This window comes from Amycolatopsis keratiniphila subsp. keratiniphila, assembly GCF_001620365.2.
GTDB lineage: Bacteria > Actinomycetota > Actinomycetes > Mycobacteriales > Pseudonocardiaceae > Amycolatopsis > Amycolatopsis keratiniphila.
This window is the reverse complement of record NZ_LQMT02000013.1, coordinates 148250-203189: the sequence shown is the minus strand read 5'-3', so window position 1 is coordinate 203189 and position 54940 is coordinate 148250. Positions and strand designations below refer to the sequence as shown.

57 protein-coding genes and 2 riboswitches (2 of these 59 cut by a window edge) are annotated in these 54940 nt (G+C 69.4%); of the genes, 26 read left to right on the top strand and 31 right to left on the bottom strand.

Translation table 11 applies throughout. The annotated features are described in order from the left end of the window. Together AVR91_RS14760 and AVR91_RS14755 are read left to right on the top strand one after the other, a co-directional pair. On the top strand, positions 1-590 hold the 3' portion of the coding sequence (locus AVR91_RS14760) for a Cgl0159 family (beta/alpha)8-fold protein (protein WP_083737566.1). It extends 280 nt beyond the left edge of the window; the window shows 590 of its 870 coding nt (coding positions 281-870); its start codon lies beyond the left edge, outside the window; its stop codon occupies positions 588-590. A gap of 20 nt (positions 591-610) precedes the next feature. Beyond that, positions 611-2095, top strand: a complete 1485-nt coding sequence (locus AVR91_RS14755) for a CoA-acylating methylmalonate-semialdehyde dehydrogenase (protein ID WP_063271056.1) — start codon at positions 611-613, stop codon at positions 2093-2095. Between the two features lie 488 nt (positions 2096-2583). Here the strand turns inward: AVR91_RS14755 and AVR91_RS14750 are convergent, their stop codons facing one another. Beyond that, positions 2584-3972 carry an amino acid permease gene (locus tag AVR91_RS14750; protein ID WP_016335520.1) on the bottom strand — a complete coding sequence of 463 codons (1389 nt, stop codon included), beginning with the start codon at positions 3970-3972 and terminating at the stop codon, positions 2584-2586. A 171-nt stretch (positions 3973-4143) separates the two neighbouring features. Here AVR91_RS14750 and AVR91_RS14745 point away from each other — a divergent pair, with 171 nt between their 5' ends. Genes AVR91_RS14745 through AVR91_RS42435 form a run of 3 tightly spaced genes read left to right on the top strand, consistent with a single transcriptional unit; the run spans position 4144 to position 5774 of the window. Further along, on the top strand, positions 4144-5049 hold the full coding sequence (locus tag AVR91_RS14745) for a glutaminase (protein WP_063271057.1): 906 nt from the start codon (positions 4144-4146) through the stop codon (positions 5047-5049). A gap of 36 nt (positions 5050-5085) precedes the next feature. Beyond that, positions 5086-5568: an MSMEG_6728 family protein gene (locus tag AVR91_RS42440; protein ID WP_063271058.1), complete on the top strand. Its 483-nt coding sequence runs from the start codon at positions 5086-5088 to the stop codon at positions 5566-5568. Beyond that, positions 5565-5774, top strand: a complete 210-nt coding sequence (locus AVR91_RS42435) for a hypervirulence associated TUDOR domain-containing protein (RefSeq protein WP_083715402.1) — start codon at positions 5565-5567, stop codon at positions 5772-5774. Before AVR91_RS42440 ends, AVR91_RS42435 begins: the two co-directional genes overlap by 4 nt. Positions 5775-5821: 47 nt before the next feature. Here the strand turns inward: AVR91_RS42435 and AVR91_RS14735 are convergent, their stop codons facing one another. The 4 genes from AVR91_RS14735 to AVR91_RS14720 form a co-directional block, all read right to left on the bottom strand. Continuing rightward, entirely contained in the window at positions 5822-6241 is a 420-nt protein-coding gene (locus AVR91_RS14735; protein ID WP_063271059.1) for a hypothetical protein, read from the bottom strand. 28 nt (positions 6242-6269) lie between these two features. Then, complete coding sequence (locus tag AVR91_RS14730; protein WP_228709205.1) at positions 6270-6698, bottom strand: winged helix-turn-helix transcriptional regulator; 429 nt, start codon at positions 6696-6698, stop codon at positions 6270-6272. A 10-nt stretch (positions 6699-6708) separates the two neighbouring features. After that, entirely contained in the window at positions 6709-7602 is an 894-nt protein-coding gene (locus AVR91_RS14725; RefSeq protein ID WP_063271061.1) for an MBL fold metallo-hydrolase, read from the bottom strand. Positions 7603-7678: 76 nt separating this feature from the next. Then, positions 7679-8539 (bottom strand): LysR family transcriptional regulator, encoded by an 861-nt coding sequence (locus AVR91_RS14720; protein ID WP_063271062.1) that lies wholly within the window; start codon positions 8537-8539, stop codon positions 7679-7681. A gap of 82 nt (positions 8540-8621) precedes the next feature. Here AVR91_RS14720 and AVR91_RS14715 point away from each other — a divergent pair, with 82 nt between their 5' ends. Further along, on the top strand, positions 8622-9563 hold the full coding sequence (locus AVR91_RS14715) for an MBL fold metallo-hydrolase (RefSeq protein WP_063271063.1): 942 nt from the start codon (positions 8622-8624) through the stop codon (positions 9561-9563). Here AVR91_RS14715 and AVR91_RS43345 read toward each other — a convergent pair. The 4 genes from AVR91_RS43345 to AVR91_RS14700 all read right to left on the bottom strand — a co-directional run bounded on the left by AVR91_RS43345 (position 9510) and on the right by AVR91_RS14700 (position 13363). After that, the gene (locus AVR91_RS43345) at positions 9510-9686 is read right to left on the bottom strand and encodes a hypothetical protein (protein WP_170064552.1); all 177 of its coding nucleotides are present in this window, start codon (positions 9684-9686) and stop codon (positions 9510-9512) included. The genes AVR91_RS14715 and AVR91_RS43345 overlap by 54 nt on opposite strands. A gap of 146 nt (positions 9687-9832) precedes the next feature. Then, a complete protein-coding gene (locus tag AVR91_RS14710; protein WP_063271064.1) occupies positions 9833-10606 on the bottom strand; it encodes a hypothetical protein in 774 nt (257 codons plus the stop codon). Next, a complete protein-coding gene (locus AVR91_RS14705; RefSeq protein WP_063271065.1) occupies positions 10593-12128 on the bottom strand; it encodes a vWA domain-containing protein in 1536 nt (511 codons plus the stop codon). Before AVR91_RS14705 ends, AVR91_RS14710 begins: the two co-directional genes overlap by 14 nt. Beyond that, positions 12125-13363: a hypothetical protein gene (locus AVR91_RS14700; RefSeq protein ID WP_063271066.1), complete on the bottom strand. Its 1239-nt coding sequence runs from the start codon at positions 13361-13363 to the stop codon at positions 12125-12127. The genes AVR91_RS14705 and AVR91_RS14700 overlap by 4 nt, the downstream gene beginning before the upstream one ends. 170 nt (positions 13364-13533) lie before the next feature. Here AVR91_RS14700 and AVR91_RS14695 point away from each other — a divergent pair, with 170 nt between their 5' ends. After that, on the top strand, positions 13534-15189 hold the full coding sequence (locus AVR91_RS14695; protein ID WP_063271067.1) for a glutamate--tRNA ligase: 1656 nt from the start codon (positions 13534-13536) through the stop codon (positions 15187-15189). A gap of 158 nt (positions 15190-15347) precedes the next feature. On the opposite strand, the gene AVR91_RS14690 is transcribed toward AVR91_RS14695, so the two are convergent. Beyond that, complete coding sequence (locus AVR91_RS14690) at positions 15348-16061, bottom strand: hypothetical protein (protein WP_063271068.1); 714 nt, start codon at positions 16059-16061, stop codon at positions 15348-15350. A 15-nt stretch (positions 16062-16076) separates the two neighbouring features. Further along, entirely contained in the window at positions 16077-16898 is an 822-nt protein-coding gene (locus AVR91_RS14685; protein WP_063271069.1) for a hypothetical protein, read from the bottom strand. Between the two features lie 223 nt (positions 16899-17121). Between AVR91_RS14685 and AVR91_RS14680 the strand changes: the two genes are divergently transcribed. Then, positions 17122-17349 carry a hypothetical protein gene (locus AVR91_RS14680; RefSeq protein ID WP_063271070.1) on the top strand — a complete coding sequence of 76 codons (228 nt, stop codon included), beginning with the start codon at positions 17122-17124 and terminating at the stop codon, positions 17347-17349. Between the two features lie 4 nt (positions 17350-17353). Here AVR91_RS14680 and AVR91_RS14675 read toward each other — a convergent pair whose 3' ends face one another. Continuing rightward, entirely contained in the window at positions 17354-17587 is a 234-nt protein-coding gene (locus AVR91_RS14675) for a hypothetical protein (RefSeq protein WP_016335537.1), read from the bottom strand. Positions 17588-17848: 261 nt separating this feature from the next. Between AVR91_RS14675 and AVR91_RS14670 the strand changes: the two genes are divergently transcribed. Next, on the top strand, positions 17849-18274 hold the full coding sequence (locus tag AVR91_RS14670; RefSeq protein WP_143254006.1) for a hypothetical protein: 426 nt from the start codon (positions 17849-17851) through the stop codon (positions 18272-18274). A 60-nt stretch (positions 18275-18334) separates the two neighbouring features. Here AVR91_RS14670 and AVR91_RS14665 read toward each other — a convergent pair whose 3' ends face one another. The 3 genes from AVR91_RS14665 to AVR91_RS14655 all read right to left on the bottom strand — a co-directional run bounded on the left by AVR91_RS14665 (position 18335) and on the right by AVR91_RS14655 (position 19990). Next, positions 18335-18631, bottom strand: a complete 297-nt coding sequence (locus AVR91_RS14665; RefSeq protein ID WP_063271072.1) for a hypothetical protein — start codon at positions 18629-18631, stop codon at positions 18335-18337. A 115-nt stretch (positions 18632-18746) separates the two neighbouring features. Then, a complete protein-coding gene (locus AVR91_RS14660) occupies positions 18747-19325 on the bottom strand; it encodes a hypothetical protein (protein WP_083737564.1) in 579 nt (192 codons plus the stop codon). A gap of 101 nt (positions 19326-19426) precedes the next feature. Next, on the bottom strand, positions 19427-19990 hold the full coding sequence (locus AVR91_RS14655; RefSeq protein ID WP_063271074.1) for a TetR/AcrR family transcriptional regulator: 564 nt from the start codon (positions 19988-19990) through the stop codon (positions 19427-19429). A 108-nt stretch (positions 19991-20098) separates the two neighbouring features. On the opposite strand from AVR91_RS14655, the gene AVR91_RS14650 reads away from it, so the two are divergent. Together AVR91_RS14650 and AVR91_RS14645 are read left to right on the top strand one after the other, a co-directional pair. Then, entirely contained in the window at positions 20099-20707 is a 609-nt protein-coding gene (locus AVR91_RS14650; protein WP_063271075.1) for an SRPBCC family protein, read from the top strand. Between the two features lie 26 nt (positions 20708-20733). After that, on the top strand, positions 20734-21093 hold the full coding sequence (locus tag AVR91_RS14645) for a hypothetical protein (RefSeq protein ID WP_063271076.1): 360 nt from the start codon (positions 20734-20736) through the stop codon (positions 21091-21093). Here AVR91_RS14645 and AVR91_RS14640 read toward each other — a convergent pair. The 6 genes from AVR91_RS14640 to AVR91_RS14615 are packed head-to-tail and all read right to left on the bottom strand — an operon-like array spanning position 21023 to position 28514. Further along, positions 21023-21898, bottom strand: coding sequence for an ECF transporter S component (locus tag AVR91_RS14640; RefSeq protein WP_063271077.1), 876 nt, complete (start codon positions 21896-21898; stop codon positions 21023-21025). The genes AVR91_RS14645 and AVR91_RS14640 overlap by 71 nt on opposite strands. Beyond that, positions 21895-23490, bottom strand: a complete 1596-nt coding sequence (locus AVR91_RS14635) for an ABC transporter ATP-binding protein (protein WP_063271078.1) — start codon at positions 23488-23490, stop codon at positions 21895-21897. The genes AVR91_RS14640 and AVR91_RS14635 overlap by 4 nt, the downstream gene beginning before the upstream one ends. Then, entirely contained in the window at positions 23487-24599 is a 1113-nt protein-coding gene (locus tag AVR91_RS14630) for an energy-coupling factor transporter transmembrane component T (RefSeq protein WP_063271079.1), read from the bottom strand. The genes AVR91_RS14635 and AVR91_RS14630 overlap by 4 nt, the downstream gene beginning before the upstream one ends. Further along, complete coding sequence (locus AVR91_RS14625) at positions 24596-25516, bottom strand: YML083C domain-containing protein (protein ID WP_063271080.1); 921 nt, start codon at positions 25514-25516, stop codon at positions 24596-24598. The genes AVR91_RS14630 and AVR91_RS14625 overlap by 4 nt, the downstream gene beginning before the upstream one ends. Continuing rightward, the gene (locus AVR91_RS14620; RefSeq protein ID WP_063271081.1) at positions 25513-26073 is read right to left on the bottom strand and encodes a hypothetical protein; all 561 of its coding nucleotides are present in this window, start codon (positions 26071-26073) and stop codon (positions 25513-25515) included. Before AVR91_RS14620 ends, AVR91_RS14625 begins: the two co-directional genes overlap by 4 nt. Then, complete coding sequence (locus AVR91_RS14615; RefSeq protein ID WP_063271082.1) at positions 26070-28514, bottom strand: hypothetical protein; 2445 nt, start codon at positions 28512-28514, stop codon at positions 26070-26072. Before AVR91_RS14615 ends, AVR91_RS14620 begins: the two co-directional genes overlap by 4 nt. 67 nt (positions 28515-28581) lie before the next feature. Further along, a riboswitch (cobalamin riboswitch) is annotated at positions 28582-28695 on the bottom strand. Between the two features lie 66 nt (positions 28696-28761). Beyond that, positions 28762-28914: riboswitch (cobalamin riboswitch) on the top strand. A gap of 30 nt (positions 28915-28944) precedes the next feature. Between AVR91_RS14615 and AVR91_RS14610 the strand changes: the two genes are divergently transcribed. Beyond that, on the top strand, positions 28945-29952 hold the full coding sequence (locus AVR91_RS14610) for a prenyltransferase/squalene oxidase repeat-containing protein (protein WP_063271083.1): 1008 nt from the start codon (positions 28945-28947) through the stop codon (positions 29950-29952). Between the two features lie 388 nt (positions 29953-30340). Here AVR91_RS14610 and AVR91_RS14605 read toward each other — a convergent pair whose 3' ends face one another. Both AVR91_RS14605 and AVR91_RS14600 read right to left on the bottom strand, forming a co-directional pair. Further along, positions 30341-32707 (bottom strand): helix-turn-helix transcriptional regulator, encoded by a 2367-nt coding sequence (locus AVR91_RS14605; RefSeq protein WP_063271084.1) that lies wholly within the window; start codon positions 32705-32707, stop codon positions 30341-30343. Positions 32708-32755: 48 nt separating this feature from the next. After that, on the bottom strand, positions 32756-33352 hold the full coding sequence (locus AVR91_RS14600) for a QsdR family transcriptional regulator (protein ID WP_063271085.1): 597 nt from the start codon (positions 33350-33352) through the stop codon (positions 32756-32758). 140 nt (positions 33353-33492) lie between these two features. Here AVR91_RS14600 and bdeA point away from each other — a divergent pair, with 140 nt between their 5' ends. The 6 genes from bdeA to AVR91_RS14570 are packed head-to-tail and all read left to right on the top strand — an operon-like array spanning position 33493 to position 39068. Next, positions 33493-34350, top strand: coding sequence for a bis(hydroxyethyl) terephthalate hydrolase (gene bdeA / locus AVR91_RS14595; RefSeq protein WP_016335551.1), 858 nt, complete (start codon positions 33493-33495; stop codon positions 34348-34350). A 59-nt stretch (positions 34351-34409) separates the two neighbouring features. Continuing rightward, positions 34410-35180 (top strand): ABC transporter ATP-binding protein, encoded by a 771-nt coding sequence (locus tag AVR91_RS14590; RefSeq protein WP_394329951.1) that lies wholly within the window; start codon positions 34410-34412, stop codon positions 35178-35180. Further along, a complete protein-coding gene (locus AVR91_RS14585; protein ID WP_143254005.1) occupies positions 35167-35871 on the top strand; it encodes an ABC transporter ATP-binding protein in 705 nt (234 codons plus the stop codon). The genes AVR91_RS14590 and AVR91_RS14585 overlap by 14 nt, the downstream gene beginning before the upstream one ends. A gap of 11 nt (positions 35872-35882) precedes the next feature. Continuing rightward, positions 35883-36761 (top strand): branched-chain amino acid ABC transporter permease, encoded by an 879-nt coding sequence (locus AVR91_RS14580; RefSeq protein ID WP_063271086.1) that lies wholly within the window; start codon positions 35883-35885, stop codon positions 36759-36761. 1 nt (position 36762) lies between these two features. Beyond that, positions 36763-37764, top strand: coding sequence for a branched-chain amino acid ABC transporter permease (locus AVR91_RS14575; RefSeq protein WP_063271087.1), 1002 nt, complete (start codon positions 36763-36765; stop codon positions 37762-37764). Further along, on the top strand, positions 37761-39068 hold the full coding sequence (locus tag AVR91_RS14570) for an ABC transporter substrate-binding protein (protein ID WP_063271088.1): 1308 nt from the start codon (positions 37761-37763) through the stop codon (positions 39066-39068). The genes AVR91_RS14575 and AVR91_RS14570 overlap by 4 nt, the downstream gene beginning before the upstream one ends. A gap of 1 nt (position 39069) precedes the next feature. On the opposite strand, the gene fahA is transcribed toward AVR91_RS14570, so the two are convergent. The 3 genes from fahA to AVR91_RS14555 all read right to left on the bottom strand — a co-directional run bounded on the left by fahA (position 39070) and on the right by AVR91_RS14555 (position 41698). Then, positions 39070-40245: a fumarylacetoacetase gene (gene fahA / locus AVR91_RS14565; protein ID WP_063271089.1), complete on the bottom strand. Its 1176-nt coding sequence runs from the start codon at positions 40243-40245 to the stop codon at positions 39070-39072. Next, a complete protein-coding gene (locus tag AVR91_RS14560; RefSeq protein WP_063271090.1) occupies positions 40242-41084 on the bottom strand; it encodes a hypothetical protein in 843 nt (280 codons plus the stop codon). The genes fahA and AVR91_RS14560 overlap by 4 nt, the downstream gene beginning before the upstream one ends. 80 nt (positions 41085-41164) lie before the next feature. Then, positions 41165-41698: a MarR family winged helix-turn-helix transcriptional regulator gene (locus tag AVR91_RS14555; RefSeq protein WP_063271091.1), complete on the bottom strand. Its 534-nt coding sequence runs from the start codon at positions 41696-41698 to the stop codon at positions 41165-41167. A 239-nt stretch (positions 41699-41937) separates the two neighbouring features. Here AVR91_RS14555 and AVR91_RS14550 point away from each other — a divergent pair, with 239 nt between their 5' ends. From AVR91_RS14550 to AVR91_RS14540, 3 genes are read left to right on the top strand one after another with little or no spacing between them, the layout of a single operon-like run. Next, positions 41938-42555: a DUF1989 domain-containing protein gene (locus tag AVR91_RS14550; RefSeq protein WP_063271092.1), complete on the top strand. Its 618-nt coding sequence runs from the start codon at positions 41938-41940 to the stop codon at positions 42553-42555. Next, positions 42552-43664, top strand: a complete 1113-nt coding sequence (locus AVR91_RS14545) for an oxidoreductase (RefSeq protein ID WP_063271093.1) — start codon at positions 42552-42554, stop codon at positions 43662-43664. The genes AVR91_RS14550 and AVR91_RS14545 overlap by 4 nt, the downstream gene beginning before the upstream one ends. Next, complete coding sequence (locus tag AVR91_RS14540; RefSeq protein WP_063271094.1) at positions 43661-44530, top strand: polysaccharide deacetylase family protein; 870 nt, start codon at positions 43661-43663, stop codon at positions 44528-44530. The genes AVR91_RS14545 and AVR91_RS14540 overlap by 4 nt, the downstream gene beginning before the upstream one ends. Here the strand turns inward: AVR91_RS14540 and AVR91_RS14535 are convergent. Continuing rightward, a complete protein-coding gene (locus tag AVR91_RS14535; protein ID WP_063271095.1) occupies positions 44518-46077 on the bottom strand; it encodes a PucR family transcriptional regulator in 1560 nt (519 codons plus the stop codon). The two genes, AVR91_RS14540 and AVR91_RS14535, sit on opposite strands and share 13 nt — an antisense overlap. A gap of 117 nt (positions 46078-46194) precedes the next feature. Here AVR91_RS14535 and AVR91_RS14530 point away from each other — a divergent pair, with 117 nt between their 5' ends. From AVR91_RS14530 to AVR91_RS14520, 3 genes are read left to right on the top strand one after another with little or no spacing between them, the layout of a single operon-like run. Continuing rightward, a complete protein-coding gene (locus AVR91_RS14530) occupies positions 46195-47400 on the top strand; it encodes a serine/threonine-protein kinase (protein ID WP_063271096.1) in 1206 nt (401 codons plus the stop codon). Between the two features lie 56 nt (positions 47401-47456). After that, on the top strand, positions 47457-48083 hold the full coding sequence (locus AVR91_RS14525; protein ID WP_063271097.1) for a ClpP family protease: 627 nt from the start codon (positions 47457-47459) through the stop codon (positions 48081-48083). Further along, positions 48080-48670 (top strand): ClpP family protease, encoded by a 591-nt coding sequence (locus AVR91_RS14520; RefSeq protein ID WP_016335566.1) that lies wholly within the window; start codon positions 48080-48082, stop codon positions 48668-48670. The genes AVR91_RS14525 and AVR91_RS14520 overlap by 4 nt, the downstream gene beginning before the upstream one ends. Positions 48671-49240: 570 nt before the next feature. Here AVR91_RS14520 and AVR91_RS14515 read toward each other — a convergent pair. Then, a complete protein-coding gene (locus AVR91_RS14515; protein WP_037345333.1) occupies positions 49241-49573 on the bottom strand; it encodes a helix-turn-helix domain-containing protein in 333 nt (110 codons plus the stop codon). A gap of 45 nt (positions 49574-49618) precedes the next feature. Then, the gene (locus AVR91_RS14510; RefSeq protein WP_063271098.1) at positions 49619-50563 is read right to left on the bottom strand and encodes a helix-turn-helix domain-containing protein; all 945 of its coding nucleotides are present in this window, start codon (positions 50561-50563) and stop codon (positions 49619-49621) included. A gap of 71 nt (positions 50564-50634) precedes the next feature. Here AVR91_RS14510 and AVR91_RS14505 point away from each other — a divergent pair, with 71 nt between their 5' ends. Further along, entirely contained in the window at positions 50635-50970 is a 336-nt protein-coding gene (locus AVR91_RS14505) for a cupin domain-containing protein (RefSeq protein ID WP_063271099.1), read from the top strand. On the opposite strand, the gene AVR91_RS14500 is transcribed toward AVR91_RS14505, so the two are convergent. After that, positions 50955-51620 (bottom strand): pentapeptide repeat-containing protein, encoded by a 666-nt coding sequence (locus tag AVR91_RS14500; protein ID WP_063271100.1) that lies wholly within the window; start codon positions 51618-51620, stop codon positions 50955-50957. The genes AVR91_RS14505 and AVR91_RS14500 overlap by 16 nt on opposite strands. A 54-nt stretch (positions 51621-51674) precedes the next feature. Then, on the bottom strand, positions 51675-51851 hold the full coding sequence (locus AVR91_RS14495) for a CsbD family protein (RefSeq protein WP_063271101.1): 177 nt from the start codon (positions 51849-51851) through the stop codon (positions 51675-51677). Positions 51852-52244: 393 nt separating this feature from the next. On the opposite strand from AVR91_RS14495, the gene AVR91_RS14490 reads away from it, so the two are divergent. Next, on the top strand, positions 52245-54940 hold the 5' portion of the coding sequence (locus AVR91_RS14490; protein WP_083737560.1) for a nitrate reductase subunit alpha. 970 nt of this gene lie beyond the right edge of the window; the window shows 2696 of its 3666 coding nt (coding positions 1-2696); it begins with the start codon at positions 52245-52247; its stop codon lies off the right edge, out of view.

The window sequence follows — 54940 nt, the reverse complement described above, 5'->3', positions numbered from 1 at the left end:
TGCTCCTCGGCGTACTCGACGGCAAGACCGTCATCGGCTCGATGAACCGCACCGGGCTCGCGGGATCGAGTTTCGAGATCGACGACCGGTTCGCCTGCTACGACGCCGAAACGATCGAGCGGATGCGTTTCGACGGCGGCAAGACGCTCACCAGGATCTGCCTGACCGACCCGGCGACGCCGAGCGTTCTCGAGAACACCGCGAAGGCGGTCGACGACCTCGCCGACCGCAAGCTGATCGCCATGGTCGAGCCGTTCCTCTCCGACTGGGTCGACGGACGCCTCCGCAACGACCTCTCCCCCGACGCCGTGATCCGCTCGATCACCATCGCCTCGGCACTCGGCCGCTCGTCGGCGTACACGTGGCTGAAGCTCCCGGTGGTGAAGGACATGGAGCGCGTGCTGGCCGCGTCGACCTTGCCCGCGGTCCTGCTGGGCGGCGAGGTCAAGGATCCCGACGCCGCGTTCGCCGCCTGGCAGCGGGCGCTCGCGCTGCCGACCGTGCAGGGCCTCGTGGTCGGCCGGTCTCTGCTCTACCCGCACGACGGCGACGTCGCCAAGGCCGTCGACACGGCCGTCGGACTGCTGTGAACACCTGTGGAGGACAACGCGTGAAGACCATCGACCACTGGATCAACGGCGCCGCGACCACGGCCGGCTCCACCCGCACGGCCCCGGTGTACGACCCGGCCGTGGGACAGGCGCGGGCGGAGGTGCTCCTCGCGGAGCCGTCCGATGTGGACACCGCGGTCGCCGCCGCGGCCAAGGCCTTCGAGGCATGGGGCGATTCGTCGCTGTCGCAGCGGACGAAGGTGATGTTCGCCTTCCGCGAGCTGCTGGTGAAGCACGAGGACGAACTCGCCAGGATCATCTCCGCCGAGCACGGCAAGGTGATCGACGACGCGCGCGGCGAGATCGTCCGCGGCCGCGAGATCGTCGAGTACGCCTGCGGGATCGCCGACGCGCTGAAAGGCGGCTTCTCCGACCAGGTCTCGCGCGACGTGGACGTGCACGATTTCCGGCAGCCGCTCGGCGTCGTCGCCGGGATCACGCCGTTCAACTTCCCGATCATGGTGCCGTTGTGGATGCACCCGATCGCCATCGCGGCGGGCAACACGTTCGTCCTCAAGCCGAGCGAACGGGTCCCGTCCGCGTCCCGGCTGGTCGCCGAACTGTATGCCGAGGCGGGGCTGCCCGACGGCGTGTTCAACGTGGTCAACGGGGACAAGGTCGCGGTCGACGCGATCCTGGAGCATCCAGGTGTCGCCGCCGTGTCGTTCGTCGGGTCGACGCCGATCGCCAAGTACGTCCACGAGCGCGCGACGGCCACCGGCAAACGCGTACAGGCGCTGGGCGGGGCCAAGAACCACGCCGTCGTCCTGCCCGACGCCGACCTGGAGTACGCCGCGAACCATCTCACGGCGGCCGCGTTCGGTTCGGCCGGGCAGCGCTGCATGGCGATCTCCATCGGTGTCGCCGTGGGATCCGCCGGTGACGGGCTGATCGAGATCCTCGAACGCAAGGCCGCCGAGATCAAGGTCGGCCCGGGCCACGAGGCGGGCAACGACATGGGCCCGGTGGTCACGGAGGCCGCGCGGCGGCGGGTGATCGACTCCGTCACCCTCGGCGCGGAGCAGGGCGCGACCGTGGTCGTCGACGGGCGGGAGCTGCGGGTCGCCGGGCACGAGGACGGATTCTTCGTCGGACCGTCCCTTTTGGACCATGTGACCACCGGGATGGCCGCCTACCGCGACGAGATCTTCGGCCCGGTGCTCGGGATCATCCGGGTGTCCACATTGGACGAGGCGATCGAGCTGATCAACGCGAACCCGTACGGCAACGGGACCGCGGTGTTCACCGGCAGCGGCGAGGCGGCGCGGCGGTTCCAGCGGGAGGTGAAGGTCGGGATGATCGGGGTCAACGTGCCCATCCCGGTGCCGATGTCGTACTACTCCTTCGGCGGGTGGAAGGACTCCCTCATCGGGGACAGCCCGATCCACGGTCCGGCCGGCGTGCGGTTCTACACGCGGGCGAAGGTCGTCACGACGCGATGGCCGCACAGCGCGGCGGGTTTCAACTTCCCGACGTCCAGCTGAACGAGCGCGTTTCGTCCTCTGAATGCGGTTGCGCAGGTCCGCGAAGGCCTACGCGATCGCCACGTGTGCCCCACCTGTAACACCAGTACATGAAGGCCCCTTCCTTGCGTTTAGGTCAGCGTCCCGGCGAAGTCGCACAAGCGCAGGGCAATCAACCGTCCACTGTGGCCACTTCTCGGCGGCCGAATGTCCTGTTCATGGCGAAATGGGTGGTCCGGAATCTTCCCCGCTCGGCATGAGCTTGATCAACGGAGGATTCGGGACATTCAACGTCCCCGATCTTCCGTTGATCAAGCTCCCGACCCGAGCACCCCCTCGACGATGTAGGAATCAGGACATTCAACGTCCCGATTCCTACATCGTCGGCACCTGGAACACCGAGACCCGCACCCTCCGTTGCCCACTTGACCAGCGAATAGGCCACTTCGCCGGGACCCTGCGCCAGACGCAAAGAAGGGGGCCTTCATGTACTGCGGGGGCGACGACGGTCAGCGCACCTCTTGCCGTTGCCGTTTCCCGACGATCCGCCAGCCGACCGCCAGGACCACGACCAGCACCGGGATCGAGTAGAAGGCGATCTTCTCGGCGCCGTCGGAGAAGCCCATCAGGACCACGACCAGCGCGAGGAAGCCCAGCGTCGCCCAGCCGCTGTAGGGCGCCCACGGCATCCGGTAGGACGGCCGTTCCAGCTCCCCGCGCAGCGCCGCCTGACGCAGCCGCAGCTGGCAGAAGATCAGTGTCGCCCAGGTGGTGATCACGCCGAGCGAGGCGATGGCGATCGCGATGTCGAAAGCGTCCTTCGGCACCAAGTAGTTGAGCACCACACCCAGCACGTAGGCGCCGGACGTGAACAGGATGCCGCCATAGGGCACGTGACGGCTGCTCATCCGGCCGACGAACTTCGGCGCCTCGCCCTTGTCGGCGAGCGCCCGCAGGATGCGGCCGGTCGAGTAGAGCCCGGAGTTGCAGCTCGACAGCGCGGCGGTGAGCACGACCGCGTTCATCACGTCGCCGATACCCGGGATCCCGAGGCGGCTGAACACGGTGACGAACGGGCTCTCGCCGCCGTTGTAGAACGGCCACGGCAGCAGCATCGCCAGCAGCAGCACGGATCCCACGTAGAACACACCGATCCGCCAGACGACACCGTTGATCGCCTTCGGCAGCACCTTGCGGGCGTCCTTCGTCTCGCCGGCCGCGATGCCGACGACCTCGATCGCGGAGTAGGCGAAGATGACCGCCTGCAGGGTCATCAGCGCGATGCCGACACCGGCCGGGAAGAAGCCGTTGTGGGCGGTCAAGTTGTGCACGCCCGCCGTGGTGCCGCCGATGTCCGCGCTGGTGAGCACCAGCCCGGCCGCGGTGACCAGGAAGACCACGATGGCCAGCACCTTGACCACCGAGAACCAGAATTCCAACTCGCCGAACAGTTTCACCGAAAGCAGGTTCACCGCCAGCAGCACGCCGAGGGCGACCAGCGCGGTGATCCACTGCGGCACGTCGGGCAGCCACTTGTGCACGTAGATCGCCACCGCGGTGATCTCCGCGATACCGGTCATCGCCCAGTTCACCCAGTACATCCAGCCGGAGGCGAAACCCGCCCACGGCCCGATGAACTTACGGGCATAGGTGACGAAACTGCCGGAGGACGGCTCGTGCAGCACGAGCTCACCGAGGGCGCGCATCACGAAGTACGCGGCGATACCGCAGAGCGCGTACGACAGGACCAGCGACGGCCCGACCTGGTGGAGCTTGCCACCGGCACCGAGGAACAGCCCGACGCCGATCGCGCCGCCGATGGCGATCATCTGCACTTGGCGGTTGCCCAGTGCTTTTGAGTAGCTTTCACCTTTTTCGGTGAGCAGCGAGGAATCCATGGTTGCCAGACGCTAGAGCGTGTGCGGCACGTCACCCAACATTGCTAAGGAAGACTTAAGGTGTGCGGGACGTCACTCCGCCGGTTTTACGGGAATTTCCCTTTTCGATTTGACAAATTCACCCGCGAACCCCGATCTTCGCGCGCGAAGGGCCGCTTCTACGCTACGGCCGTGGACCTCGCAGCGCTGCTGGACCGGATCGCCGACGACGTCGCGCCGGAGATCGGCCGCGGCTCCGTCGCGGACTACATCCCCGCCCTGGCCAGGGTCGATCCCGGCCGGTTCGGCATGGCGGTGGCCGAAGTGGACGGTGGGCTGCACGGGGTCGGCGACTGGGAAGTGCCGTTCTCCATCCAGAGCATGTCGAAGGTCTTCACCCTGGCGCTCGCGCTGTCCCACGGCGACGGGGTGTGGGAACGGGTGGGTCGCGAGCCGTCCGGGAACCCGTTCAACTCGCTGGTCCAGCTGGAGAACGAGGACGGAATCCCGCGTAATCCGTTCATCAACGCCGGCGCGCTCGTGGTGACCGACGAATTGGCGCACCACGGCGACGCGGCGGAAACACTGCTCCGGTTCCTCCGGGAGGAAAGCGGGCGCGCGGACATCGGAATCGACGCCGAGGTCGCCGCGTCGGAGGCCGCGCACGCCGACCGCAATCGCGCGCTCGCGTATTTCATGGCGTCGTACCGGAACATGCGGCATCCGGTGCCCGCCGTCCTCGACCAGTACGTGCGCCAGTGCTCGATCGCGATGAACTGTGGCGACGTCGCGCGGGCGGCGGTGTTCCTCGCCCGCCACGGCGTGCGCAACGACGGCAGCCGGCTGCTCGAACAGAGCGCCGCCAAGCGGGTCAACGCGGTGATGCTGACCTGTGGCACCTACGACGCGGCGGGCGAATTCGCCTACCGTGTCGGGCTTCCGGGCAAGAGCGGGGTCGGCGGCGGCATCGTCGCGATCGTCCCCGGCCGGTGCGCGATCTGCGTCTGGAGCCCCGGCCTCGACCCGCGCGGCAACTCCGTCGCTGGCGTCGCGGCGCTGGACCGGTTCACCACCCTGACCGGCTGGTCGATCTTCTGAGCGGTTTGGATCCTCGCCGACGGGGAAGCCGACGGCGTGCAGACGTTTCTCCCGTGCGCTGATTTCCGGGCCTCCGCTTCCGTCCTCGACCAGCGGAGGCTCGGGAAGCAGCGGGTCGAGACCATCCAGGTGCTGCGCGCGCTGACGGTGCCGGGATACGGCTGGCGGCATCATCCGGCCGCGGCGATGTGGGCGGGTTACGAGGAGGCGCTCGTCCGGTACGGCTTCGACGTCTGCGAGGTCTGGTGCGAGACCGGCCGCCAGGACACCTGCCGGAAAACGCTGCGGCTCGATCTGCTCCGCGCCACCGGGCTAGACGAGGTCCGCACCCAGGATCGGCTCGCCGACGCGAAGGAACTGCCGCCCTGGCTCGGCGATCCGGATTTCCACCGCAGCCACCAGTCCGCGCTCGTCCGCAAGGAGCCGGGGCACTACCGCGCGAGTTTCCCGGACGTCCCCGACGACCTGCCCTACGTCTGGCCCGCGTCGGACCGTCCACGACGAGAAGGAGTGCGATGAGCAAGCGATTCCGCAAAGGCGACAAGGTCCGCTGGAACAGCCACGGCGGGCACGCCGAAGGCGAGGTCCTGAAGGAGATCACTTCGGACACCGAGGCGGGCGGCCGCACGGTTCGCGCGTCCAAGGAGGAGCCGCAGTACCTCGTCCGCAGCGACAAGAGCGGCGGCGAAGCGGTCCACAAGCCCGAGGCGCTGGAGAAGCTGTGAGCACGGTCAAGGACGGCGGCGAGCCGGGCCACGACCCCTGCAAGTAGTCAGCCGCTCGAAGGCCGGCCCATCTCGTGCCCCGGCCGTCCCTCGGTACGCCGACGGCGCTTGATCCGCTCTTCGTGCAGGTGCCGCCGCCCGCCGGTCAGGTCACCGGTGACGTCACGCGCCATCTGGCGGTAGGCCGCGTAGTAGCCCTCGTCGTACTCCTCGATCATCTGGAAGGTCCACCGCTCCGGCAGCACGTTGAGCCCGACCAGTTCGGTCTGGATCCGCTCCGCCCACTCGGCGTGCCCGGCCTCCCGGAGCGCTTCGACGGCCTCGCCGAGCGCGAAGTCGGCGGTTCCGGTGAGGTGGTGGAAGGCGTACAGGTGGCCACGCGCCTGCTCGACCGTTTCGAGGGCGAAGGTCAGCTTCCCGACGGCGTCGACGGTCGCCTGGTCGGGTTCTGGAGATGTGTCGGGCATGCCGGGGAATGCCCCGAGCGCGGCGTTCCTACACCCCGGCGTCGTACCGTGTCCTGGCGTCGTTGATCTCGTTGATATGAAGTTCGGCCCAGTCCCGGATCACCGCCAGCGGTGCGGTGATGGTCTGGCCGAGCGTGGTCAGCGTGTACTCGACCTTCGGCGGCACCGTCGGATGCACGGTGCGCGTGACCAGGCCGTCGCGTTCGAGCCCGCGCAGGGTCTGGGTGAGCATCTTCTCGCTGACCCCGTCGATCGCGGCGCGCAGTTCGCTGTAGCGCTTGGTCCCCGTGGAGAGGCAGCCGACGATCAGCGCGGTCCATTTGTCCGCGATGCGATCCAGTACCTGTCGCGAGGGACACGGCGCGCTGTACACATCGGCCGGCCGCCCGTCCGGCAACCAGGCCAGCACCTGGCCCGGAGTGCCTGGACGGGGACGACGACGGTGTGGTTCCGGCATACCCGCGACGTTATCCGGTGGCCTGGCCTGCGGCCCAGGTCCGGCGCAGCGCGGGCGGCAGGACCCGGCCGAACACCTGGCCGGCGAAATGCCCGCCCGCGAGGATCGTCCGGTCGTCCTCGATCTCCTTCAGCAGTTGCTCGCGGGTGGCGACACCCTCCGCCGGATCGACGTCGAACGCGAACGTCCAGTGGCTTTCGGTGATCTGCACCTGGCAGTGCATGACGTCGCCGAGCACGACGACGCGGCGGGGGTCCTCCCCGTCCGGATCGGTGACCACCACGCTGCTGTGGCCGGGTGTATGCCCGGGCGTAGCGAGTATCCGCACACCCGGCGCGACGACGTCGCCGTCACCGAAGAACCCGATCACCTCGGCCAGCGGCTCCTGTACGGCGAGCGGATCCGGGCCGACCGGGTCGTTCGTGCCGGACCAGTGTGCCCATTCGGCCTCGCTGACCAGATGCCGCGCCGCCGGGAAGGTCAGCCCGGTCACCGTCCCGCCCGTGCCGTCCGGCGCGGGCGGGACGTTCGTCGTCCAGCCGACGTGGTCGTGGTGCAGATGCGTGTAGATCACGGTGTCGACGTCTTCCGGGCTCAAGCCTTCCGCGGCCAGGGCGTCGAGCAGGCCACCACCGTGGAACTCGGCGGCACCCGGCAGGCTGAAGTCGGCCGCGCCGAGCCCCAGGTCCACCAGGATGGCCCGGTCGTCGGTCCTGATCAGGAAGGAACCGATGCTGACCGGGAACCAGCCGCGTTCGTCGAGGAACGCGTCGTGGGCCGCCCAGCCGGACGGGACACTCGATGGCAGGAAAACGCCGGGGTTGAGCCAGGCGTGGCCGTCGGGCAGGTAGGTGACCGTGGTCCGGCCGACCCGGATCTGGGCCCTGGCGGCAGGTCTGGACATGTCGTGACTCCCTTGTGGATGGTGAGCGAAGCTGTACTCACTTTCGGGGAGCCGCTCTCCGGAGGGAAGTACGCACTTACAAGTGCGCCTCCACGGCGATCCGCGCGAACGAGCGGATCAACGGGTTCTCCCGCTCGGTCACCCACGCGACGACCAGCGGGCTCGGTGGCATGTCGGCCAGCGGCACCCAGGTCAGCCCGTCGGACAGGGCGTGCCCGAGCGGCGCGATACCGGCCGACCCGTTCCACAGGACGGCTTGCAGGCATTCGCCGACCGTGCGCACCACCGGCCCGGCCTGCCGCCCGCCGATGGGTGTCGCCCCGTTCCAGTACTCACGCCACCGGGGATCCGTGCCCTCCGGCAGCTGGAACCACGGCCGATCGGCGACGTCGGCCAGCCGGAGCGTCGCCCGGCAGGCGAGCGGGTCGCCGGTGCGCAGCACCAGCCCGACCGGATCCTCACGCAGAACCCGGACGGTGAGGCCGGTTTCGTCGAACGGCGACCGGGTCAGCGCGACGTCGGCCAGCCCGGCGCGCAGGCCGGTGGTGGGATCGGTGAAATCCGCCTCACGGAAGCGGATCGAGACCTCGGGATGCCGTCGCCGGAACGCCGCGGCCAGGCGGGTGCCCGCCTCCCCCGCGCCGTCGGACAGGGTGCCGACGGTGAGCGTCGCGGGGCCTGCCGCCTCCACCACCCGGACGCGGGCGCGTTCGGCCTGGTCCAGCAGGGTGCGGGCCTCGGCGTACAGGGTGTTTCCGGCCGCGGTGGGCTCGACGCCGGCGGCCGACCGGAGCAGCAGGACGACCCCCAGGTCGTTCTCCAGCTGCCGGATGGCCCGGCTCAGCGGCGGCTGGGTCATGTGCAGCCGCGCGGCGGCCCGGCCGAAGTGCCGCTCTTCGGCGACGGCCACGAAGTAGCGCAACAGGCGTAGCTCCATCACCAGCGATGATACCCATCAGGTATCGGCCCGTGGAGATCGGACTTGGACGGCGCTCGGAGCCCGGCGCGAAGGTGGGGACATGCCCTTCGAACCACTCACCCACGAACCCGCCGTCGACCCCGCCCAGGCCAGGGAGATCGCCCGCGACGTCGTGGTGATCCCGAATCTCGGCGTCGAGCTCGTGCCCAACATCGGCGTCATCGGCGGCTCGCACTCGGTGCTCGTCGTCGACACGGGACTCGGCCCTCGTAACGCCGAGAAGGTGCTCGCCTTCGCGGCCGAACACGCCCGCGGCCGCAGGCTGTACCTGACGACGACGCATTTCCACCCCGAGCACGCTTTCGGCGCACAGGTCTTCGCGGACGACTCGACCTACCTCGTCAACAGCGCCCAAGCCGCGGATCTGGTCCACAAAGGACCGGGTTACCTCGAGATGTTCCGCGGCCTAGGCACCCCGGTCGCCCGAGCATTGGACGGTGTCGAGTTCGCCACCCCCGACGTGGTCTACGACGACACGTACGACCTCGATCTCGGCGGGCGGGTCGTGCGCCTGGCGGCCACCGGACGCGCCCACAGCAGGGGCGATCAGGTGATGACCGTGCCCGACGCCGGCGTGCTGTTCACCGGAGACCTGGTCGAGACCGGGCAGTTCTCGATCTTCCCGTGGTTCCCGCCGTACGACACCGATGTCTCGGGAGTGCGCTGGATCGAAGTGCTGGGACGGCTGGCCGCCGCCGGACCGGACCTCGTCGTCCCTGGTCACGGCGACGTCTCCGGACGCCGGATCCTGACCGACGTCCGCGAATACCTCGAACTGCTGCGCGACGAGACTTGGAAGCGGCGCGACTCGGCGCTTCCCGAAGAGACGATCGCCGCGGAGGTCGAAGCGCTGATGATCGAACGCCACCCCGAGTGGGAGGGCCAGGACTGGATCGCGAAGGGCGTCGGCTGCTTCTGCGCCGACCACTCAGGCCATGAGGCAGCAGGCGCCGGTGAAGCAGCCGAAGGCGCCTCCGCTTGACGCGTTCTTCCAGTTGTCGAAGTGGTCGATCACGAGTTCGACCTCGGCCTGCCCGGCGGCGGTGACATCGATGCCGGCGTCGGTGAAGAAGCTGCGGATATCGTCGGAAACGGTGGTCTTCATCGAAGATCTCCCTCGAACCTGCGGTGTTGGATACCGAAATCGTGCAGGTTCGGGCCCCGGTGCCGACAGTGCGAAGCGACACGGGCGACGTGTGGCTTTCGACTGCTCCACTCGTGTCAACCGGACGACGCGAGTGGAGCAGCCTGCTACTTGAAGATGGCGATGGGGTGGACGACGAGTTCCCCGGTTTCGGGGTCCCAGTCCTCGACCTTGCCGAGGCATCGCGCCCGGAACGCGCCGGCCGGCGCGGAGTCGCGCAAGTCGCTGGTCACACAGGTGAACCGGATCCGTCTGCTCCGCTCCGGATCGTCCGGATTCCCGTACGGTGCCACGAAAACCGTCTCGGTGTCGGTCTGGGAGCGTTTACGGAACAGGCCCTTCACGGAGACGAAGGCCTCGACACCGCGCAGCCTGGTCTTGAGCTGCCGGGTGCTTTCGGGGCCGTCGGCCCAGCCGAGTTCCTTGACCAGTGCCCGATTGTGGACCAGTTCCTGCTTCGTCAAGTCGACGTAGATGATGTCGTGGTGCTTCTCCAGCACCTTCGTCACGATGCCGATCACCGTGATCGGTTCGGCCTTGCGGATGTACCGCCGGAACTCTTCGTCGGTGTCGGTGCGCTCCGATTCCCCTTTCAGCGGGCCGAATCCGCCCGAACCCCAGAACCGCCAGCCCCGGCTCGTCCGCTTCTCGACCTCCTGCTCCAGCGCCTCGTTGTAGCGATGCAACTGATAGAGACCCATCACGGATTTCGTGTGCAGGTAGAAGCCGATGCCCCGGATCATGCCCTGATCGCCGTCGGAGCGCGCTCGGCGCCAGTGCTTCACGAAAACGACGATCGCGACGAGGAAGGCGACCACGGTCAGCACCCAGACCGCCAGCCACCAGCCCCAGACGTCCCACCACAGATTATCGGCAGCCACGGATCTCCTTGAAGGCGTCGAGCAGGGAGGTGGTGTTCGCGTCGACCATCCGGCCACCGGTGGCCACGGCCGCGCGCTCCAGTTCGGCGGGATTCGCCTCGCCGAACCGGATGGTGTACGTGTGCACGCCCGGATCCCTTGGCGCGCGCAGGAATTCTTCGATACCGGGGCCGGTGTTGCTCTCCCCGTCGGTCATCAGCACGATCGAGACGCCGCTGCCGGGCTCCGCGCCGCGATGGGCGCTCGCCTTCGCGTACGCCTCGCCGAGTGCGGCCCAGACCGCGGTGTTGCCGTCGAACTCGTCGGCCGCGATGAAGGCCCGCAACGCTTCGAGATCACGGGGTCCGTCGATGGTGAACTCCTTGTCCCCCAGTATCTTCCCGCCGAACCGGAGGACCGTGAGGCGCTCGCCGCGGTAGAAGCGGTCGAAACCTCCGTCCGGACCGCCGCTCAGCCCGGCGAAGGTCGCCCGGAGCGCGGCGATACGCGAGCCCTTCATCGAACCAGAGAAGTCCAGCACGAAGATCACGCGCCCCGGCGCGCGGGAGGCGGCCGCCGCGTAGTCGTCGAGGAGTTTGTCCACGACGGCCTGTTCGTCCGGGAAGTACAGGGAGTTCCCGATCGAGGCGGGCAGCCTCCGGTCGAGCCCCACCTCGCCGGTGATCGGGCGGCGGAGGGTCCGCTCCATCAGTTTCTTTTGTGTCGCCGGGCTTTTGAGCCAGGTGACGACCTTGTCGTACACCTCCCGTTTCGCCGGGTCGAGCAGCAGGACCGGGTAGTCGGACTGGACGATGCCGTCGCGCGGGTACACCAGTTCCAACGGGGTCTTGAGCCTGCCGCTCGCGTTGAGGGAGAGCAAGGTGGACTCGTACCCGATGATCGCGTCCACGTCCTGGCGCTCGGTGAACCGATCGGCCACGGCGGCCGAAGTGTCCGCGGTCAGCGTGTGCCCGATGCGGAAGCCTTGGAGCTTGTCGCATTTCACGTCCTGGAGGCGCAGCGCCGCGCCCGTGCCCGCGGCGGCCGTCGCCACCCCGACGAGCGAGGTGAGCCCGCTGGTCGACTTGGCCGGATCCGCCATCGCGAACCGGAAGCCGCCGCCCGCCGCCGCGTCCGCCAGATCCGCCCACGAGAGCTTCCCGTCCGGTTTGCCGCGGCGCAGTTCCGCCGCCTTCGCCGGGGTGATCCCGACGATGACCGGCGACACCATGGTCTTGGTCGCGAGCGGCCGTTCCCCCTTGTCCCCCGACTGCCGGTGCTTGAGCTGGAAATACCGGTCGGTGGAAAGCCAGGCGAGATCGTGCGTGGCCTTTCCCGGGGTGAGGGAGGCGGCGGCGTCGATCGTTCCCCGGAAATCCATTTCCAGTTCGATTCCCGTTTCCGCGCGCAGGTCATCGAGAATCGGTCCGAGATCGGCCAGCTCCGAACTGGCCAGCACGCGCAGCTTCACCTTCTGCCCGCTGCTCGTACAGGCGGCGGCCGCCAGGAGCAGACAGCACAGGAACACGAGAAGCCGCTTCACGGGCAGTCCCCGACCGTTTTGATCATCTCTTCGAGCACCGGGCTGTCCGGCAACGGCGTGGTGCTGTCGTCACCGGCGATCTGCGGCGCGGGCAGCCCCTGTTCGCGGAGGAAGTCGTACAGTCGCGCGCTTTTCGTGCTGCCCGCAGGCGTCGCGACGCCGAAGCCGAGCTCCATCGCGCGGCGCTGCAGCTCCGGATCGAAGGTGATCAGCTCGCCGAGCCGTTCCGCTTCCGGTTTCAGCGCCAGGAACTGGGGTTTGGTCAGGATGTCGTCCTTCGGGTACAGCAGGACCCGGTCGAGATCCGGGCGCCCGCTCTGCGCCTTGGCCCGCAACTGCATGGCGAGATACTGATGCTCGTAGATGACGACGATCGGCTTGTCGCCCTCGGCGAGATTCGCGTACGACTCCGACAGATCCGCCGACGGGAAGCCTTGTGCCGCCACGAGCGGTTTGATCCGGTTGGCCAGCTTTTTCGCGGACGAGAGGTTCGGCGGACCGGCGGGCGCGCCCGCCGGTTGCGGGTCGGCGACCGGGACATGGCGGCCGTTCTCCAGGAACGCCAGCAGGATCAGGTACGTCGCGCCCGAGTTGGAGTCGCAGACGTTCGAGGTCTGGGCGAGCACCCTGTTCCCGTTCTGCGCGCCGAAGCGGCTGATGCCGAGCGAGTCCCAGGTCCGCCCCTGCCTCAGCGTCTCGATGAACTTCTCGGTGTCCAGCGTGTAGTACAGCGGATCCTGCTCTCCCGGTGGTTTCGTGGCGATCTTGTTGCTCTCCAGCGTTTCCGCGTAGCGGCGATACGTGGCGAGGACGATCGGGCTGGTGAACGGCTGCCGCGCGCTGCCCGTCCATTGGTCGGCCCTCGACCGGCGGACGAGGCTCGCGGCGGGCTCGCCCGACATGAACACGAAGTCGTACTGGCTGAGGTCGTGGGTCGCGACGTCCCGCGAGCCCGCCCTGGTCACGTGGACGCGGATGTGGTGGCGCATCAGGATTTCCTGGATCTTCGCGTCTTCGAAGAGATCCGATTTGGAGCCCATCTTGCCGCGCAGGACGAGCGTCTGCTGGAACGGGACCACGACCGTCCCGCTCAGGAGCAGGGCGATCAGGCCGCCGACGGCCAGGGCCAGCGCGGGCCCGAAAGTGCGGAGAAAGCGGCGGCGCAGAAAGAACGCCGAGGGTTTTGGTCGGATGGTGAGCTGGGGTTCTTCACGAAGCGAGCTATCGGTGGTCACCGATTTCCTCCCCGAATGTCCGGCACGCCCATTTTACCGGGGAGCACCGACGGAAAAGCACGTCTCGATCCGGCTTCGGGACCACCCTCACCAGGCCCGGAGGCCGGGCGGTTAGGCTCTTCGGTGGCGAAAACCGCCATGCACCACGACGCCGGGAGATCTGAACCGCCATGCTGGACCGAGCAGTCATCGACGCCCTCTTCCCCGCCGACCTGCCCGAGCCCGAGCACTGGGAACAGCGTTACCCCGCCCGCGAGCTGCCCGAGGGCGCCCTGGTCACCCGGTTCGGGCCCTCGCCGACCGGGTTCGTCCACATCGGCGGGGTCTACGTCGCCACCATCGACCAGGACGTCGCCCGCCGCAGCGGCGGCCGCTACCTCGTCCGGGTCGAGGACACCGACCGCTCCCGCGAGGTCGAAGGCGCCATCGAGCAGTTCGAGCGCGGTTTCGCCTACTTCGACCTCGCCGCCGACGAGGACATCCACCGCGGCGGCGACTACGGCCCGTACCAGCAGTCCGAGCGCGAGCAGATCTACCTGACCTACGTCCGCCACCTGCTCCGCACCGGCCGCGCGTACCTCGACTTCGCCACCAAGGACGAGCTGGCGGCGATCACCGCCCGGCAGCAGGCGACGAAGCTGCCGACCGGCTACTACGGCTCGTGGGCCATCTGGCGCGACGCCGACCCCGCCGACGTGCAGGCCAAGCTCGACGCCGGCGACCCGTACGTCGTGCGGTTCCGCGCGCCGGACGACACCGGCGCCCGCGCCCGGTTCACCGACGCCATCCGCGGCCCGCTGGAGGCCGAGGCCAACCGCAATGACGTCGTCATCCTCAAGAGCTCCGACCAGAGCCCGCGGCTGCCGACCTACCACTTCGCGCACGCGGTCGACGATCACCTCATGCGGGTCAACCTGGTCATCCGCGGCGACGAGTGGATCTCGTCGGTGCCGGTGCACCAGCAGCTGTTCGACGCGCTCGGCTTCGAGCCGATCACGTACGCGCACATCGCGCCGCTGATGAAGCAGGAGGGCGGCAGCAAGCGCAAGCTGTCGAAGCGCAAGGACCCGGAAGCGAGCGTCGACTTCTACATCGAGTCCGGCTACCCCACCAAGGCCGTCCTCTACTACCTGCGCGGCCTCGCCAACGGCCGTCTCGCCGAGATGCCGCTCGACCAGGCGCTGGCCGAGCCGATCAACCTCGACGAATGCGGGGTCGCCGGCCCGCTGGTCGACCTGGTCAAACTCGACGACATCTCGGCCGACCACATCGCCACGCTGTCCGGCGCCGAGATCCTCGAGGAGGTCCGCGGCTGGGCGGAGCGGTTCGATCCCGAGCTGCGGACCGTCCTCGACGCCGAGCCGGACCTCGCGCTCCGGGCGCTCGCCGTCGAGCGTGACGGCGCCGAGAACCCGCGCAAGGACCTGAAGAAGTGGAGCGAGTTCCGCGCCGTCTACGGCTTCTTCTTCCCGCAGCTGCACGCGGCCGTCGCGAGCCCCGGCGACGAGCGGATCACCGCCCTCGGTGTCGACCCCGCGGTCGTCCAGGCCGTGGTGCGGGACTTCGTCGGGAACTACCAGCAGCTCGACGACGGCCAGGAGTGGTTCCAGCAGATCCGCGACGTGGCGGCGAAGCACGGCTTCGCGAAGAACGCCAAGGAGTTCAAGAAGAACCCCGAAGGCTTCCCGGGCTCCATCCGCGAGGCTTCGCAGATCATCCGGATCGCGATCACGGGCTCGACCCGGAGCCCGGACCTGCACTCGATCACCCAGGCGCTGGGGCGTGAGGAGACGCTGGGCCGGTTCGCCGGTCTCGTGGGCGAGTGACGCCTGCCCTTGCTCGACTGAAGTCCGTGAAGGCCTCCTTGCCTACCCTGAAGGTAGGGAAGGAGGCCTTCACGGCTTGCCGAGTACATGAAGGACCCCTTGCTTGCGCCTAGGTACATGAAGGGGGCCTTCACGTACTTCGGAGCCGTCCTTACCACTCACGACGCGGGCAGGAATTGGTCGTAGAACGCCGTCTTGACCGCGACCACCGCCTCTTCGGTCTCCCGGAACCGCTCCCGCGCCTCACTGGAGTCGATCAGCTGCACCAGCCGCAGTCCGAGCTGGTCGGAATGCGTCAGCGAAAGCGGGGACGCCGCGGCGAGCGGGCGCGACTTCGCGTCGTGCACGTGGTGCGGGTAGTAGAAGACGGACCTGTCGCCGAGCACCGGGCCGATCCGGCGCCAGAGTTCGCCGTACTCGACCGAGACCAGCACCTCGCCCCAGAACCGCAGGATGGTCAGCAGTTCGATGTCGGCGTACTTCGAGTCGCCGGCCGAGGCGATCAGCTCCATGGTGGTGTCGAGGCAGGCCGACGTCGCCAGGGACTTCCGTGACCGTACGAGCACTTCGCGCGGGACGCCCAGGGCGAGGATGTCCGTCATCAGATCCTCGCGGTGCGAAGGTGTGCTGCCGGGCGAAGTGTTGTCCGGGTACTCCTCGCGCACGATGACGCGGGCGATCCGTTTGGACTGCTCGTCGGTGAGCAGGTCGATCGCCAGGTCGTAGGCCATGGTGAACGCCAGTGACAGGAACCGGCGCTGTAACAGGACGGCCTGGAGGTCCTCCTCCGGAAGCTCGGTGACGCCCCGCAGCGCGGGATGATTCCTGAACCGCTCGATCAAACCGTCTTCGAACTCGTCGAGCTCGCGCATCAGTACACCTCTTGCTCAGAAACGGATCATGTCGATGCTTCGGTTCCAGTCGGCGAGGTCGACGTCGCGGCCGATGTCCCACAACGTGTCGAGCTCGCGCTGGATCTGTTCGCCGAGCACGGTGTCGTGCGTGCCCTCGATCTGGAACTGCGGCGAATTGACCGCCAGCTGGCCGTGCAGGAACATGCTGACCAGGTAGCGCCCGTCGGCCCGGTACACCGAAACCGAGGCCTGCGAGTTGAACACCCGCACCTTCAGGTTGCCCTGGCGCCTGGCCAGCCGCCGGTGCAGCCGGGAGAGTATCTCCAGGCACTCCGCGATCCCCGTGCTGACGAAGGGGTTGCCCGCGCCGTCGTTCCGGCCCAGCGCCGCCTCCCGCAGCCCCACCAGCATCGAGTTCGGGTGCAGCAGCATGATCCGCACCTCGGCGCGCCGGTCGACGATCGCGGCTTCGAGTTCCTTTTCCAGACGCTGCAGGTTGGGGATCCAGGTGTTCAGGATCGTCACCTGTTTGGCCTTCGCGACATGTGCCGCGAACTCGTCGTCCGGAAAGCGTTTGTGCACTTCGACCACGCCGCCGTAGTGCGAACGGCGGAGGCTCGTGGCGATGGTGTCGATGTCGAGGCCGGCGAGCCGGTCGCGGATGTCCTCCAGCGCGCGCAACGGGGTCAGCTCGACGAGCAGCACCACGACCACCCCGCTGACCATGATCAGGGTCAGGGTGGTGACGCCTTTCGGCGCGACTTTGTCGAGCAGGCCGAGTTGTTCCGCGATCCCGACCGCGAAGCCGGCCACCGCCAACCCGCCGAGACTGAGCAATTCGAGCCAGCGACGCATTCTGCGGAGCATTCACCCTCCGGGATCCGGCTGCTTGGTCTTCATGTTCTCACGATCGGAGAGCGGATTTGTGATCAGGGTCACTCTCCACGGAATTCACGAAAAGAATCGGATCCGGTGCGGGATTCCGCAGTGCGAAGGGCGCAGATCACAAGGGCGACGTGAAACGCGCGGGGCTCGACAGACGACTTACCTGATACGCAAGTACGGAAAGTTGTGGTCGATGAGCGCTGATCGCGTTGTCCAGCTGCGCTGGGAGCACCGCCGCGTGGCCGACGACGGCGGCCACGCGGTCTTGTCGTACCCCGGGATCTCGGTGGTCCTGCGGACCGAGGGCGAAATAGTCGGCCGCACCTGGATACCGGTCGGGGAAGAACCCACCTTCGCCGACGACGAGGCGCTGATCACCGCCTTGCACGCCGCGTGGCGCTGGACCAGACCGGCCGCTTGACCCCTTATTCGTCGCCCGATTTGTACCGGCGCTGGAGTTCTTCGTCCTGTTCACGCGGCGACTTTTCCGACCAGCGACCGTGGACGAGGTCGTTCTCCGTGTAATCGGCGCGCCGTGAGGCCCAGCCGGGCAACATGATCTTGCGCGTCCCGCCCCGCCCTCGATCGCGTATGTCGGTGACGACGGCGATGCCGATCACCAGCACCAGTATCCCGAGCACTATCCAGATCACGGCCATGGTCCGCTCCCCCGCAGATCGGTCGGTTCCGACCAGACTAGCGGCGGACGGCACTCGAGCGGACACGTTTTTTCCCGGCACGGCCCACGGAAGGGCGAAGAGCGCGCCTGTTCGCACCGCTGCCAGGCCTTTTGCGCGTAGCCGCAAAAGTGTCGTCCCCGCTCACCCGCATCAGGCAGTCTTTGCCCCTGGCCGTCGAAGTGAATACGAGCGGGACGCCTCCCCCAACGGAGTCGTCCCGCCTACCACGAGGAGGGGTTCATGAGGGGTTTCTTCGGCAGGAATCTACAGCGGGCGGGGGCCGTGACGGCCGCCGCTTCGATGGCGCTGCTGGGATTAACGGGAGTCGCTTCGGCGGCTTCCGGTGAGGCCTACGCGTCGGGCACCGGGGTTTTCGGCTCCGCCAACTGGGTGTGGACCAAGAGCGGGTTCAACACCGCCAACGTCGCGGTACGAGACACCAAATGCGACGCGCACAAGGTCTTCGTCTTCTTCGAGGTGAAACGGACGACCGGGCAGATCTACCAGACCAAGCACCGCGAGAACGGCGGCGGTTGCGGAAGCACCGCTTCGTGGAGCGATCTCACCTACGACGCCGGGTACTACGTCAAAGCCGTGCGCGTGGTGACCTGCGTCGACGGGGGAAACTGCTTCCGGAGCACCTATCAGGACAACCCGCTCACCTGAGGCGGAAATGACGGTGCCCGGTGTCCGCGAGGTTTCGCAGGCACCGGGCACCGGGGGCGGTCAGCCCCGGGCGTTCGGATCGATCACGTCGCCGGCCAGCCCGGTGGCGGCGTCACCGAGCGCGCCGGTGGAGTCGACGACACCCTGGCCGGCCGCGGTGGCCGAGTCGACGGCGTCCTGGCCCGCCGTGGTGGCACTCTCGGCGAGACCCTGACCGGTCTCGGCCAGCCCGCCGGTCGCCTGGGTGACCTGGTCGGCGGCGCCGGAAAGGTCGACACCGGTCAGCTCGCCGACCTTGTCGCCCGCGCCGCCCAGCAGTTCGGCGGCCTTTTCCTTGAGCGAGTCGAACAGGCTCATCAGGGGTACTCCTCGGATCGGTCTTGCGAAGGCGGCTGAAGGTTCACCGTACAGGACAAATCGGGCACGGTGCGCGATGGCCGTCGCTCCGGACAGGTGAAATACCGAGGAGTGGTCAGAGACAGGGCGGCCGGTAGCGGTCGATCGAGAGGCCGCGAAAGTCGAGTTCGTTCGGCGTTTTGCCGACGAAGACCAGGCCCCGCGCCTCGGTGAGCGCCGAAGCGAAGGAGTAGCCGGGCGTACCCAGCTCTGGCAGTGTCGTCCAGGCGCCGGGCTTGAAGCTGAAGAACTTCTTCACCATTCTTCCGCCGGTCGACGGCACCTTCGTGAGCCACTTGTCCCCGCCGCTCCAATGCGAGGCAGGACGCAGCTGGACGTAGAGGTCGTCGGTCGCGCTGTAGGTCATCCAGAAACCGGCGGATTTCGAGAGATCGGCCTGAGCTTCGAACTGGTTTCCCAGCCAGACGACGACCACGTGCCATTCGGCGTTCAAGAAGGTCACCTTGGCCGCGTAACCGCCGCGTTCGCGGACGAGCAGGCTGCCGGTCGGCGGCAGGGTGGTGCCCTCACCGGAGGCGAGCCACTGCTGCAACCGGTCGATCGACGGGGTGGCGCATTCGCAGCCGTGCCCGCCGGACGCGTTCGCGACGGCACCGGGGCCGATCAGCGAAGCCAGGAGCATCGACGAGAGCACCGCGAGCGTACGAATCCTGGATCCTCCGCGCATTCCCGGAAGTTAGCACGGCGAACACGAAAACCGCCGCACAGCGCCGAAAGCGGCTACTGATGCACCGCTCAGCGGGAATTGTCCTTTATGGACAAGGAGTCGACCTCGGCGGCGAACAGCAGGGCGGGGTCGAACCCCATGCCGGCGAAATGCCCGGCGAGCTCCAGCGAAAGAACGCCGTGAACACGGGTCCAGAAGGTGACGGCACGAAGGAGCGCCCGGCCGTCGTCCGGCTCAGCCGCGTACGCCCGGAGCAACACGGCCATGATCTCGTCCGAGATCTCCCTGGTGTCGCCAGGCGCGTGATAGCCGGGGATCGGCGTCCCATAGACGAACAGGTATCGCTGCGGGTCCTCCAAAGCCCATTCCCTGATCGCGTAGGCGACCTCAGTCACGCTGACCGCCGCCCGGACGGCGCCGGCGAGGCTTCGGTAGGCGTCGCGGACGAGGTCCGTGATCAGGTCGTCGCGACTGGGGAAGTACCGGTACAGCGCCGGACCGCTCACGCCGACGTGCTTGGCGATCGCGTTGAGGGACAGCGCGGACACCCCGGTCGTGGCCAGCTGCTCCCAGGCGTGCCGCTTGATCTCCGCGCGCACCTGGGCCCGGTACCGCTCCCGCGAGGTCTCCACCGGCCACTCCCTTCCGTTCAGTTAGAAGCTATCACTTTCCCTATTGACACTCACCTCGTCACAGTTATAGCTTCTAACTATCGCAATCACAGCTAACAAGGAGTCTTCGTGAAGTCGCTCTACCGCACCGCCGCGCTCGCCCTCCCGCTGACGATCGGCCTGCTGGGTGGTGCGGTGGCACCCGCGCACGCCACCACCGCGTCCCCCGCCCCGCTTTCGTGCCAAGGCAAGACCATCGACACGAAGGCCCCGATCCACTACCGGACGGAGGCCCTGATCAAAGCCCCGCTGAGCAAGATCTGGCGCCTTCAGACCGACGTCGAACGCTGGCCGTCCTGGCAGGAGCCGGTGCTGAGCAGCGAACGCCTTGACCACGGCCCGCTCCGGAAGAACTCCCGGTTCCACTGGACCACCCCGGCGCCTGCCACGGCCACGACCCCGGCCACCACGCTGTCGATCACCTCGACCGTCCACCAGATCCAGCGGGGCAAATGCCTTCGGTGGAGCGGGCCCGCGGTCGGCGAGGGCCTCGGCATCGACAACGGGATCCACGTCTGGAACTTCACCGAGGTCAAGGGCGGCGTGCTCGTCCGCACCGAGGAGAACTGGTCCGGCGACCAGGTGGAGGCCGACGTGCCCACCGCGACCAGATTCCTGGGCTGGGGCCTCGAAGCCTGGCTGAAGGACCTCAAGACCGCCGCCGAATCCCACTGCTGACCGCACTTCACCCCTCGGAGGAACCGATGTCCCCCCAGACGCTCGACCGCGAAACCACCGTCCGCCGCGCCCCGCGTTCCGTCATCGTGTCGGCCTGGGCCGTGCCGATCATGGTCGCCGGCCAGTTCGCGATGCTCGCGATCGTCCCGGTCGCGCTCGTCCTGATCGGCACTTTGCGCGACGCCCGGCTCAGAACGCTCCGCTGGGGCGCGATCGCCCTCACCGCTGCCTACGCCACTCCCCTGGCGCTGTGGGCGATCGGCCCCGAACGGGCGCAGAGCCTGTCCAAGGACATGCATCCCGTCTTCGCCGCGATCATCGTGGCCGTGGGAGTGGCGTTCGCCGTGTCCTTCCACGTCCTGCGCCGGAAGCGGGCTCATCGGTGAACGAGGGGATCACGCCGTAGGAAGCCTTCCGCGAAGCCCTGCGCAACGTCGCGAGGACGGCGGGCCCCAGCACCAGGATCGCCACCGTGTTGGTGATCGCCCGGCCGGTGTCCCAGCCCGCCGTCGACGTCAGCAGGGTGAACACGGCGAAGCGGTGCAGGTTCTCCAGCAGCGGGGCGCCGGGCACGTAGGAGATGTGCCCGTCGTGATACGGCACTTCGGCATCGGTGATGAACGGCCAGAACCACAGGTTCATCAGGAATCCGAAGACGTACGCGACGAAGATCCCGTACGCCACCAGCATCGCGATCTCCGCCTTGCCGGTGACGCGGCGGGGCAGCAGCCCGGCGCCCATCCCGATCCAGGCCGAGCACATCATCTGGAACGGCAGCCACGGCCCCACCCCGGCGGTCAGCAGCGCCGAAGCGAACATCGACGTGCAGCCCAGCACGAAACCGAAACCGGGGCCGAGCACCCGCCCGGCGAGCACCAGCAGGAAGAACACGGTCTCGATGCCCGCGGTCCCCGCGCCGAGGGGCCGCAGGGCGGCGTTCACCGCGGAGAGCACCCCGAGCATCGCGAGGGCCTTGGAATCCATACCCCCTTCGGACATCTCGGCCAGCACGATGACGATCAGGATCGGCAGGATCCCGATGAACACGAACGGAGCGTCCGGGCCGTGCTGCATCGACTGCGGCTCGACGCGGACCAGCAGCGGCCAGACGAACATCATCAGCCCCGCCAGCGACGCGAGGCCGAGCACCGTCGCCGACCGGGGGCCGAGCCGGACCGCAGGGGCCGTCATGGGACTTCCTGTGGCAGCGCCGAGCGGACCTCTTCGACGGTGAGCCAGGGCTCGCCGAGGATCTTCGCGATCTGCGTGGCGAACGCCGGGGAGCCGCCCAGCACCTCACCGGTCGGGCCGTCCGAGACGACCTCGCCTTCCGCCATCACGAGTACCCGGTCCGCGATCGTCGCGACGAATTCGACGTCGTGAGTGGCCACGACGATCGCCTTGCCCTCGGCCGTCAGCGAAGCGATCATCCGCGCCAGCGCCGCCTTCGCGGTGTAGTCGAGGCCACGGGTCGGTTCGTCCAGCAGCATGATCCGCGGGGCGGCCGACAACTGGACCGCGAGCACGAGCGCGAGTCGCTGTCCCTCCGAGAGATCACGGGGATGCGACGCGGGATCGATGCCCGGAGCGAGCCTGTCGAGCAGGTCCCGGCACTTCCCCGGCTCCGCGTCCGATTCCGCGTCGGCGGCTTCGCATTCGGCGGCGACGGTCTGCAGGTACAGCAGGTCGCTCGCGGTCTGCGGCACCATCCCGACCAGGGCACGGGCCGCGGCACTGCTCAGCGTCTTCGGATCCTTGCCCTCGACGGTGACCTTGCCACCGTGGCGGGGGCCGGAACCCTGCACCGCCCAGAGCAGCGACGACTTGCCGGAACCGTTGCGCCCCATCATCGCCAGCACCTCGCCGGCGCGCAGGGTCAGGTCGACCTCCCGCACCGCCACCTTCGGCCCGTACCGCACGACGACGCCGGACGCGGCCAGCAGTTCTTCGCCCACGGCCGTGTTCCGCGCGGGCGGGTTCCCCAGCGTCAGCGAAGAAGCGCGCCGCCGGGCATCACGGACCGACATCGGCAGCGGATCCCAGGCCGCCAACCGTCCCAAGTGGACGATCGGCGGTGCGATGGGCATGTCCTTCAGCACCTCCGGCGGCGTTCCGTCGATCACTCCCCCGGTGCCCGGGACGTGGATCATCCGGTCCGCGAATGGGATCACGCGTTCCATCCGGTGCTCGGCCATCAGCACCGTGGTGCCGAGGTCTTCCACCAGCCTGGCCAGCGTCGCGAGCACCTCCTCGGCCGCGGTCGGGTCCAGTGCCGACGTCGGTTCGTCCAGCACGAGCACCTTGGGATGGGTGGTGAGCACCGCGCCGATGGCCACCCGTTGCTGCTGCCCGCCGGACAGCGTCCGCAGCGCGCGCCTGCGCAGTTCCGCGATGCCGAGGAGGTCGAGGGTCTCCTCCACCCGGCGGCGCATCACCTGCGGGCTCAGGCCGAGTTGCTCCATGCCGTACGCGAGCTCGTCCTCCACCGTGTCGGTGACGAAGCCCGCGAGCGGATCCTGGCCGACGACACCGACCAGATGCGCGAACTCGCGCGGCGGCCGGGATTGTGTCGTCACGCCGTCGACGGACACCGTGCCTTCGAGGTGACCACCGGTGAAATGCGGTACGAGACCGTTGATCGTGCCGAGCAGCGTCGACTTTCCCGCCCCCGTCCGGCCCGCGAACAGCACGAGCTCGCCTTCACCGATGGACAGCGTCACGTCGGACAGCACCGGTTCGGCGCGGCCGTGATAGGTGAAGGAAACGTGGTCCAGTTCGATCATGCCCGGGCTTCTTCTTCCAGTGCGGCGTAAGGCGGTTCGGGGGCCGGGGTGAGGAACGCGGGCAGCACGCCGATCAGCACCCCGAGCAACGGCACCCACGACAGCGACGGCCAGGACAGGCCGATCAGCGACGGGTTCATGTTCATCGGGTTCACCTCCGACGTCGTGAACAGGACGGCCGCGACGGCGACCCCGCTGAGGGCGACGACGATCTCCGGCGGTTGCCAGCGATCCGGCCGGTAACGGGTGCGCCGAACCCGCTTGCCCGCCGACCAGAACCCGATCAGGCCGATGACGACCCCCGCGGAAAGCACCGGCGCGGCCAGGTATCGGGGCGTCGAACCGTCCAAAGTGGCGTAAACACCGACGCAGACGCCGAGCAGGCCGATGATCATCAGCGTTCCGGTGATCAGCCTGGCCCGCGCTTCGACCGCTCCCGCGCGGCCGTAGCCGCGTGAGTCCATCGACGCGGCCAGCTGCAGCGAGCGGGAAAGCGCGTCCTCCAGCACCGGGATGAGGATGGTGTGCAGTGCCTTCACCTTCTTCTTGCCCGAACCGCCGCGCAGCCGGCGGGCCCGCCGGACCCGCAGCACGCTTTCGGCGAGCTGCGGGAACACCGACAGCGCGACGATCACCGCCGTGCCCACCTCGTACAGCGCCGGCGGCATCGCCTTGAGCAGCCGTTTCGGATTCGCGAGCGCGTTGGCCGCGCCGAGGCAGATCACCATCGTCGCCAGCCTCATCCCGTCGTAAAGCCCTCCCAGCAACGATTCCGCGGAGACGTCGCCGAAGAGCCGGATACCCGCCGCCCATTCCGGCAGCGGGATCTCGGGCAGCCGCACGATGATCGTGGATCCCTCGGCGCCGCCGAACACGACGCGGAAGAACACGCGGATCGCGACGATGAACGCGCCGAGGTACAGGTAGAGCCGGAACGCCAGCGCCCACGGCGCCTCGGTGCGGCGGGCCACGACGACATACCCCGCGACGGCCACGATGGTCAGCAGCAGCCACGGGTTCGTCGTGCGGGTCGCGGCGACGGCGAGTCCGAGCGCCCACACCCACCACGCGGCCGGATGCAGATCGCGCGGCAGGAAGTACGACGTCATCGAACTCCTTGTGCGCGTTTGCGTCTGCGCGCCATCAGGAATCCGGCCACGCACAGCGCGAGCACCGCGGCGCCCGCAGCCCAGGGCGCCCAGCCCGCCGCTCCGGACTCGCGGTCGATGACCGCGTTGACGTCTTCGGCGTTCTCGCCGCCGGTGAACGCGACGTTCAACGACGGGTCCTGCGCCTTCGGCCGTTCCGAAGCACTCGGGCGCGGTTTGGGCGGCGGCAGCGCGGCGGAACTCGGACCCGGAACCTCTCCGGCCCCCGTCGTCGGCTGGGGTCCGTCGGCCTGCTGTCCGTTCCCCGACGGCGGCCGCTGCTGCCGCTCGCCGGGGTCACCGGTGACCGGCTTCGCCTCCTCGCGCGGCACACAGGGCTGGCTCTCGGTACCCGGCCGTACGGCGGAGACCCGCGGGACCGGGTTGTTCTGGGTGGTGGCGTTCAGGGAGAACGACCAGCCCTCGAAACCGCCCGGGATGAAGTCACGGTTCTTGACGCCCCACTGGCTGTAGTCCCAGGCGCAGTTGTTCGAGGCGTGCCAGTACGACCAGTAGGCCTGAGCCGGTGGCGTGTCGACGCACGGCTCGCGGTAGTCACCGCGGCCCGTGATGGGGACGTTCTCGGCCGCGGACGGGCGGTTCTCGACCCGGCAGACGAACGACTCGCCCCAGCGCTGGACCCCGGCGATCTGGAAACCGGCGCCCTTGAGCGCGTCGAGCCCGCTGCCGCGGGTGGTCTGCGGATTGCACCGCACGATGGTGGTGCCGCCGAGCTGCTGGAAATCCACCACGACGGTGACCCCGGTGGCGTCCTTGCAGAACCCCGGATATCCCTTGCTCTGATCGACCGCGTGCGCGGACGGCGCCGTGGCGGCGATCAGGACGATCGCCGCCACCACTCCGAAGAGCCTTTTCACGGGATGGCCGGGTTCCTCGGCGTGACGCCGGGCGGCGGGTTGGTCGTCGCGGACTTGTTCAGCGAGAACGACCAGCCCTCGAACCCACCCGGGACGACGTTGCGGTTGAGCGCGCCCGAACTGCTGTAGGTCCAGGTGGAACCGGAACCGTCGGCGTGCCAGTAACCCCAGTACGCGCCCGCGGGCGGGGTGGTGACGCACGCTTCCTTGTAGTTCGGGTTGGTCGTCAGCGGGAGCGTCTCCGTCACGGACGGGCGGCCCTCCAGACGGCAGACGAAAGCGAGCCCCCAGCGTGCGGTGCCGGCGACCGCGATCCCCGCGTCCTGCAACGCCTTGATCCCCGTGCGGGCGGTACCCGGCGTGGCGTTGGGCGAGCAGCGGGTGATCGTCGGCGCGGCGAGCTCCTGGAAGTCGAGCACGACCGTGACCCCGGTGCGCGCGTCGGCGCCGGTGCAGATCCCGTTGTACCCCTTCGTGGTGTCGACCGCGTTCGCGGGTGCGGCGGACAGCCCGATCAGTCCGATGAGGACGGTCGTGACGGCGAGGAATCTCTTCATGGTGTTACCCCCTTTTTCTTGGTGAAACGGCGAAGGACGAAGACGAGCGCGATCGCGGTGAGCAGGAGCAGCAGGGCCAGCCCCGCGAGTCCCCAGACCACCCAGGCCGGCTGGTCGTCGGCTTGGGCGGCGGCCAGCACCGGCGTATCGGTGCCGGTGGTCAGCGGGAGCCGGATCGCGGGTGACAGCGGCGAATCCGCGGCGGTGAGCCAGGACCGGCCCGCGATCCCTTGGGCGGCGGCCGAACTGGTCGGGAAATCGGTCTCGCCGCCGGATGTCTTGGCGAACCCGCCGTCCGCCTGGACGAGCTTGCCCAGCGAGCGCGCGGTTCCGCTCGCGTCGAGCCCGGCGGTCTGCCGCGCGGCGGCGACGGCGGCGCTGAGCGCGACGTCCGTCTCGCCGCCTTCCCCGGTCACCAAACCCTCGCCGGTGGGCCGGACGCCGAGCGCGCCCACCGCGGAGACGAACGCCGACACACGCCGCTCTGTCCAGGCGTCCGAGCGTCTGGTCGGTGGCGCGGTGTCCGTATGCGGACGGGCGACCAGCGCGGTGACCGCGGCGGCCGTCGCGGCGAGGTCGCCGGAACCGCATTCCGCGGTGTCGAGGTGCTTCGGGAAGGTCCCGTCCGCGCACTGGCGGGAAAGGAGCAGTTCGACCGCGGGGCCGGGATCGGCGGCGGTGGCGAGCACCGCCCAAGCGTGCCGCTCCACCGTGCGGTCGGCGTCGGCGAACGATCCGGTGTCGGTGAATTCCCCGTCGGCACCGCGCAGTTTCACCAGGTCGGCACGCAACGGCCCGGCGGCGTCCGACTTCGCGAATTCGGCGACGAGCACGAGCTTCGCGAGCGGTTCGGCGTACGACGCCTCGCCCTGTTCGTACGGCGCGCCGTGGGCGTAGGCCTGCACGGATTCCGGCTTCAGCAGGAATTGTGAAGCGCGGGTGACCGCGTCCGGCTGCTGATCCAGCGCCCGCAAGGCCAGCACCACATCGGCGGTGGCGTCGTAGTCGACGTAGGTCTTGCCGTCCTCGGTGACCTCGACGTGGTCGCCGCCGACGAGCCGGTTCGCCAGGTAGGCACCGAGGCGGGCGGCCGGGGTCGCGTCGACCGGGGTGGTGATCGCCGCCGCCGTCGACACCCGGGCGCCGGTGGACGCCCTGGGTGTGACGAACTTCTTGGGTTTCGGCGTCGCGGCCTTCGGCTTGTGTACCTGCGTCGCGGGAGCAGGGAAGTCGGTGGCAGGCGGCAGGGTTTCACCCTTCGCGAGCGCGTAGAAGCCGACCTGCGACAACCCGAGCGAAGCCTGGGCACTCGCGCGGATCCAGGTGTCGGCGCCGCCGATGCCGGAGGAACGCGCGGCCTCGTACGAAGCCGGGTCGTAGGCGATCGCGCCGAGTTCGCCCGCGAGCTTGTTCCCGGCGTCGGCCGCGGCGTTCGCCTGCGCGGATTTGAGGTACCGCACACCCTTGTCCACCGCCGCGTCCGCGCCGCCGATGTCGGCGAGCGCTTGGACGATCAGGCCGGTGCTGTTGGTGTTCGGCGCCTCGGTGCCGACACCGCCGCCCCAGCCGCCGCCGGGCGTCTGGTTCGCCTTGAGCCAGGAGACGGTCTTGGCGATCGGGGCGTCGAGACCGGCCGCGCCCGCCTTCTTCGCGGCCAGCAGCGCCGAGAGGGCGAGGCCGGTGGCGTCACCGTCGGTCGGGGAAAGGCCGAGCGGTTTGCCCTCGTCGCAGGTCGAGACCTTGCGGCCGTCCGGGGTGACGTGGTCGCCGGTCTCCTTCGTCGGGATGTAGGCGAAGAGGACGCGGAAGTAGCCCTCGGAACACTGCTGGGTCAGCAGTTTGTCGATGGCGAGCCGGTCGTTCGCGCCCGCGGCGGCGAGGCCGATCACCCCGAGCGCCTGGCCGAACATGTTCGCGTTGTTGCTCACCGCGTCGGCGAGGGCGGGATCCTTGGAGTAGTCGCTGATCCGGCCCTTGTCGGGGCCCTTGCGCATGATCGCGCCCTGGGTCTCGGCGACCAGGTCGTAGCCGTCGAAGGCCCGGGGATTCCGGCCGGAGACCTGTGCGGCGACCAAGGTCTTCGCCACGGCGCCGCCGACGACGATCTTGTCGTAGCCGGCGCCGGGAGCGAGCCCGTCCCAGGTGAAGTAGTCGGTGGCGTGGCCCTGGTCGTCGAGGAATTTCACGATCGGCTCGGCCCGCGCGCCCTCGCCCGCGGCGTGCATCGCGAAGAGCACGTCGAGCATCAGGCCGTGGTCGGGCAGCGAGCCGCCGCTGGGGTTGTCGAGCGTGCCGTCCGGCTTCAGCTTCGTCGCGAGCCAGCGGGAATTCGCCTTCGCCGCGCCGGGATCGTTCGCGGCCGTCGCCGTCCCGGCGAGCGGTGCGGCGATCAGGGCGGCACCGACAGCGAACGCCGACGCGGCCAGGTACCCGCGGCGCATGACTCCTCCTTGCGGCATGGCGGAGGACAGCGCGGGACGCCGCGGTCACCCCTGTTTATCGCGACAGTGGTTCGTTCATCCGCCCGTTCGGTATCCCGGCTTGCCCTGCGAAGGGCCCACGGTTGCGCGACAGCGCCGGATTTCGACCGGCTTCCCCGTCACGGGCGGCGGTGTTCTGTTGTCGAGCCAGCCGAGGTTAACACCCGTTCACCTCCGGCAGGTACCGCTGACCAGGTCGGTTGCCAGGATCACATCGGCACCCGGCGGTATCCCGCGTTCGACCGGGGTGAGAGTCTTCTCGCGCGGTCGTGGGGGAAGTCCGGTGAGAGTCCGGCGCTGTCCCGCAACGGTGTGCCTTCCAGGCGAGCCCGGTCACCCACGTCGCGCGATGTCACCGACTCCTGTCGTGGAAATGCGGGAAAGGGTTCTCATGAGACGTTTGGTTTTCGCTGTCGCCCTGCTGTGCGGCATCGGGCTGGTCACCGCCCCGGCGGCGGCCGCGGCCACCCACCACAAGGCCGATGCCGCCGCGGGCTGGCTCGCCAGGCAGATGACCGACGGCGAACGGTTCGAGGCCGACTTCGGCGGCCAGAAGTTCCCGGACCAGGGCCTGACGATCGACGCGATCTTCGCGTTCGCCGCGGCCGGGGTGTCGGACACGAACGCGGGCAAGGCGATCGCCTGGCTCGCGAAACCGGAGATCACCACCGGCTACGTTGGCGGCGGCACCGAGGCCTACGCGGGCGCGCACGCCAAACTGATGCTCGCCGCGCAGATCCGGGGCAAGGACCCGGCGTCGTTCGGCGGCGTCGACCTGAAGGCGGGCCTGCTCTCGCTGCTCACGCCGTCCGGCCGGTTCTCCGACCGGTCCGAATACGGCGACTACTCCAACGCCCTCTCGCAGTCGCTCGCCCTGCTGGCGCTGGACCGCACGTCCGGCGGCGTCCCGGCGTCGGCCGTGACGTTCCTCGCGGGCACCCAGTGCGCGGACGGCGGTTTCCCGCTCAACTTCGGCGAAACGACGTGCACGAGCGACGTCGATGCGACCGCGACGGTCGTCCAGGCCTTGCGCGCCACCGGTGACGTGGTGAACGCCCGCGAGGGCACGTCGTGGCTGGTCACGAAGCAGCACGCGAACGGCGGTTTCGGCTTCGGCACGAACGCGCCCAACGCCAACAGCACCGGCCTCGCCGCGGAAGCGCTGGCCGGTCACCGTCCCGCCGCCGCGAGCAAGGCGCGGGAATTCCTGCGCTCACTGCAGACCGGCTGCGCCGGCGCCGAGCCCGACCGCGGCGCGATCGCCTACGACGCCACCGGCCTGAACCCTTCGACCGCCCCGCGCGCGACCGCGCAGGCGATCCTGGGCCTGGCCAGGATTCCGCTGAGCGACCTGCACGGCGGCGGCCGTCCGCAGGCCCCGGTCCTCGCCTGCCCGTGACGCCACCTCGCGAGTGGCAAGGACGGTTCTAACCGTCCGTCTCCTGGATACCTACTTGGACGTCTTGCGTGACTGGATGGACGACACACGTGATCAGACGGACGACACGTGTGTCTGGACGGACGACTCGCGGCGGAGGCTTCGCCGCGGTCGTGTCGTCCATCCGATCACGCGTGTCGTCCGCCTGATCACACGTGTCGTCCGTTCCATCACGCGAAGCCGCCGTTCGGTACAGGTGGTCGTAAGTGGCGGAAGTCCAGGGCGCGGCGTGAGCGAAGGCGTAACTCTCGTGATCAGGGACGTGACTCGCGTGATTGGAGGCGGAACTCGCGTGTTACGCCTTCAATCACGCGAATCACGCCTTCAATCACGTGAGTCACGGGCAGCGTCACTCGCCGGAGGCGACGCGGCGCGCGAGTTCCACGCGGGACCGCACCCCCAATGCGGTGAAGATGTTCCGCAGGTGGTGGTCCACCGTCCGGTGGCTGATCACCAGCCGCCGCGCGATCTCCTTGTTGGTCTCCCCCGCCGCCACCAGCCGGGTGATGGCGTCCTGTTGCGGGGTGAGGCCGGCGAGCGAGCGGTGCGGCACGTCGACGGTCTCGCCCGCAGCCCGCAATCCGGCCCGGGCCCGTTCGGCGAACCGGGTCGCGCCGACGTTTTCGAAGCCGCGCAAGGCATCGCGGAACTGGTCGCGGGCGTCGCGGGTCCGGCGATGGCGTCGCAGCAAGGTGGCGTACGCGAACCTGGTCCTGGCGAGTTCCACCGCGCCGCCCGCGCGCCGGTGCGCCTCGACGGCCAGCCGGAAACGCCGTTCCGCCACGCCGGGATCCGACGCCATCAGCGCGTGACAGCGGTGGCTCAACGCGAGCCAGCAGGGTTCCGCCGCGGCCAGGGTCCAGCGGTCGAACACCTCCAGCGCGGCACGGGCACGTTCGGGCCGCCCGGTGCTGACGGCCGCCTCGACGAGTTGCGGAGTGGCCAGCACTCGGATCACCGGCTGGTCGCCGGAGACGCCGGAAGCGAGATCTTCGAGCCTGCTCAGCGCGTCGTCGGGCCGGTCCTCGGCCAGGTCCAGGCACGCGTACGCCCACGCGGCGACGGCGGCGGGCCTGCCGAGGCCGCGTTCGGCGATGCCCTCGGCCGCTTCGTCCAGTTCCGGCGCCCGGTCGCCGAGGAGCGCGGCGGCCAGCCCCAGCAGCGTCAGATGTTCCATCCGCAAGTTGTGCGGCGCGTGCAGGCCGTCGCGGGAAGCCGCCCGCGCACAGGGGATCCGGTCGAGCGCGATGGCCGAAAGCGACAGGTAGACCAGCGCCCACGGCAGTTCCGCGTGCCGTTTGCCGAGCCGCGCGCGGCTCACCGCGGCCGCCGCGTACTCGTGCGCCTGTTCGGCGTGCCCGCGGGCGAAGGCCGCTTCGGCGGCCCAGACGGCTCCGGCGACGTCGGTGTCGGCCATCCCCTTGGCGACGGCTTCCTCCAGCGGAGCGACCGCGTCGTCGTGACGTCCGGCGTAAACCGAGGTCAAGCCGCGGAAATGCGCGAAGGCCAGCCCTTCTCCGGCCGGGACCGTCCGCGCGAGGGCCCGGTAGCCACCCAGGTCGCCGCCGAGCCTCCGTGCCTCGCCCGCGAGCAGGAGCGCGGCGGCCGGATCGGGCAGCAACCGCGCAGCCGTGCCGAGTTCATGGGTGGCGACGGCGGGATCGCCGTCGCGCAGTTCGATCTCCCCGTGCAGCAACGCCACCGCACCCGGTTCGGCGTCGGCCCTCGACAGCAGCAGCCGCGCCCACCCCGGTCTGCCCGCCTGCCAGGCCGCGTCCGCCGCCGCCAGCAGCCGGGCCGCCCGCGCACCCGGATCGGCGGTCAGCGCTGCGGCGCGTTCGAGATGCCGCGCCGCGGCCGCGTGATCCGCCGCGGGTGCCGCGGCGAGCGCGTCCGCGAGTGGCTCGGACGGCGTGGCGGTCGCCATCGCGCGGTGCCAGAGCGCGTCCGGTCCTTCCTCGACGGAGGCCAGCCGCGCGTGCGCCGCACGGCGGTCGGCCGGTGACGCCGCCGCGTACCAAGTCGCCTTCCGCGCCGAAAAGTCCATGCAGGTGCAGAGAAACCGCAAACGTTCGTCGAGCGGCATCGCGTCGAGCTCGGCCGTGTACCGAGGCAGGCGGTCCCGCAGGATCGGCGAAACCGGCTCCCGTCCGGCCGCCTGGGCGGGCGTCAGCGAGGCCGCCAGCGCGACCAGGTCGGCGGGATTCCCGTCACCCAGCTCGACGAGCTGCGGCCGGACACTGGCGGGCACACCGCGGTCACGCAGCACCTGATCGGCGGCGGATTCGCTCAACGGTGGCAGCTCGACGGAGTCGAACTCGTCCGAGCCGGATCGCGACGCGAGCACCATCCCGACCGGCGCGCCCGCCAAGCGCCGGGCGGCGAAACCCAGCGCCGCCAAGGACTCCGGGTCGATCCAGTGCGCGTCGTCGACCCAGCAGATCGTCGGAACCGACACTGCGCCGAGCCGGTCTCGCGCTTCCGCGCCGCTGGCGACCGACGCGCCGAACATCCGCTGCAGGGCGCCGTACGGCAGCGTGCTTTCCGCCCGCAGGCCCCGCACCCCGACGAGCCGGACGCCGAGGGTGGCACGCAGCTCGGCGAGCAGGGCCGACTTGCCCAGGCCCTCCGTGCCGCGGATCAGCACCGCGCGTCCGGCGGCCGAGCGCAGCCCGCCGAAGAGGTCGTCCCTGCCCCGCAACGGGTACACAGGCATCCACGCCTCCTCGAGATCCCTCTCGATGAAACACCAGGCGCAAGTGTTTCACAAGGCTTTGCTCGGCACCCGTCCCTCCACGAGCGCTCCCAGCAGCGTCGATGCCGCGTCGAGATCGGGGGTCCGGGAGGCGAGGACGTCCGAATACAGGAACGCCTCCCCCAGCCGCACGATGGCGTAGCAGAGGCTGTCCAGCCCGACGCTGGGCTCGAAGCCGCCCGCGTCGACGTCGCGGCGCAGGAGCTCGACGTGCGCGGCGATCACCCTCGGCTGGACACGGCCGTCCGGGTCGGTGAGCAGCCTGATCGCCAGCACCGGCTCGTCGTCGAGGAAGCGGCGGAACCCCGCGCTCGCCGCGAGCACCGACCGGTACTCCCGCATGATCGCGAGACACCGCAGTTCGCCGGCCGCGTTGCGCACCACGTCGCCCTCTTCGCGCTCCCAGGTCCGCGCGGCGGCCGTCAGGGTGCGCTCGGACAGGTAGTAGAGGGCATCACCGAGCAGGTCTTCCCGGTTTCCGACGCGACGGAACAGGGTGCTGCGCGAGATGCCCAGATCCTGGGCGAAGGCGGAGGTGTCGACGCGGACGCCGCGATCGATCCACCGGGCCGCCGCGCGGACTATGTCCTCGGCTGAGGGATTCACGATCGCCGATCGTACGGGCGCCCGGGCCGGCGAGGGCGACCGCGGAGCAAGACCGGCGATTTCACCGATGCAGGCGCCTCCGTCCGTTTGCCAGAGTCCATCACCACGGACTGTGTTCAACGGCGAACGGAGACGGCACCATGCGTAGTACGACCCGGATCCTTTGTGGACTGGCCACCGTCGCGGCACTCACTGTCGCCCCCACGGCCTACGCCGCCGAGAACCCCTACGAACGAGGACCGGACCCGACCGAGAGCAGCATCGAAGCCTCGCGCGGCTCCTTCGCGGTGTCGCAGACCTCCGTGTCGAGCCTGGCCGTCACCGGCTTCGGCGGCGGAACCATCTACTACCCCACCAGCACAGCGCAGGGCACGTTCGGCGCGGTCGCCATCTCGCCGGGGTTCACCGCCACGCAATCGAGTATCGCGTGGATCGGCCCGCGGCTGGCGTCGCAGGGGTTCGTCGTGTTCACGATCGACACCAACACCATCTACGACCAGCCCGACAGCCGCGGTGACCAGTTACTCGCCGCGCTCGACTACCTGACCCAGCGCAGCACCGTGCGCTCCCGCATCGACACCTCCCGGCTCGCCGTGGCCGGGCATTCCATGGGCGGCGGCGGTTCGCTCGAAGCCGCACAGGACCGGCCGTCGCTGCAGGCCGCGGTGCCGCTCGCGCCGTGGAACACGCAGAAGTCGTGGTCCTCGCTGAGGGTGCCGACGTTCATCATCGGCGGCGAGTCCGACTCCGTCGCACCGGTGGCGTCGCACTCGATCCCGTTCTACACCAGCATTCCCGCCACCGCGGAGAAGGCGTACATGGAGCTGGACAACGCGAGCCACTTCTTCCCCAACACGGCGAACACGACCATGGCCAAGTACACGATCTCGTGGCTGAAGCGGTTCGTGGACAACGACACCCGCTACGAGCAGTTCCTCTGCCCCGCCCCGGACGACCGCGCGATCAGCGACTACCGGGACACGTGTCCGCACGCCTGAGTGTCCTCGGCCCCGGCGCGCCCGCGCCGGGGCCCCCTTCCGCCGTTGGGAGTTCTTGCGTGACCCTGTCGACCTTCGAGATGTCCGGCGTATCGGTGACCTTCGGTGGTCTCGTCGCGTTGTCGGACGTCTCCCTCACCGTCGCACCGGGCCGGGTGCTCGGCGTGATCGGCCCGAACGGGGCGGGCAAGACCACGCTGTTCAACGTCGCGTGCGGTTTCGTCAGGCCGGACACCGGCACGCTGTCCTGGCGCGGCACGGAACTGCGGCGGCTGCGCCCGCATCGTCTCGCCGGCCTCGGCATCGCGCGCGGCCTGCAGGAGCTCGGCCTGTTCGACCGGATGACCGTGCTGGAGAACGTCCTCGTGGGCGCGGGCAGGCACGCGAAATCCGGCTTCTGGTCTTCGTTGCTGGGGCTGTCGAAGGACGAAAAGGCCCTGACCGAGCGGGCGATGACGCAGCTGGAGGACTTCGGCATCGCCGACGTCGCCCATCGCTACCCCACCAGTCTCCCTTACCCGACAAGGAAAAGGGTCGCTTTGGCGCGAGCACTGGTGAGCGAACCCGACCTGCTGCTGCTCGACGAACCGGCGGGCGGCCTTTCGTCGGCCGAGATCGACGAGATCGGCGCGCTGGTCCGCGGCCTGACCGAGCGTATGTCGGTGATGCTCGTCGAGCACCATATGGATCTGGTGATGGGGGTCTGCGACGAGATCGTGGTACTGGACTTCGGCAGGGTCATCGCCCGCGGCACCCCGGACGAGATCCGCGCCGATCCGGCGGTGCAGGCGGCTTACCTCGGCGAGGAGGTGGCCGGTGCTGACCGTTGAGCGGCTCTCGGCGAGCTACGGCCCGGTGCGCGCGCTCGATTCGGTGAGCCTTTCGGCCGCCGAGGGCGAGATCACCGCGGTGCTCGGCGCGAACGGCGCGGGCAAGACCACGTTGTTGCGCACCATCTCCGGCCTCGTCCGGCCTGCGGGCGGCCATATCCGTCTCGGCGGCGGGGACTTGAGCCGAGTGTCCACAGAGGACCTTCCCGCACTGGGTCTCGCGCATGTTCCCGAAGGCCGCGGCGTACTGGCCGAACTGACTGTCGAGGAGAACCTCCGGCTCGGCGCGCTCGGGGCGCGCGGCCGGGTGAAGACGGCCGACCTGCGGCGGATCTACGACCTCTTCCCCGTGCTCGCCGAGCGCAAGAACGGTCTCGCGCACGTCCTTTCCGGCGGCGAGCGGCAGATGCTGGTCATCGGCCGCGCGCTGCTCTCCCGGCCGAAGGTGCTGCTGCTCGACGAACCATCCTTGGGCCTCGCACCCAGGATCGTGGCGCGGATCTTCGGGCTGCTGCGCGGTCTCGTCGACGACGAAGGCCTGGCCGTCGTGCTGGTCGAGCAGAACGCGCGCAGCGCGCTGTCCATCGCCGATCACGGTGTCGTGCTCAACCTCGGGCGGGTCGTCGTCCGGCGGGACGCGGCCGCGCTCGTCGCGGACGACGCGCTCCGGCACGCCTACCTCGGATTCTGAAAGGGAGCTTCGTGCAGCAACTGCTCACCACCGCGCTCACCGGCCTGACGCTGGGCGCGGTCTACGCCGCGTTCGCGCTGGCGCTCGTGCTGATCTGGCGGGCGACGCGGATCGTGAACTTCGCGCAAGCGCCGATGGCGATGATCACCACGTACGTCGCGCTCGTCCTGATCGACGCGGGCTGGTCGTACTGGGCGGGTTTCGCCGGCGCCCTGCTTTCGGGTCTGGTGCTCGGCGCGCTGGTGGAACGCTTCGTGATCCGGTTCGTCTCGGGGAAACCCGAGATCAACGCCGTCATCCTGACGCTGGGGCTGTTCATCGTGCTGCACGCGCTGGCGGCGCTGGTGTTCGGTTCGCGGTACCGGTCCTTCCCCGCGCCGTTCGGGCTCACCGGTTTCCAGGTCGGCGGCACGACGATCGCACTGACCGGGTTCGGTGTGTTCACCATCGCCGCCGTCGGTGTGGTGCTGATCGGGCTCGTGGTGTTGTTCCGCGGTACCGATCTGGGCCTGCGGATGCGGGCCGCGGCCTTCGACCGGGAGGTGGCCCGCCTGCTCGGGGTGCGGGTCGGGCGGATGCTCACCCTCGGCTGGGCGCTGGCCGCGCTCGCCGGTTCGCTGTCGGGTCTGCTGATCGCCGGCGGCGGCCTCGTCCATCCGTCCTATATGGACGGTGTGGTGGTGTACGGTTTCGTCGCCGCGGTGCTCGGCGGGCTGGACAGCCCGGTCGGCGCGGTCGTCGGCGGCGTCGTCCTCGGCCTGTCGCTGAGCCTGGTGAGCGGCTACGTCGGCGCGGAACTGGTGCCCCTCGCCGCGCTGGCGCTGCTCATGGCGGTGCTGCTCCTGAAACCCGGCGGCCTGTTCACGAGCGTTCGCGAACGGAGGGTCTGACGTGCTGCGACGTCATCTCCTGAGCGCGCTCGCCGCGTTGGTCGTCGTCGTGCTCGTGCTGGAGAACTCCGGGCCGTTCCTCACCGCGCAGTTCACCACGATGGCGTATCTCGCGATCGCGGCGGGCGGTCTGACCGTCCTCACCGGACTCAACGGGCAGCTCTCCTTGGGACACGGCGCGCTGATGGCCGTCGGCGCCTATTCGACGGCGCTCCTACTGAGGTCGGATGCGTTGCCACTTCTGGTGATCCTGCTGCTGGCGATGGTGATCACCCTCGCGGTCGGCGCGCTCGTGGGTGTCGCCGCCGCCAGGCTGCATGGTCCGTATCTCGCCGGGGCGACACTCGCGCTCGCCGTCGCCGTCCCCGGGATCCCGTTGTTCTTCGGCGAAGCGCTCGGCGGCGAGCAGGGCTTGCCCGTACGGATGCCGGAGATCCCCGGCTGGCTCGCGGACGCCGCGTACTTCGTCACCGGCCAGGATCTCACGTCGATTCGCTATCTCGCTTACCTTTCATGGTTCGCGGTGATCGCCGTGTTCGTCCTGCTGGCGAACCTGTCACGCGGTCGCGTCGGACGCGACTGGCGGGCGGTCCGCGACGAGGACGTGGCCGCCGAACTGGCCGGGATCGACCTCGCCCGCACCCGGGTGCGGGCGTTCGTGGTCAGCGCGGGATGCGCGGGCCTGGCCGGGGCGCTCATGGCGTTGTCCGCACGGTTGGCGGCCCCGAGCGGTTTCGCGCTGACGCTGTCGCTGCTGCTGGTGTCCGCGGTGGTGCTCGGCGGTCTCGGAAGTCTCACCGGAGCGCTCGCCGGGGCCGCGCTGCTGACCTTCCTGCCGCCACTGGTGACCGGCGCGGGAACGGATCTCGGCCTGTCGGACGTGCAGGCCGCGCATCTGGCGCCGTTGCTCTACGGCCTGGTCACCGTCCTGATCGTGCTGCTCGCACCGGCGGGCCTCGCCGGCGGGCTGCGGAAACTCATCCACTGGAGGCGAAGTTCATGAAACGCTGGACCAAGGCCGTGGCCGTCTTCCTGGCCGTGACGGTCACCGCCGCCTGCGGGGCGGGCGGCAGACCCGAGGGCGACCGGAAGGGCTCGACGGTCGGCGTCACCGACACGACCATCAAGATCGGGGCGCATTTCCCGCTGACCGGCGTCGCCGCGCCGGGCTACAGCGAGATCCCCGGCGGACATCAGGCGTACTACGACTACGTGAACGCGAACGGCGGCGTCCACGGCCGCAAGATCGAGTTCGTGGTGAAGGACGACGGCTACAACCCGACCACGACCAGCGCCGTGACCAACGAACTGGTGCTCAAGGAAGAGATCTTCGCGATGGTCGGCGGCCTCGGGACGCCGACGCACAGCGCCGTCGTCGACTTCCTGAACAACTCGAAGGTGCCGGACCTGTTCGTGTCGTCGGGTTCGCTGCGCTGGGGCGACGACCCGAAGAAGGCGCCGTTCACCTTCGGCTGGCAGCCGGACTACGAGATCGAGGGCAAGATCATCGGCGACTGGGTGCGCAAGAACCTGCCGAACGCCAAGATCGGCCTGTTCCTCCAGGACGACGACTTCGGCCGCGACGGCGAGAAGGGCGCGCGGCGCTACCTCGGCGAGCAGATCGTGGAGGTCGCGAAGTACTCGCCGGGCAACACCGACATCGCGCCGCAGATCGCGAAACTCAAGGCCGCGGGCGTGGATCTGGTGCTGGGCTTCACCGTTCCGTCGTACACCGCGCTCTCGCAGCTGGCTTCGCTGAAGATCGGGTTCAAGCCGAAGTGGTTCTACAGCAACGTCGGCTCCGATCCCGCGCTCGTCGGCTCCCTGCTCGCGCGGTTCTCCGAAGGCAAGGTGACCAACGGCGCGTCGCTCATCGACGGTGTGGTCACCACCGAATACCTGCCCGGTGTCGACGCGCCGGACAACGCGTGGACGAAGCTGTGGCAGGACGTCTGGAAGGCGCACGGCAAGGGCGGCGACCTGACGAACTACCGCATCTACGGGATGGCGCAGGCGTACACGTTCGTCCAGGCGTTGCAGGCGGCCGGAAAGGACCTGACGCGGGAACGGATCGTCGAAGTGCTCCAGCAGTCCGGGAAGACCTTCGCGGGGCCGGGCCTTGCGCCGTTCCGCTACACCGGCGACAACCACCTGGGCATTTCCGGGATGTCGGTGGTCGAGCTCAAGGGAGGCGTCGGCAAGGATCTGACCCCGGTACTGGTGACAGACCTCGGCGACGCCCCCATCGAGGCGAACGACTCGGCGGCGAACGACGCGCCGCCGCCGAACGGGATCGCCGGTAGCTGAGTCACCGTGCGGGCAGCACGCGTCCCCGCACCTCGCCGAACCCGATCCGCGAGCCGTTCGCGCCGGGCGCGGTGCCGGTGATCACGACCTCGTCGCCGTCCTGCAGGAAGGTGCGCTCCTCCCCCTTGACCGTGAGCGGTTCCTTGCCGCCCCAGGACAATTCGAGGAACGCGCCGCGCTGACGCTTCTCCGGTCCGGAGATCGTCCCGGAGCCGTACAGGTCACCCGTGCGCGACGAGGCGCCGTTGACCGTCAGATGCGCGAGCATCTGCGCGGGTGACCAGTACATCTCGCGGAACGGCGGGCGGCTGACCTCCTCGCCGTTCCATTCGATGACGAGGTCGATGTCGAGCCCCCACGGGTCGCTCTCCCGCAGGTACGGCAGCGGCTCCGGATCGGTCTGCCCGGGCAGCGGGATCCGCGCGGCTTCCAGCGCCAGGATCGGCACCACCCACGGGGAGATCGAGGTCGCGAAGCTCTTGCCGAGGTGCGGGCCCAGCGGGACGTACTCCCACGCCTGGATGTCACGGGCCGACCAGTCGTTGAGCAGGACCGCGCCGAAGACGTGGCGAGGGAAGTCGTCCGGCGTGATCGGGGTGTTCAGCGGCGTCCCGGTGCCGACGATGAAGCCCATTTCGGCCTCGATGTCCAGCCGCGCGCTCGGCCCGAACACCGGCGCCGTGTCGGCCGGGGCCTTGCGCTGACCGCTCGGGCGCACGATGTCCGTACCGGAGACCAGGACCGTGCCGGAGCGTCCGTGGTAGCCGACCGGGAGGTGCTTCCAGTTGGGCAGCAACGGTTCCGCGTCGGGGCGGAACAGCCTGCCGACGTTCGAGGCGTGGTGTTCGGAGGCGTAGAAGTCGACGTAATCGGCGACCTCGATCGGCAGATGCAGTGTCACCCGCCCGATCGCGTGGACCGCGCCGTCGGGGAGCTCTCCGGAGACCAGGTCGCGGATCCGATCGCGGACCGCTACCCAGCGGTCGTATCCCTGCGCCATGAACGGGTTCAGCGTCGGCGCGGCGAACACGTCGTCGCCGAGCGCCGCGGCCAGGTCTACGACGGAGTCGCCGACGCGCACGCCGACGCGCGGGGAATCACCGTCGACGGAGAACACGCCGTACGGCAGGTTGTCGATCCCGAACAGCGAGCCTGCGGGGATGTCGATCGTGGTCATGCCTCTCCTCGGGGCGCCTCGAGCAGGCCGAGTCCGGCCAGTTCGGTCAGGGGGTCGGTGATGCTGCAGGTGCCGAACGACGTGAAACCCGCGCGGACCGCGGCGACACGATCCGCGTCCAGCGCCCGGAGCCGCTCGGCGATGACGGCGCCGTCTCGTTCGGCGAGAACGGCTTCGGCGTCTCCGCCGGTGAGGACGGCGTCGGTGGCGAGCATCAGGTTGAGGAAACCGTGCTGTTCGAAGCCGGTCTCCGGATCGGTGTTGCGGAGGGCGTGATGCAGGCCCGCGGTGGCCTTGAACGGCACACCCGCCCCGGCCGCCGCTCGGACCGCGGCGGCGAGTTCCGCTTCGTCCGGGTACAGGTCGGCGCGGACGCCGCCGGTGCGGAACTTCGCCCGGTGACCGGTGCCGGAAAGGGCGTTCAGCAGCGGGATGCGCCGCTCGTCACGCGGGATCTCGACGAAGACCGGCCCGGTGGCGCGGGAAAGCGCGGCGAGCACCTCGTCCGGGCCCATCCCCTCCGGGACGACGATCTCGAGCGCTTCGAGCTTCACCGGGAGTTCGGCGACCGCGGCGAGCACGCCGTCGAGCTGCGCGGGTCCGCCGGGCAGGGTCACCGAGACCGGCAGCGGGGTCTCCCGGCCGTCCAGCACCTCGGCGAGGTCGCCGAGCACGGTCGCGGCGACGACCAAGGGCCCGACCAGGCCGGCGTACCAAGCCTCGAGGTGCTCGTCGTGTGCGGCGACGGCGTCCGGAAGCGGGGCCAGGCCCGGCGGGAACACCGCGGCGTCGTCGCACAGCCCGGCGAAGAGCGCGGGAATTCGTCCGCCGTCCACCATGGTCTCCTCCTCGCCGATTTAGTTCACACTTTGACTATCCATCGGGCAGCGTAGTCCGGTCTTCCGGGCGACGGGAAGGCCTACTTGCGGCTCCGGGTGCCGAACTCGGCTCGGCTGGTGATCAGCTTGCCCAGCAGCATCACGAGGATGCGCTGTTCGGTCTCGGTCAACGCGTTCGTCCAGCCGAATTCGCGCTCGTTGTGCTCACGGAAGACCGAGACCATCTCCTCCTGCCCCGCCTCGGTGAGCGACAACCGCACCGAACGTCCGTCGCGCTCGTCCGGTGCCCGGTCGAGCATGCCCTCCGCGACCAGCGTCTTGACCAGGTTCGACACCGCGGCCCGGCTCATCCCGGTCAGCCGGGCGGCGCTGGTCGGTTCGAGCGGTCCGGCGAGCCAGACCACGAACAGCAGCCGGAACGCCGACCAGGACCGCCCGCGCGGCCGGTGCACCGCGGCTTCGAGGTCGTAGGTCACCAGGTCGGAGGCGCGGTTGAGGGTCAGCAGCACCTCGGTCGCCAACTGGTGACGGAAGCCGTACTCCTGGGCGAGCCGCCGGTTCGCCAGCGCCACGAACGACCAGAAGTCCAGCCCGGCCGCATCCACGTCTTCCATCGGCGAACACTAACCCGGCTTCGCGAAACTGGTCAAAGTCGAAACTACTTTTATCCGGAACTCGCGTGCTTGGAGACGGAACTCGCGTGATTCCAGCCGGAACACGCTGTTCCGCCTTCGATCACGCGAGTTCCGGCTTCAATCACGCGTGATCGGCCTGGATGTTTATCCATCCTGGATGCTTGATCATGGAGGTTTCTCCATGGCGAGACATCGGGCAGTCCCTGTTTGCTGGGGGCATGAGCAGAACGGAAGTGCCACCCGGGACCGGCAGGGCCGTCCGGGTGGCCGCAGGGGATCTGGTGCGGGTGATCGACGTCGACGGCGGCCAGGTCGGAGACGTGTTCGCCTTCCGCGACAGCGGAGACGCCGAACTGACCGAGCACCACAGCGCGGCGCACACCCGCGCCGGCGTCGACAGGCTCTTCCCCGCGGTCGGCGAGGCCTTCCTGACCGACTTGCGCCGCCCGATCCTCACGCTGGCCGAAGACACCTCTCCCGGTGAGCACGACATGCTCATCCCGGCGTGTGACCCGGCCCGATACAAAGCACTGGGTGCACCGGACCACCGGTCCTGCGCCGCGAATCTGCGTGAGGCCCTGGGAGAGGCCGGGCTCAGCTTCGCCGGTCCGACCCCGCAGCCGATCAACGTCTTCATGCGCATCCCGGTCGGCGAGGGCGGACGCCTGAGCTGGCTCACCGCGAACTCGCGCCCGGGCGACGCGGTGACCCTGCGGGCCGAGATGGACTGCGTCGTCGTGGTCTCCGCCTGCCCGCAAGACCTCGTCCGGATCAGCGACTCCGGACTTTCCCCGCTCGCCATCGAAACCGTCCACAATGGAGGAACCAGATCATGACGACCACCGTCGAACACCCCGCGCTCGCCCCGGTCACCCTCAGCGGTCTCGCGCTGCGCAACCGCTACGCCGTCGCCCCGATGTCCCGCGTCTCCGCGCGGCCGGACGGCACCCCGACCGGGGAGATGGCCGACTACTACGCCGAATTCGCCCGCGGCGGCTTCGGGCTGGTGTTCAGCGAGGGCACCTACCCCGACAGCGCGGCCAGCCAGGGTTACCTCAACCAGCCCGGCCTCGCGCGGGACGAGCACGTCGCGGGCTGGCGGGTGGTCACCGCCGGAGTCCGCGCGGCGGGTGGCCGGATGATCGCGCAGCTCATGCACGCCGGGGCGATCGCGCAGGGCAACCCGGACACCGTCGGCCCGTCGGCCGTCCAGCCGCGCGGGGAGAAAATGCGCGCTTACGGCGGTTCCGGGCCTTGGCCGGTCCCCCGCGAACTGACCACCGCCGAGATCGACGACATCATCGACGGTTTCGCGGCCGCGGCCGTGCGTGCCCGTCAGGCCGGCTTCGACGGCGTCGAGGTGCACGCGGCCAACGGATATCTGCTCGACCAGTTCCTGACCGACTACACCAATCACCGCACCGATTCCCACGGCGGACCGGTCGCGAACCGGATCCGGCTGACCGCCCGGGTCGTGACCGCCGTCGCCGAGGCGGTGCCGGAGCTGGTGACCGGCGTGCGGTTGTCACAGACGAAGGTCAACGACTTCACCTACCGGTGGCCGGGCGGCCGCGCCGACGCCGAGGTGATCTTCGCCGCGGTCGCCGAGGCGGGCGCGCAGTACCTCCACATCGCCAGCGAGGGCCGGAACTGGCTGGAGACGGCGAAGCTGGCCGACGGCGGCACGATCACCGCGCTCGCCCGGGAGGTCACCGGGCTGCCCGTAATCGCCAACGGCGGGATGCACGACCTCGCGCAGGCGCACGAGGTACTCACCGGCGGGCACGCGGACCTGCTGTCGATCGGGCACGGCGCGCTGGCCAACCCCGATCTGCCCGCCCGCGTCGCGGCGGCGGAACCCCTGGCCGAGTTCGACCGGGCGATGGTCTCCCCGACGGTCACGGTGGCGAACGCGCGCCGTTGGCGGGAGAGTCGGCAGGCGTGACTGAAGCAAGCTGGCACGGCGGCGCGGCCGCGGTCGCGACCCTGACCTTCGACGTCGACGCGGAGTCCCCGATCCTCGCGCGGGGCCGGGGTTACGCGGACCACCTGTCGACCATGTCCCATCAGGCGTACGGGCCCAGGGTCGGGGTGCCGCGCGTCCTCGATCTGCTCGACGAACTGGCCGTGCCCGCGACGTTCTTCGTGCCGGGCTGGGTCGCCGAACAGCGGCCCGGCCTCGCCGCCACGATCGTGGAGCGGGGGCACGAGGTGGCCCACCACTCCTACAGCCACCGGCCGCCGACCGCGATGACCGCCGCCGAGCAGCGCGCCGATTTCGAACGGGGCATGGCGGTCTTCGCCGCACAGGGCATCGAGATCAACGGGCATCGCGCGGCGGGCTGGGAGTCCACTTGGGACACTCCGGCGCTGGTGGCCGGACACGGCCTGAGCTACGACTCGTCGCTGATGGCGGACGACCGGCCGTACCTGATCGACACCGGGGCGGGCCGGATCGCCGAATTGCCGGTGCACTGGTCGCTCGACGATTGGGAGCAGTACGCGTTCCTTCCCGCGCCGCACGTCGGCTCGGTGATCACCCCACCGGTTCAGGTGCTGGAGATGTGGCGCGCCGAGCTGGACGCGATGCGCCGCTACCGTTGCCTGTTCAACCTGTGCCTGCACCCGTTCCTTTCGGGCAGGCCGGGGCGGCTGGAAGCGGTGCGCGCGCTCATCGAGTTCGGGCTCGGGCTCGGTGACGTCCGGTTCGCGCGCTGCCGCGATGTGGCGGCCGCGGCGCTGGCCGACCCGGCCTTGCCCGTGGAACCGTTGCGGCGCCTCGAAGCCGACCCCGCGGTCTATCCGGACTGAGCCGCTTCGAGCGCCAGGAACAGGTCGACCCGGTCCGCGGTCCGCCCGACATCGCGGCCGGTCAGCTCGGTGACCTTGGCCAGCCGGTTGCGCAAGGTGTTGACGTGCACGAACAGGGCCGCGGCGGTGGTCGCCCAGTGGCCGTCGTGGTCGAGGAACGCCCGCAGGGTCGTCTCCAGTTCGCCGTCGCGGACGCGGTCGTGCTCGCGCAGCGGGCCGAGCAGGGCGTCGGCGAAAGTGTGCCGCCACTGCTCGTCGTGCGACTCCAGCAGGAGCCGATAGCTGCCCAGCTCGGCGAAACTCGCCGCGATCGGCCCGCCCCGCCTGCCACGGAGCACGCGGCAGGCTTCGCGGCTGCGTGACAACGGCGTCCGCAGTTCGGCCGCACCCGGCACCGGGTCGGCGAGTCCGACGACCACGCGGCCACCGGAAAGCCGGTGCGAAACGGACGCGGCCAGCCGTGGCGCGAAGGCGGCGGGCGACTGCCTCCCTGAACGGAACGGCAGTACCGCGACGACGTCCTGGCTGCCCGCCGCCACGACCGCGGGCAGGCCGTCCGCCAGCAGGAAGTCGGTCACAGCCTCGGCCATTCCCGGCGGGGTCGCGGCTTCCTCACCCGCGAACGCCAGCGCGATCACCGCCAGCGGCCCGTCCGGGTCGACCCCGAAGGCACGCAGCCTGCCGGGCACCTCCGCGGCGCGCTGCGCGCCGGAGAGCACCATGTCCAGCAGCTCGACGGCGAACCGCATCTCGATCGCCTGCACCGCCTGGTGCCGGGCCACCTCCAGGCTGAGGTAGCGCGCGGTCTGCTCCAGCGCGTCCCGCTCTCCGCGAGTCAGCTCCGTCGCGGGACGCAGGCACAACAGCGCGGCGTCCGCGTCGCCGATCGCGCCGACGGGGAACAACGCCGCCCGCGTCCCCGCGCCGAGATCCGCTTCCAGCGGCGGCGGATGCCCGGCCAGTGCCTCCGCCGCGGCGCGCGTCTGCCCGGCGTCCAGTTCGGCGCCGGCGGACGCCAGTTCCCGGCCCATCCGGTCCACGACCGCCAGCGGGAGTTCGTGTTCGCGGCGGAGGACCGCGAGCACCCCGGACGCGCCCGCGCCCCTCGACAGCGCCGAAGTCAGCTCGTCGCCTCGGCGCACCAACGACATCAGCGCGTTCTGCCGGTCGGTGGCCTGGATCGCCGCGGCGGCGCGCGTGACCGCGGTGAACGGCACCGCCACCGAGATCTCCAGCAGCGGCAACCCGGCTTCCCGGCAGGCGTCGGCGAGCGCGGGCGGGGTGTCGCGTTGTTCCACGCGCAGGCCGAAGATGATCCCCGCCGCTCCGGCGCCGACCACCCTCGCGACGAAATCCGCCGGATCGACCCGGTCGAGCCACAGGCCGTTGGTCAGCACGACCTCGTGCTCGCGCACGTATGGCCCCGGATCGGGGAGCTCGGTGTTGTGCACCCACAACACCTGCCCGGCCAGTGCCCCGTCGCGGCCGGGGACGACCACCCGCAGTTCCAGGGCCGGGTCCTCGACCAGCGCCGCCAAGGTCAGCATGACTGTGAATATATCCAGTCGCGCCAGTCTTTCATGGATGAACGGCCATTTCATCGTTTTGTCATGAGCCCTGGTTAGCGTGCCTCGGAGACCCTTCAGAATTCGAGGAGCCCCACTGTGACGGCAGTTTCGAGCACGATCGCCGAGCGCTACACCCTGCTCGAGAAGCTGGGCGGCGACGGGACGGCCGTGCTGTGGCGCGGCGAGGACGGGCCGGACGGTCCCCCGGTCGCGATCAAGCAACTGCCGCTTCCCACGCACGAACCCGCCCGCGTGGAGCGGCTCCAGAAAGAAGCCCGCGTCGCGGTGGATCACCCGTCGGTGGTGCCCGTTCGCGATGTCGTGGTCGCGGACGGAAACGCGTTCATCGTGATGGATCCGGTGGAGGGACGGACCCTGGAGGACCTCGCGTCCACGGGTCCGCTGCCGCCGCGGTTCGTGGCCGACCTCGGCGGGAAGGTCCTCGGCGCGCTCACCGCCGCGCACACGGCGGGCATCGTGCACGGGGACGTGCGGCCCGCGAACATCCTGGTGGGTCCCGACGGCGCCGTGAAGCTGATCGGCTTCGGGATCGCCAAGGCCCTCGACCCGGTAGGCACACCGGCGTTCCTCGCCCCCGAAACGATCGCCGGGCACGACGGCACGCCCCATTCCGACCTCTGGTCGCTCGGCGTGACCCTGCTCAGCGCGAGCGAGGGCGGGAACTTCTTCCAGCGGGCGAACGTCGCGGCCACGCTGTACGCCGTCGTCAACGAGCAGCCCGCCATCGACCGGACGCCCCGCCCGCTCGCGGACGTCCTGCGCGGGCTGCTGGCGAAAGCGCCGCACGCGCGCATGCTGCCGGACCAAGCGCTCCCATTGCTGGCCCAGGCCGCGAGCGGGATCGAAACGCCGGTGCCGACCCCGCCGACGCGTCCCGGCCTGACACCGCCGTCGGTCTTCGCGGTACTGGCCGGGGTGGCGAGCATGCTCTTCGGTTTCTTCGTGTTGGCGGACGCGATGCTGGTCCACTACGTGTACCTGATGCACTGGCATTGGGTGCCACTGCTGCTCTGTCAGGTCGCCCTCGTCTTGTCGGGGGTGTTTTCGGTGGCCGGCGGCGGGCTCCTGCTCGCCAACGTCCGCCGTGGGCAGGTCATGATCACCGTCGGCTGCGGGCTGACGCTGCTAAGCCTGCTTCTGCTGAAGGCGCTGGATGAGGCGGAGTACCTGGGCCTTCCCCTGCAACCGGGACTCACCCTCGACCTCCTCGCCATCGTCTTCGCCATGCTCTTGACCATCACCGTGTGGTTCGTGCCGGCGAAACGCCCTGCTGTGGGCTGATCCGCTCACAGCAGAGAAACCGGCGGGCGGCCGGGACCCGGCGGCATGGTCGGGGCATGAGCGACAACGAGAAGCAGCCACTCTTCGACCAACGGCAACGGGAACGGTTCTTCAGCCAGCGTGTGCTGGTCCTCGACGGCCCGCTCGACGACGACAACGGGACGGTCCTCGCCACGCAGCTCCTGTCACTGGCGAGCGAGGATCCGCGCAAGGACATCGCGTTGTGGATCCACTCGCCGGGCGGTTCGGTCCCGTCGATGCTGGCGATCCGGGACGTGATGCGGCTCGTGCCGTGCGATGTCGCCACCCTCGCGCTGGGCTTGGCATGCAGTGCCGGGCAATTCCTGCTCTCCGCGGGCACCCCGGGTAAACGGTTCGCGCTGCCGCACGCGCGGATCCTGATGCACCAGGGTTCGGCGGGCATCGGCGGTTCGGCCGTCGAGGTGGAGGTGCAGGCGGACGACCTGCGCTACACGCGCGACACGGTGCTCGGGCTCATCGCCGAGGACACCGGGCAGCCCATCGACCGGATCTTCGCCGATTCGCTGCACGATCGCTGGTTCACCACCGAGCAGGCCCGCGAATACGGCTTCATCGACCACATCGTCGAAAGCCTCGACCAGGTCGTCCCCGTCCGCACCCACAAACTCGGCCTCGGCACGGAAAGGGGTGCGGGCAAGTGAGTACCTACACCATCCCCAACGTCATCTCCCGCAGTCCCGCCGGCGAGCGGATCATGGACGTCTACTCGCATCTGCTGTCGGAGCGGATCATCTACCTCGGGACCGCGATCGACTCCGGCGTGGCGAACGCCCTGATCACGCAGCTGCTGTACCTGGAGGCGGACAACCCCGAGCAGGAGATCAACCTCTACATCAACACCGAGGGCGGCGACCCGTCGGCGATGCTCGCGCTGTACGACACCATGCGCTTCATCAAGGCGCCGGTGGCGACGACCTGTGTCGGCCAGGCCGTCGCGGCTGGTGCGATCCTGCTGGCCGCGGGCGAAGCCGGGCACCGGTTCGTGCTGCCGCATACGCGGGTGGTGCTGCACCAGCCCGCGGCGCAGGGGCGCGGCACGATCCCGGACCTCATCCTGCAGGCCGACGAGGTCGTGCGGGTGCGGACGCAGCTGGAGGAGATCCTTTCCGCCCACACCGGCCGCGCCGTCTCGGATCTGCGGCACGACACCGACCGGGACCGCGTGTTCGACGCGGCGGGCGCCGTCGCCTACGGGCTGGCGGACCGGGTCCTCGACGAACGGGCTTAGGTCCCGGAGGCGCCCTTCATCGCGTGAGACGAGGAGATCGGCTGACGGGAACTCGGTCCGGGTGGTCGTGAGTGGCGATGCAGACAGGCCCGATCCCGAGCGTCCACAAGGGACATATCGCGTCGATCGAGCATCCATTTGATACCTTTATGTCCGTTTCTAGACGGGGTCGTGAGTGATAATGCGGGTTAGAACCACCCAAATCACTCACGACCCCTGCCCAAAGTGGCCAAATTGGGCATTTCGCCTCTGAATGTGTCCCTTGTGGACAGTCAAGAGCGCGCCAGGTCTCTGTGGTGAGCATGCTCTCGCCTCCAACTCCATCACGCCATGTTCGACCTACCTCTCAATAACCCGTCTAACCCCGAAACGCCACTCACGAGGACGTTGCGCCGCACTCACCCGACCGGAGCCGGAACTCGCGTGTTTGAAGGCGGAACTCGCGTGATCAGAGGCGGAACTCGCGAGTGCGGCGTCCAGACACACGAGTTCCGTGCCTGATCACGTGAGTTACGCCTTTGCTCACGCCGCGCCCCTGTGTGTCCCGTCCGGTAGGTACAGCTCAGGGGCTCAGGCGGCCATGAGCACGGGCCCTCGCGGACGGCGGCCGACCGCGAGGCCCGTGCTGCCGCCCCGGCTGATCGTGCCCGCGATCCCGAAGAGCAGATCCGCCAGGTCGAGCCCCAGCGCGCCGGTGACCGCGGCGATCATCTCGCTCGACGGCTCCTTGCGGCCGCGCTCGATCTCGGAGAGGTACTGCGGCGAGATCCCCGCGCGTTCCGCGACGTCGACGAGGCGGCCGCCCTGTTCCTCCCGCGCGGCGCGCAGGCTCCGGCCCAGCACGTCACGCCACAGCGGTTCGGGTTCGGGGCGCTTCTGCTGGAAAGGAAGGATGTCCGCCATACGGTCATCGTGACATCGGGCCGGGGCTCGCGTACGCCGTTCCGCTCAAGGCGAAACCGGGTCACGGAACGCGCGCCGGTACGCGCCCGGCGTCGTGCCGACCTGGTCGCGGAAGCGGCGGCGAAGGTTCACGGCCGACGTCAGCCCGACGCGGGACGCGATCACTTCCACCGGCAGGCCGGTCTCCTCCAGCAGGGTGCGCGCCTCGGTCACCCGGCGCGTCAGCAGCCACGCCCCCGGAGTGGTGCCGAGCTGATCGGCGAAACGCCGGGCCAGCGTGCGCGGCGAGACGTTGAGGTGCGCGGCCAGATCGGCCACCGACAACGGCGTCCCGAGGCGGGTGCCCGCCCACTCGAGGAGACCGTCCAGCTCGTCGCCGGGCGGCGGGGCTGGGACGAACTGCGCCTGCCCGCCGTCGCGATGCGGCGGCATCACCATGTGCCGGGCGACGAGGGCGGCGTGCGCGGCGCCGTGGTCGCGCCGGACGAGGTGCAGGCAGAGGTCGATCCCCGCGCCGGCCCCGGCGCTCGTGGCGACGTCGCCGTGGTCAACGTAGAGCACGTCCGGCTCCACCTGGATCAGCGGGAACTCCTCCCGCAGCTGAGCGGCGCGCGCCCAATGCGTGGTCGCCGACCTGCCGTCGAGCAGCCCGGTGCGGGCCAAAGCGAAGACACCGGAGCAGATCGTGACGAGCCGCGCTCCCCTGGCGTGCGCGCGCAGGAGCGCCCGGCGCACGGGGGCCGGCAGCGGTGCCTCGACCGGGGACCAGCCGGGGATGAGCACGGTGTCGGCGTCCGCCAGCGCGGAAAGGCCCCGCGTCACGGACATCGCGTACCCGGCCGTGGTCGGCACCGGGCCGGGCTTCTCCGTGCAGACGTCGAACTCGTAGTACTTCGGCACCCCGGCCCGCTCGGTGCCGAAGACCTCGGCGGCGATCCCGAGCTCGAACGTCGACTGCACCGGCCGCACCAGTGCCCTCACGCGATGCATGGCAAGAAAGTACCCCATGGTGTCTTCCCTGACACTGTCCAGCGGCGCGACGGCCCAGGCAGCATGGGGACATGCACTCAGAGATCCTCGCCCAAGAGGGCTACACTTCCGTCTCCGTCAAGGAATCCCCCGCGCGCGAGCTCTTCCCCGGAATCCGCCTTCGTCCACTGTGGACAGGCGCGGACGGCGCGCAGGCGAATCTGCTGGAAATGGATCCCGGCAGCTCGTGGCCGCACCGCGACGTCCACGAACCCGGCCCCGAAGAGGTGTTCGTCGTCTCCGGCACCTTCAACGACGGCGCGCGCGACTATCCGGCGGGGACCTTCCTGCACGCCCCGGCCGGTTCGTGGCACGTGCCCGCGTCGGCGACCGGCTGCACGCTGTTCGTCTTCTACCCCGAGGGCTGAACCGACAAGCCGCTCTCGGTCGCGAGGATCCCCGCGACCGAGACGGCCTGTTCACCGGTGATCTTCGCGCCGCGCAGGGTCAGCAGACCGCGGACCCCGGACAGACGCGAGCCGCGGAGATCGCAGCCCACCGCGGCCGTCGCCGCGAACTCGGTTTCGGTGAAATCGCAGTCCACGAAGGTCAGCCGGGACAGGTCGCCCGAGAACACCGTCTCCCGGAACGAACATCCGGAGAACACGACCGGACCCTTCACCCGCTCGACGGTCACCGAGGCGTAGTCGAACCGTGCGTTCTCGACGTACAGATCGGTGGCGGAAGTGATCGCCACTCCGAGCCCGATCGCCCGGCAGCGCAGGATTTCGACCCGTCGGGCCGACAGTTCGCGGATCGCCGCGTTGGACAGGTCGACACCTTCGAAGACGACGTCGGAGAGCGTCAGCCGGTCGAGGCGGGCGTTCGCCAAGCTCACGTCCGTGACAAGGCAGTGCGCGATCTCGCCGCCACCGCGGACGCCGTCCTGCTCACCGCCGTCGAGGTGGACCGAATCGAAGTCGAAATCGCCGCGAAGCACCGCGGGTTCGCTTCCGAGGTCTTCGCGCTCGACCGAAGGCCTCCGCACCTTGACGCCGTCGAAATCCCGGAACTCCATGCCCCGGACCGTACCGGGGCCCGCCTCGGCAGGCGGGCCCCGCCGGTCACGAGGTCAGTCCCGGACGCCCTTCACCGCGTCCTTGACCTTCTCGCCCGCCTGCCTGACGTTGGCCTTGCCCTGCTCGGCCTTGCCTTCCGCCTGCCACTGCTCGTTGTCCGTGGCGTTCCCGGCGGCTTCCTTCGCCTTGCCCTTGAGCTCGTCGATCTTGTTCTCGGCCTTGTCGTTCATCGGAGCCTCCTTCGTTGTCCGTCGCCTCCGGTTACCCGGCTCACGGCCCCGAAAACGGCGCGTTCGTCACAGTCATCTCTCGCCGCCGGCGTGACCGCAGGGCCCCACCTCCTGACGGGTGCACCCGGTACCGCCCGGTTCCGGAAATACCCGAAAACGCATATTTCGATCGCCCGACCGGACGGAATAATCGAATTTCCACCGGCACTTACCCGGACATTACCAACACCTTTACTTGCTGGTCTTTTCGAGTGATCGACAGCCATGATCACCTTCGCGCAAAGACAACTGGCACGCGGCACCGCTAACATCGCAAGCGTTCTCCGGACAGACTCGGCACGTCCTGTTCGCACTGTCTGCCTCATTCACGACTTAAGTCGGGAGGTCGCGAGCGTGCGCTCGCCACGAAAAGCCAACGGAAACGGCGCGGAAATCCACCACGACGAAGGCGCGGCGACCACCGCACTGCTGCGCCTCGGCCGTTATCTCACCCGCGCGGAGAGTTCCGTGCATCTCACCGGCGGCCGGGAAGGCGACGTGTTCTACCGCGATCGCTGGAGCCACGACAAGGTGGTCCCGTCGACGCACGGCGTCAACTGCACCGGTTCCTGCCGCTGGAACGTGTACGTCTCGGACGGGATCATAACCTGGGAGAGCCAGGATCCCGATTATCCCTCCACCGGCCCCGACAAACCGGAGTACGAACCACGCGGCTGCCCGCGTGGTGCCTCCTTTTCCTGGTATTCCTACTCGCCGACCAGAGTACGTTTTCCGTACGCGCGAGGGGTACTGGTGGAAATGTACCGGGAAGCGCTGAAACGGCACGGCGATCCCGTCGTCGCCTGGGCGTCGGTGATGGACGACCCGATGAAGAGAATTTCTTGTCAACGGGCAAGGGGAAAGGGCGGATTGGTCCGGATCGGCTGGGACGAAGCCGCGGAAATCGCCGCCGCCGCGCATGTGCACGCCATCTCCCGCTACGGCCCGGACCGGGTCGCCGGCTTCTCGCCGATCCCGGCGATGTCCATGGTCTCGCACGCCATCGGGTCCCGGTTCATGGCGCTGATCGGCGCTCCGATGCTTTCGTTCTACGACTGGTACGCCGATCTGCCGGTGGCCTCGCCGCAGGTGTTCGGCGACCAGACCGACGTACCGGAGTCCGCGGACTGGTGGGACGCCGCGTACCTGATGATGTGGGGCTCCAACGTCCCCGTGACCAGGACACCGGACGCCCACTGGATGGCCGAAGCGCGGTATAGGGGCCAGAAGGTCGTGGTGGTCTCCCCCGACTACGCCGACAACACCAAGTTCGCCGACGAGTGGCTGGCCCCGCATCCCGGCACCGACGCCGCGCTGGCGATGGCCATGGGGCACGTCGTGCTCACCGAGTTCTTCGCCGAACGTCAGGTGCCGTACTTCACCGACTACGTCCGCCGCTTCACCGACCTGCCGTTCCTGGTCACGCTGACCGAACGGGACGGCGCGTACGTCCCGTCGAAGTTCCTCACCGCCGCCGACCTCGGCGACCCCGGAGCCGAACCGGACTGGAAGACCGTGCTGGTCGACGACCGCACCGGGGAACCGGTCGTGCCCAACGGTTCCGTCGGCTTCCGCTGGAACGAGCACGACCAGGGGCGCTGGAACCTCGACCTCGGCGACGTCGTGCCGCGGCTGAGCCTGCTCGCCGATCCCGGTCATCAAGGCGTCGAGGTGCTCCTTCCCCGCTTCGACGCGGAGGGCGTCCTGCGGCGCGGGGTACCCGCCGTGGAACAGAGCGGGCGGTTGGTCACCACGGTGTTCGACCTGCTGATGGCGCAGTACGGCGTGCGGCGCGGCGACCTGCCCGGCCGATGGCCGTCCGGCTACGACGATCCGGCGGAGCCGTGCACCCCGGCGTGGCAGCAGGAGATCACCTCGGTCCCGGCCGACCGGGTCGCCCGGATCGCCAGGGAGTTCGCCGAGACCGCGGAAGCCTCCCGCGGCCGGTGCATGATCCTGATGGGCGCGGGCACCAACCACTGGTTCCACTCCGACACCATCTACCGGTCCTTCCTGGCATTGCTGACGATGACCGGCTGCCAGGGCCGCAACGGCGGCGGCTGGGCGCATTACGTCGGACAGGAAAAGGTGCGGCCGCTGACCGGGCACCAGACCCTGGCGGGCGCGATGGACTGGGTGCGGCCGGCCCGGCAGATGATCGGGACCGCCTACTGGTACCTCCACACCGGCCAATGGCGCTACGACGCGCTGCGCAACGACGAACTGACTTCCCCGCTGGCGCCGGGGAACCTCGCCGGGACCAGCGCCGCGGACACGCTCGCGCTGTCGGCGCGGCTGGGCTGGATGCCGTCGTTCCCCACCTTCGACCGGAACCCGCTCGACCTGGCCGACGAGGCCGAGGAAGCCGGTCTCGACCCAGTCCGGCACGTGACCGCCCAGCTCCGCGAAGGGAAACTGGGCTTCGCCGCCGAGGATCCGGACGCACCGGAGAACTGGCCGCGTGTGCTCACGGTGTGGCGGTCGAACCTGCTCGGCTCGTCGGCCAAGGGGCACGAGTACTTCCTGCGTCATCTGCTCGGCACCGACGCGAACCTGCGTGGCGACGAGGCGCCGCCGGACGCACGCCCGAAATCCGTGAAATGGCACGACACCGCCCCCGTCGGCAAGTTGGATCTCCTGCTGGCGATCGATTACCGCATGACCAGCACCACCCTGTTCGCGGATCTCGTGCTGCCCGCCGCGACCTGGTACGAAAAGCACGACCTCTCTTCGACGGACATGCATCCCTTCGTGCATTCGTTCAACGCCGCCGTCGATCCACCGTGGCAGACCCGCACCGACTTCGAGGCGTTCCACACCATCGCGAAGCGGTTCAGCCAACTCGCCGAGAAGCATCTCGGGGTGCGCAAGGACCTCGTGGCCACTCCGATGACACACGACACCCCTGGTGAAACGGCGCAGCCGGGCGGGGTCGTCCGGCGCTGGCGCGACGGCGACGTCGAGCCGATCCCGGGTGTCACGATGCCGCGGCTGACCGTCGTCGAACGTGACTATCCCGCCGTGGCGGCGAAACTGGCCACGCTCGGGCC

What these genes read in the sequence shown, in the direction of transcription:
- bdeA (WP_016335551.1), top strand. Translation starts at nt 33,493, where the DNA reads ATGCGTAGTACGACCCGGATCCTTTGTGGACTGGCCACCGTCGCGGCA.
- AVR91_RS14690 (WP_063271068.1), bottom strand. Translation starts at nt 16,061, where the DNA reads ATGCGCGAGCTCGACGAGTTCGAAGACGGTTTGATCGAGCGGTTCAGG.
- AVR91_RS14670 (WP_143254006.1), top strand. Translation starts at nt 17,849, where the DNA reads ATGAGGGGTTTCTTCGGCAGGAATCTACAGCGGGCGGGGGCCGTGACG.
- fahA (WP_063271089.1), bottom strand. Translation starts at nt 40,245, where the DNA reads ATGACCACGATCGACATCCCCGCAGGCTCGCTGTTCGGGATCGACAAC.
- AVR91_RS14715 (WP_063271063.1), top strand. Translation starts at nt 8,622, where the DNA reads ATGCCCTTCGAACCACTCACCCACGAACCCGCCGTCGACCCCGCCCAG.
- AVR91_RS14635 (WP_063271078.1), bottom strand. Translation starts at nt 23,490, where the DNA reads ATGATCGAACTGGACCACGTTTCCTTCACCTATCACGGCCGCGCCGAA.
- AVR91_RS14505 (WP_063271099.1), top strand. Translation starts at nt 50,635, where the DNA reads ATGCACTCAGAGATCCTCGCCCAAGAGGGCTACACTTCCGTCTCCGTC.
- AVR91_RS14695 (WP_063271067.1), top strand. Translation starts at nt 13,534, where the DNA reads ATGCTGGACCGAGCAGTCATCGACGCCCTCTTCCCCGCCGACCTGCCC.
- AVR91_RS14685 (WP_063271069.1), bottom strand. Translation starts at nt 16,898, where the DNA reads ATGCGTCGCTGGCTCGAATTGCTCAGTCTCGGCGGGTTGGCGGTGGCC.
- AVR91_RS14525 (WP_063271097.1), top strand. Translation starts at nt 47,457, where the DNA reads ATGAGCGACAACGAGAAGCAGCCACTCTTCGACCAACGGCAACGGGAA.
- AVR91_RS43345 (WP_170064552.1), bottom strand. Translation starts at nt 9,686, where the DNA reads ATGAAGACCACCGTTTCCGACGATATCCGCAGCTTCTTCACCGACGCC.
- AVR91_RS14720 (WP_063271062.1), bottom strand. Translation starts at nt 8,539, where the DNA reads ATGGAGCTACGCCTGTTGCGCTACTTCGTGGCCGTCGCCGAAGAGCGG.
- AVR91_RS14630 (WP_063271079.1), bottom strand. Translation starts at nt 24,599, where the DNA reads ATGACGTCGTACTTCCTGCCGCGCGATCTGCATCCGGCCGCGTGGTGG.
- AVR91_RS14495 (WP_063271101.1), bottom strand. Translation starts at nt 51,851, where the DNA reads ATGAACGACAAGGCCGAGAACAAGATCGACGAGCTCAAGGGCAAGGCG.
- AVR91_RS14675 (WP_016335537.1), bottom strand. Translation starts at nt 17,587, where the DNA reads ATGGCCGTGATCTGGATAGTGCTCGGGATACTGGTGCTGGTGATCGGC.
- AVR91_RS14735 (WP_063271059.1), bottom strand. Translation starts at nt 6,241, where the DNA reads ATGCCCGACACATCTCCAGAACCCGACCAGGCGACCGTCGACGCCGTC.
- AVR91_RS14645 (WP_063271076.1), top strand. Translation starts at nt 20,734, where the DNA reads ATGTCCCCCCAGACGCTCGACCGCGAAACCACCGTCCGCCGCGCCCCG.
- AVR91_RS14665 (WP_063271072.1), bottom strand. Translation starts at nt 18,631, where the DNA reads ATGAGCCTGTTCGACTCGCTCAAGGAAAAGGCCGCCGAACTGCTGGGC.
- AVR91_RS14545 (WP_063271093.1), top strand. Translation starts at nt 42,552, where the DNA reads ATGACGACCACCGTCGAACACCCCGCGCTCGCCCCGGTCACCCTCAGC.
- AVR91_RS14550 (WP_063271092.1), top strand. Translation starts at nt 41,938, where the DNA reads ATGAGCAGAACGGAAGTGCCACCCGGGACCGGCAGGGCCGTCCGGGTG.
- AVR91_RS14680 (WP_063271070.1), top strand. Translation starts at nt 17,122, where the DNA reads ATGAGCGCTGATCGCGTTGTCCAGCTGCGCTGGGAGCACCGCCGCGTG.
- AVR91_RS14555 (WP_063271091.1), bottom strand. Translation starts at nt 41,698, where the DNA reads ATGGAAGACGTGGATGCGGCCGGGCTGGACTTCTGGTCGTTCGTGGCG.
- AVR91_RS14610 (WP_063271083.1), top strand. Translation starts at nt 28,945, where the DNA reads ATGAGACGTTTGGTTTTCGCTGTCGCCCTGCTGTGCGGCATCGGGCTG.
- AVR91_RS14605 (WP_063271084.1), bottom strand. Translation starts at nt 32,707, where the DNA reads ATGCCTGTGTACCCGTTGCGGGGCAGGGACGACCTCTTCGGCGGGCTG.
- AVR91_RS14730 (WP_228709205.1), bottom strand. Translation starts at nt 6,698, where the DNA reads ATGCCGGAACCACACCGTCGTCGTCCCCGTCCAGGCACTCCGGGCCAG.
- AVR91_RS14620 (WP_063271081.1), bottom strand. Translation starts at nt 26,073, where the DNA reads ATGAAGAGATTCCTCGCCGTCACGACCGTCCTCATCGGACTGATCGGG.
- AVR91_RS14500 (WP_063271100.1), bottom strand. Translation starts at nt 51,620, where the DNA reads ATGGAGTTCCGGGATTTCGACGGCGTCAAGGTGCGGAGGCCTTCGGTC.
- AVR91_RS42435 (WP_083715402.1), top strand. Translation starts at nt 5,565, where the DNA reads ATGAGCAAGCGATTCCGCAAAGGCGACAAGGTCCGCTGGAACAGCCAC.
- AVR91_RS14535 (WP_063271095.1), bottom strand. Translation starts at nt 46,077, where the DNA reads ATGCTGACCTTGGCGGCGCTGGTCGAGGACCCGGCCCTGGAACTGCGG.
- AVR91_RS14750 (WP_016335520.1), bottom strand. Translation starts at nt 3,972, where the DNA reads ATGGATTCCTCGCTGCTCACCGAAAAAGGTGAAAGCTACTCAAAAGCA.
- AVR91_RS14510 (WP_063271098.1), bottom strand. Translation starts at nt 50,563, where the DNA reads ATGCATCGCGTGAGGGCACTGGTGCGGCCGGTGCAGTCGACGTTCGAG.
- AVR91_RS14640 (WP_063271077.1), bottom strand. Translation starts at nt 21,898, where the DNA reads ATGACGGCCCCTGCGGTCCGGCTCGGCCCCCGGTCGGCGACGGTGCTC.
- AVR91_RS14725 (WP_063271061.1), bottom strand. Translation starts at nt 7,602, where the DNA reads ATGTCCAGACCTGCCGCCAGGGCCCAGATCCGGGTCGGCCGGACCACG.
- AVR91_RS14615 (WP_063271082.1), bottom strand. Translation starts at nt 28,514, where the DNA reads ATGCGCCGCGGGTACCTGGCCGCGTCGGCGTTCGCTGTCGGTGCCGCC.
- AVR91_RS14560 (WP_063271090.1), bottom strand. Translation starts at nt 41,084, where the DNA reads ATGGTGGACGGCGGACGAATTCCCGCGCTCTTCGCCGGGCTGTGCGAC.
- AVR91_RS14570 (WP_063271088.1), top strand. Translation starts at nt 37,761, where the DNA reads ATGAAACGCTGGACCAAGGCCGTGGCCGTCTTCCTGGCCGTGACGGTC.
- AVR91_RS14515 (WP_037345333.1), bottom strand. Translation starts at nt 49,573, where the DNA reads ATGGCGGACATCCTTCCTTTCCAGCAGAAGCGCCCCGAACCCGAACCG.